Raw genomic sequence first — 56153 nt, 5'->3', positions numbered from 1 at the left:
TTATTTCACAGCGCCAAAGGTCAGTCCGCGCACCAGCTGTTTCTGGCTGAACCATCCGAGCACAACGATTGGAGCAATCGCCATGGTGGAGGCAGCCGAGAGCTTGGCGTAAAACAGGCCTTCGGGGCTGGAATAGGAGGCGATGAAGGTGGTCAGCGGTGCCGCCACTGACGTGGTGAGGTTGAGGGTCCAAAACGCCTCGTTCCATGACAGAATGATGTTCAAAAGCATTGTCGAGGCAATGCCCGGCACGGCCATCGGCGTCAGCACATAGATGATTTCCTTGATCAGGGATGCGCCATCCATGCGGGCGGCTTCCAGAATTTCGCCTGGAATTTCCTTGAAGTAGGTGTAGAGCATCCAGATGATGATCGGCAGGTTGATCATGGTCAGCACCGCCACCAGACCGATGCGGCTATCGAGCAATCCGCCATCGCGAAACAGCAGATAGATCGGGATCAGCGCACCCACCGGCGGCATCATTTTGGTGGAGAGCATCCACATCAGCACATCCTTGGTGCGCTTGGTGGGCGAAAACGCCATGGCCCAAGCGGACGGAATGGCAATGGCCAGCCCCAGAAGCGTGGAGCCAAAGGAGATGATCACCGAGTTCATGAAGTGGGCAAAATAGTCTGAGCGTCCCTGCACCTCGACATAATTTTCTGTGGTCCAGTGGAAGAACAAAAACACCGGAGGCGAGGCGATGGCATCGCCTTCGCTTTTGAAACTGGTGAGGAAGGTCCACAGGATCGGGAAGAACAGCAACAGCCCGATTGCCCAGGCAATGAGGGTAAAGGTCAGCTTACGCTTGGTTGAAATTGCGCGTGCCATTGATCAGCTCTCCAGGTTCTTGCCGATGAGGCGGATCAGGAAAAGGGCAACGATATTGGCCAGCACCACAGCCACAATGCCGCCAGCGGATGCGCCGCCAATGTCGAATTGCAGCAGGGCCTGATTGTAGATCAGATAGGTCAGGTTGGTGCTGTCGGTGCCGGGGCCGCCATTGGTGGTGACCAGAATTTCAGCAAAAACCGAGAGCAGGAAGATGGTCTCAATCAGCACCACCACGGTGATGGCACGGGCCATATGCGGAAGCGTAATATAGATGAATTTCGAGATCGGCCCCGCGCCATCCATTTCGGCGGCTTCTTTCTGCTCCTCACTCAGCGATTGCAGGGCGGTGAGCAGGATCAGGGTGGCAAACGGCAGCCATTGCCATGCGACAATGATGATGATGGAGAGCAGCGGAATGGTGGCCAGCCAATCCAGCGGCTCCAGCCCAACGGCCCGGAAAGCGAAGGCAAAGAGGCCGTTCACCGGGTTCATCAGCATGTTTTTCCACACCAGTGCGGCAACGGTTGGCATGATGAAAAACGGCGAAATCACCAGAATGCGGACAATGCCTTGGCCAAACATCGGCTGATCCAGCAGCAGTGCCAGCGCAATGCCACCAATGATCGAGATAGCGAGCACGCCACCCACCAGTATCAGCGTGTTGGTCAGCGCTGCAAAAAACGCCGGATCGGTGAGGAAATATTCGTAATTCAGCAGGCCGACGAATTCATGCACGCCGGGCATCAGCAGATTATAGTTCAGCGTTGAGAAATAGATGGTCATGACCAGCGGCACAATCATCCATGCAAACAGCAGGATAACCGAAGGGGCCATCATCCATCGGGCCGAGGAATGGGTATGGGTCGTCGCCATGTCTGCCGCGCCTCTTTGGGTGTGTTGGGGTTTTTGTTTTATGGTTGGGCGGGGGCTTGCTGTCCTGCTCACACATCGTAGGGCAGTGCCAGCCGCCCCCTCATCCGTCTGCCGGCACCTTCTCCCCCCACTTTACATAGGGAATGGGGAGAAGAGGGAAAGAGCCGCAGCGCCGGCTTCTCTCCTCGCCCCAGCGGGGAGAGGTCCGCCGAGCGTAGCGGAGGCGGGGTGAGGGGGCCGCTTGCACTGTCATACATTGTGGGCGAGATGGCGGGGGTAAACCCCCGCACTCAACCCTTACTTCTTCGGATAACCCGCCTTCTTCATCTCACGCTCAGTCAACGTCTGCGCCGTTTTCAACGCCTGATCCACCGTGGTCTGACCGGCCAGTGCTGCCGAGAATTGCTGGCCAACGGCGGTGCCGATGCCCTGGAATTCCGGGATAGCCACATATTGCACGCCCTCATAAGGCACAGGCTTGACGGTTGGTTGCTTGGGGTCTGCCGAGTTGATGCTATCCAGCGTCATCTTCGCAAACGGTGCTGCCTTCTGGTAATCAGCATTGGCATAAAGCGAGGTACGCGTGCCCGGAGGAACATTGGCCCAGCCATCCTTCTCTGCCACCAGCTTCAGATAGTCCTTGCTCGTTGCCCAAGCGATGAACTTTTCAGCGGCTTCGACCTTCTTGGAGCCAGCCGGAATGGCGAGGTTCCACGACCACAGCCAGTTGCCGCGCTTGCCAAGACCATTATCGGGAGCCAAAGCAAAGCCGACCTGATCAGCAACCTTGGATTCCTTCGGGTTGGTCACGAAGGATGCTGCCACGGTGGCATCAATCCACATGCCGCATTTGCCGGTCTGGAACAAGGCGAGGTTTTCATTGAAGCCGTTGGAGGAGGCACCGGGAGGGCCGTCCTTCTTCATTAGGTCCACATAGAACTGAAGGGTCTTTTTCCACTCCGGCTGATCAAACTGCGGCTTCCACTGTTCATCAAACCAGCGCGCACCAAAGGAGTTGGACATGGCGGATAGGAAGGCAATGTTTTCGCCCCAGCCAGCCTTGCCACGCAAGCAAATGCCGTAAACTTCCTTGGATTTATCGGTGATTTTGTCAGCTGCTTCCTTGATGAAGTCCCATGTTGGAGCTTCCGGCATTTTCAGCCCTGCTTTTTCAAACAGATCCTTGCGATACATCACCATCGAGCTTTCGGCATAAAACGGTGCCGCATAAAGCTTGCCATCAACAGTCAGGCCAGACCGCACTGGCGGCAGAAGGTCGGCTGCGTCGTAAGCCTTGTCGGCACTCAGCTTGTCCAGCGGTGCCAGCCAGCCCTGCTTGCCCCAGATCGGGGCCTCATAAATGCCAATGGTCATCACATCATACTGGCCGCCCTTGGTGGCCACATCGGTGGTAACCTTCTGGCGCAGAACGTTTTCTTCCAGCGTCACCCACTTCACATCAATGCCGGGGTTCTTGCTTGTAAAATCATCCGTCAGCTTTTGCATGCGGATCATGTCGCCATTGTTGACGGTGGCAATCGTCAGCGTTTCGGCAGAGGCCACGCCAGCCATGGCGAAGACTGAGCAGGCGCCCAGCAATAGTGTTTTCAATGTCATTTCTTCCTCCCAGAAGACCAGGTGGAACCCGGAGGCCCCTTGAGGGTCTGCCGACGGGCCACTGGTAAATCAACCGATAGACCTTGATCTCACTCGCGATCTAATGAGCATTCGCTTTACTCATGGGCAAATACTCACATCCTGCCTCGAAATGTCAATCGCAATTCGTTGCTGCACTGCCGAAGTCATGTTCGAATTCCTGTCCAGCGGCAGGCCTAATGTCGTAAACCCTCGTGATATTGAAGGAATTTTGAATATTTCAAATTTATCAGGAGCTTGATATTCATTCACGTCAACCGCCCAATGTCATTGGTAGGGAATGCTGGACAGACACACATGTGCGAGAAATAGCTGCCATCGTGAAAAGGAGAATTGAAAAGACATATTTATATTCATATATGTTGCTATATATATTTTAATTTTTTGTGGGTTTTTGAAAATATTGATTTACTTACATAAAATATAAATATAATTATCAATATTGAATAATATAATAAATATAATCGATTATATTTATTATTTTTTAATAAATAAATTGACTCTTGCTAATAATATATCAAAATTCCGGGTTATGTTGTTTTCGCTGGGGGGCGATAAGCATGATTTTCGCGAATTGTTTATTCAATCGGCTTGTTTTGCCGATGGTTTTGCTTGTCCTTTTATCTTTACCAGCGCGCGCCATGGACGTTGACGAGGCGCGTCATCTATTGCAGCGCCTTACCTTCGGTGCCAGTCCGGCTGAAGTGACCACTTTAGTGAAACTGACGCGGGAAGAGGCTGTCGACCGTTTTCTTGACAGTCTCGCCCATCCGGAGTTACCGGAGCCGCCGCCGTTTGTTTCCCGCCCAAGGCCGGATTACTGGGCGAGTGGCTGGGAAAACCGCGACATGATCTTGCAACATGTGGCGGAGCGCGATCAGATGCAGGCGGTGTGGATCAGCCATATGATCGCCACCGATACGCCTTTTGCTGAAAGACTGGCGTTGTTTTGGCACGGCCATTTCGTGTCGCGCTTCGATCCGGGCCGGGTCAGTGCGCCGCTCTTCGATCAGATCGCGCTGTTTCGCCGGGAAGGTGGCGGAAATTTTCGGGTCTTGCTGCGGGATGTCCTACGTGATCCGATGATGCTGACCAGCCTGGACAATGTCTGGAACACCAGCAGCCGTCCCAATGAAAATCTGGCGCGCGAGCTGATGGAATTGTTCACGCTTGGCATCGGACACTATGACCAGCGCGATGTGCGTGAAGTGTCGCGGGTCCTGGCGGGGCATGGCGTGGATTTTGAAGGTGGCTGGCGCTATCGCTTCGCTGTCGATCAGGCGGATACCGGGGAAAAGATCGTTCTGGGCCAGCCTATTGCGGCGGGCAGTCAGGATCAGATTGATCGCCTGACTGATATTCTCTTAGCGCAACCGCAAACAGCCGAGTTTATTGCCGGAAAATTCTATGCCGCCTTCGTGTCCATACGTCCGAACCCTGAGGCCACCAACCGGCTGGCGGGTGTCTTGCGCGATCACGATTATGAGCTGCGGCCCTTCTTGCGCGCCCTGTTGCTCAGCCCGGAGTTCTGGAGCCCGGCCAACAGAGGCGATCTGGTCAAATCGCCGATTGATCTCGTTGTCGGGTTCTGCCGCAGCTTCGGCCTGACCCCGCCGGACGCGATGATTTTGGTAACCTATCTCGATAAGCTTGGGCAGACACCGTTCATGGCACCGTCCGTTGCCGGTTGGCGCGAGGGGACGTCCTGGCTGAACATGAAGACCCTGGTGCTTCGGCGGCTTGTGGTCTCCAGGCTTTGGGATGCGCTGCGGGTTGCTGATCGCACCCCCAAACCAGGCGATCTCGCGATCCGTTTCAGCTCGGAATTTATTATGGTGCCGACCGTGTTTACCGTGCGGGTCAATGGGGCTGAGGTTGCCACCGTCAGACAAACCATTGGACTGGATCTGCAAAAGCAGCGGACCCAGGGCGATAATGGCGGTTTGAAACCGATGTGGGAAACGGCAATTATCCCGGCGGAAAACCTGCCCGCGGATATCCGCAGTGTGGAGATAACCCATGTTTCCAGCGATCCTGACAGCCGCCTGTTCGTCAATTGGGTCGAGGTTGCGGGACGCCGCTATCCGCCGCAGCTTAGCCGCTGGAGCCCGTTGGATGCGCCCTGTGCGGGCGCACCGCGCGGCATGTTCTACTGCAATGTCGGTCTGGTGTTCGATATAGCGCCTTTCGATACGCAGCAGGCGACGATAGATGATCTGCGGGCCGACCATAACAGTCACATTGAATATACGACGGCGCGCCTACAATCAAAAGATGTATTCGATGCCAGGGAACCTCTCGAACAGGCATTCGAGGTGATGATGGCGCGTGTTGGCGAGGGTTCCCTCAGCCGTGAGAACCTTGCTGGGCAATGGCTTTTGGGGCGGCCTGTCTTGTCTGCCCGGGCGGAAAAGCCAGCGCTCGTTCCCTCCGTTGCCCAGCCTGTGGTTCAACCAATTGCCATGACAATGCAGCCTGTCGGCAAGACCGGCGATGCTGAACGAAGTTCGGCATTGGTTGATCTTATCCGGTCGATGACGACAGATCCGCAATACAACCTTAAGTAATTTTTTCACCATTATATTTCGGGGGAATGAATGGCTATGTTTAACAGGCATGGGTTATCGCGCCGTGAATTTGCGACATGGATGGGGCGGTGTCTTGCGGTCGGCTCTATGCCGCTGTGGGCAAGGCAGGCTTTGGCGGCGGCCGGACCGGGCACTGCCGGTTCTGCCCGCCGGTTGATTTTACTCGAACTTTTCGGTGGCAATGATGCCCTGAACACACTGGTGCCTTTCAAAGACCCGGTCTACCGGCATTTGCGGCCAACCATCGGCCTGAAAGGCGATGAGATCCTGCCACTCAACTCGGAGTTGGGCTTCAATGCGGCCTGGCGGCAGATGGCGGATCTTTATCACAATGGCGAAATCGCCATCATCCAGGATGTCGGCTATCCCGATAACAATCTCTCGCATTTCCAATCGGCGGAAATTTGGGCAGGCGGGTCCAGGAAAGGCATTTCCAGTGGCGGTTGGGTCAGCCAGGTCTTGCAGGCGAACCGGAAGGATGCAGGACCCTTCGATGCGGATGGTGTGGTGTTTTCAGGCAATCAGGACCTGCTTGAGGGCGAGGGCATGCGCATCCTGACGGTGGATAATAAGGATGCATTGCGCAGCGGGGCGCCCAGTGTGATGGCTGACGCCGACAAGGCGGACGATCACGCTGCGCTCGCCTATCTGACCCGCCTTATGGCCGATCAGCAGGAGGTTATCGGCCGGGTTGCCGCCAAATTGAAGGGCGATAACCGGTTTGAGGCGCGGTTTACCCGCGATTACTACATGGACCCGATTGATGCCCAGACGGCTCTTTTGCTCTGGATGGTTGAACAGGATGTGAAATCGCCGCTGTTCAAGATCAGCATCGGTGGTTTCGATCAGCATTCCAATCTGCGGGGTGAGCACGAGCGTCTGCTGGCGAAGGTTCAGAACACGCTGATGGGCCTGCGTCGCGGGCTGAAGGAGATTGGCGTCTGGAACGATACGCTTGTTATCGCCCATTCGGAATTTGGCCGCAGACCGGCTGAAAATGCCTCTGGCGGGACCGACCATGGCTCTTGCAGCCCTGTTATCATGATGGGAGGCGGGATCAAGCCTGGGCTTTATGGCACTCGCAGCGATCTGGAAAAGCTCGACGCGGAAGGCAATCCGGTTTTCACCACCGATTTCCGCAGTGTCTACGCTTCGGTGATCGGCAATTTCTGGCAGTTTCCAACCAATCCGATTGCCGCACAGGGCTTTGCGCCTCTGGCGTTGTTCTAGAGCCTGTCAGGCCCAGAATAAACCTGCCCGCCTGCAAACACTGACCCGAATAATTTAAGGATATTGCAGTGATATTGTTCTCTCCAGTTGCACGTGACAGTGCAGCCGGACAGGCTGCCGCTTTGCGCGCGCCTGTCTCGTTGCAGGATGACACTCTCAAAACTTTTGGGTTTGATGATCAACCCCTCAATCAGACCTTGTCCGAGGGTACGGATATTCTCGCCTGCCTGACACTCTTCAACGAGCCTGCCGAGGCGGTGGCGGGGACATTGGCCTGTCTTGCGGCCAATCAGGACATGCTGGCTAGCCGAAACGGCCCTATACCACGGTTGGAAGTGGCCATCGTGCTGGATGGCCGCGACCGCGTTCATCCAGAGACCGAGGCACTGTTCAACCGGCTTGGCTTCGATCTCGATTGGGGTTGCGATCCTGAGGCAGCGGGCATCGGCCAGCATGGGGCGGATGAGGCGCAAGTTCGCGTTCAGACCCGCCTTATTCCGATGGATCTGCTGACCGGGGTCAACGGCAATCCTCTTCGCGTGCATCTGGCGGTGAAGGACCGCAACAGGGGCAAGCTGGATAGCCATGCCTTCTTCTTTCGAAGCCTTGCCGAACGCCTGCGGCCAGATTTTGTCTTGCAGATTGATGCCGGGTCGAGACCTGCTGCCGATTGCCTACCGGCATTGCTGGCGCAGATGGGGCGCGAGCCTGACTGTGCAGCCCTTGCCACCAATATCGTCATGGAAGACGCCGCCTTGACCGATTGGCTGCAAAGCTGGCAACAGGCAGATTTTCTCTGGCAGAAATTATCGGATTGGCCGATTGGCAACGGCTTGGGCTATCTTGAAGTCGTGCCGGGGCAGGCCAGCCTGTTCAGAATGTCGGCCTTGAGACGCGGGGCAAACGGCGATCCTCTGGCTGCCTATCTTCGCGGGCTTTCCAGGCCTAAGAGCCTGATGGAGGCCAATCTGTTTCTCGCCGAGGATCGAATCATCGGCGCGGAAATCGTCAAAAGCCACCCTGCCTGCACCATCCGCTATCATCACGATGCCAATCTTGTCACCGATGGCTGCGCGACGGTTGGCGAATTGCTGCGCCAGCGCCGCCGTTGGACAAACAGTACGCTTGTGGCGCGCCTGACGGCCATCGGCAGCCTTGCCGATCTGCTATGGCACGGTCGCCTGCCGCCTGTCCGCTGGTGCTCGATGGCACTGGCGCTGGCCTGGACCCTGCTGCAATTGCTGGAACAATGGTTCATCCCGGCGTCACTGGCCCTGCTTGTCTCCCTGACGTCAGGGTTTTGGCAAGACGAGGCCAAAAATGGTGTTGCGGGCCAGAGTTTGGCATGGGTGATGGCGACGGGTGTGTTGCTGTTCTGGCTTTATTGCCTGGTCAGCATGAAGGCGAGGGAGGGGGGACGGTCTCTGAGCCATAGGCTGCATGGCGGCTTGCATGGCCTTGGCCTGGGCATCCTGCTGGCCTGCACGGTCCTGGGGTTTGCCATCTGCCTTGTTGAGGTTGGTCCTGTCATTCAGGGAGCGATCCTGATGGTTGCCCTTATCCTCGGCATGGCGGTCTTTTGCCATTCGTCCCGCGGGATGTCCGATCTGCTGAGATTATTCGTACTCTATATCCCGTCCGCGCCCGTCGCCAGCTTCTATCTGCTGAGTTACGCGCTTGCCAATTTCCACGATGTCAGTTGGGGCACCAAGGGATTGGTCGGCGATATCAAGGCCGTCATCCCGGCTGGCTGGCGTCGGATGCGGTTGTGGCTTTTGATCCTTTGGGTCGTCAGCAATACCGCATTGGTCTGGCTGGTGATGGGTGTCGTGCCGGGCGGCGCAATCAGCGTCCTGCACTATGCCTGCCTGCCGGTCGTCGGGCAGATCGCCATCGCGTCCTTACTGCTGTTATCGGCAAGCTGCCGTAAGCCCGTTTCACCGTCTCCAGAGGTCACAGTCCGAGCAGAAAGCGTGCCGCATCTTCATCGATAATCAGCGCGTTGACATGGCCACCCCGGGCAGCAGCCCGGATGGCGGCATGCTTGCGTTTGCCGCGCGCCATGCCGATCACGACAGAGGTTTGACGCGACGGGATCGCCATACTGGCGACGCGGCTATTGACCGGGTCGTCCAGCAGCTTGCCCTTGGCATCGAAGATCCAGCCGCAGATTTCACCGGTGGCGCCGATGGCAAGAAGATTGCGCATTTCGGCTTCCTTCAAGAATCCGTCCTGAAGCAAGGGCGCGTTGAGGGTCATCTCACCGATACCGACGAAGGTCACATCGGATTGGCTGCCAAGCGCGATGGTGGGAGCAACCAGCGGCTGGCGGTGCAACAGGTCGCGCTCCTCTGCGCTGGAAACGATGACTGGTAGGGGCATCGGAAAATGCCGGGCCTTCACCGCATCGGCCATGGAAAAGATCACGTTGAAATAGGCCGCCGATCCATCCGGGCTGATATTGCCGGTCAGCGAGACGATCTTGTGCTGCGGACAGTCCATCTGCGGCAATTGGTCGATCATGGCGCGCAACGTGCGGCCCGTGCCCATGGCGATGGTGAGCGGGTCCGGCCGTTTCAGCCAGCGCTCCAGTTCGGCGGCACCCGCCTCGGCAATGCCTGTCGCGGTGGCGTCCGAGCCGGGATCGGTCGGCACGACCTCAACCTGCTTCAGGCCATAGGCCTGTTTCACCGCATCGGCCAGTTCCAGGCAGACAGTAATCGGGTGATCGAGGCGGACCTTGACCAGCTTTTCGGCAACCGCCAGCGACACCAGCCGCTGGGCGCTCTGGCGGGAAATATTCATCGCGGCGGCGATCTCGTCCTGCGTGCGGCCAGCCACATAATAGAGCCAGCCGGCGCGGGCGGCGTCGTCCAGCCTGGCGTTGGAACCTGCTTTGCGTGCCATTAAAAACCTCTTCCCTTGGCTGATGAGGTAGAGGCAAAGGGGAGGAGCTGTCAATTGTTTCAGTCCGATACCGGCAGGATCGGCCTTGAACCGCATCTGCAATGAGGGCTATGAAAGTCTGACGACAGCGAATGGAGATTGGCCGATGCCCGCACCCGTCAATGGTTTCAAGCAAGCCCTGCGGCAGGACGCTGTGCTTTACGGCCTGTGGGTGGCGCTGGCCTCTGCGCATGGAGCCGAGCTTTGTGCCGGTGCCGGTTATGACTGGGTGCTGATCGATGGCGAGCATGGGCCAAACGACATTCCGCTGCTGGCAGCCCAGCTTGCCGCCTCCGCCCGTCAATCCGCCCATCAGGTGGTGCGTTTGGCCGTGGGCGAGGCCTGGTTAATCAAGCAGGCACTGGATATCGGCGCGCAGACGCTGCTGATCCCGATGGTCGACACACCAGACCAGGCCTTGGCTGCTGCAAAAGCCTGCCGCTACCCGCCGTTTGGCATTCGCGGCATGGGGGCCGGGCTTGGCCGAGCCTCCGATTTTGGCCGAATCGGCGATTATGTGGCAACCGCCAATGACCAGATCTGCCTGATCGTGCAGATCGAAAGCCGGTTGGCGATGGCCAATCTGGAGGCGATCATAACCACCGAGGGCGTCGATGCTGTGCTGATCGGGCCTGCGGATCTTGCGGCAGATCTCGGCTTTCCGGGCCGGGCTGACGCGCCGGAGGTTTACGCGGCAGTGGAGGATGTTCTGCGCCGGGCCAAGGCGCTGGGCAAGCCCGCTGGAATCATGTCAACCGATCCTGTGATGATCGATCTTGCCCGCCGGTCAGGCGCGCGCTTCATCGCCACGCAAAGCGATGTCGGCCTGCTGGTTGCGGCTGCGGCCAACCATCTGCGCAGCGTCAAAGGTGAGGCAGGACCAGAGGCGACTGGCGGTTATTGACACCCCTGACAGTGAGGAGAGACTGATGGCGCAATCGACGCTTCGCTTGGAAGACAGCTGGAAGGCCGTGGTCGGCGAGGAATTCGAAAAGCCCTATATGCAGACCCTCAAGCAGTTTCTGGTCGAGGAAAAGCAGCAGGGCAAGCCGATTTTCCCCAAAGGGCCGGAGTATTTCCGGGCGCTGGATCTGACTCCTATCGACAAGGTGCGAGTGGTGATCCTGGGGCAGGACCCCTATCACGGCGCAGGACAGGCGCACGGCCTGTGCTTTTCTGTCCAGCCCGGCGTGCGCATTCCGCCGTCGCTGGTCAATATCTACAAGGAATTGCAGGCCGATCTCGGCATTGCCCCGGTGCGTCACGGCTTTCTGGAGCATTGGGCGCGCCAGGGCGTACTGCTGCTCAACAGCGTGTTGACGGTGGAAGAGGGCAGGGCCGGATCGCATCAGGGCAAGGGTTGGGAAAAGTTCACCGACCGGGTCATCCATGCCGTGGCCGAACGCCGCGAGCATGTAGTCTTCATCCTTTGGGGGGCTTACGCGCAGAAAAAGGCGGCTTTCGTCGATCCGGCTCGGCATCTGGTGCTGAAATCCGTGCATCCATCGCCACTATCCGCCCATAACGGCTTTTTCGGTTCAAAGCCGTTTTCGAAGGCCAATGCCTATCTGGAAGCGCATGGAGAGGTCCCCATCGACTGGCAGCTTCCAGCCGATCCAGGACAGGGATAGGCGTAAATCGGCTTGCAGCTCTGCTGTCTTTGCCGATAGTCTTACCCAAACACACACCGGAGGCACTATGAGCAATCATCTGAAATTCTTCATCGATGGCGAATGGGTTGATCCGGTTCACCCCGCAACGCTTGAGGTGATCGATCCATCAACGGAAGAGGCCTATACGTCGATTTCGGTTGGCTCCAAGGCCGATGTCGACAAGGCGGTGGCGGCTGCCAAGCGGGCTTTCGCCAGCTTTTCGCTGTGGTCGGTGGATGAGCGGTTGGCGCTGCTGAAGCGGATGCTTGCCGAATACAACAACCGTTTTGAGGATATTGCCAAGGCCGTCAGCCAGGAAATGGGCGCGCCGCTCAGTTTTGCGCTGGAAAGCCAGGCCTGGGCCGGTCGTGCCCATATGGAAGCGACGATTGCCGGGCTGGAGACATTCAAGTTTTCCGAACAGCGCGGCGGCACTATGGTGGTCAAGGAGCCGATTGGTGTTTGCGCGCTGATCACGCCCTGGAACTGGCCACTGAACCAGATCGTCTGCAAGGTCGCGCCCGCCATCGCCGCTGGTTGCACGGTGGTGCTGAAGCCGTCGGAGATCGCCCCGATCAGCGGCATTATATTCTCCGAAGTGATGGAAGCCGCCGGAACGCCGAAGGGCGTCTACAATATGGTCAGCGGCAATGGCCCGGATGTCGGCCAGGTGATGGCCGGTCATCCCGATGTTGACATGGTGTCCTTTACCGGCTCCACCCGGGCCGGGATTATTGTTGCGAAGACTGCGGCGGAAACGGTGAAGCGCGTCGCCCAGGAACTCGGCGGCAAATCCGCCAATATCATCCTGCCGGATGCCGATTTCGAAACGGCAGTGCGCAAGGGCGTGCAGGGTTGTTTCGGCAATTCCGGCCAGTCCTGCGATGCGCCGACAAGAATGCTGGTACCCGCCGACCGTCATGACGAGGCGCTGTCTTACGCCAAATCCGAGGCGGAAACTTTCGTGACCGGCGATCCGCGCAGTGAAGACACCAAGCTTGGCCCTGTTGTCAGCCAGATCCAGTATGACAAGATCCAGGGGCTGATCGAGGCGGGCATCAAGGACGGTGCAACGCTGGTGACCGGCGGGTCGGGACGCCCGGAAGGGCTGAACCGCGGCTATTACATTCGCCCGACCATCTTCGGCAATGTCACCAACGACATGACCATCGCGCGCGAGGAAATCTTCGGTCCCGTCCTGTCGATTCTGCCTTACAAAGACGAAGCAGAGGCGGTCGAGATCGCCAATGACACGGTCTATGGGCTGGCGGCCTATGTGCAATCGACCGATATTGAACACGCCCGCGACGTGGCGAAGAAGATGCGGGCCGGGTCGGTCTATCTCAACTATCCGGATTGGGACACGTTCGCGCCATTCGGCGGCTACAAACAATCCGGCAATGGCCGCGAATATGCCGATTGGGCCATCCACGATTTCCTGGAAATCAAAGGCATCGTCGGGTGGGACGCATGAAGCAAAGCTTCAATCCGCCTTCGGTGCGCAGACCCTTCGGCAATTACAATCACGGCCTGCTGGTGCCTCCGGGCGCCAGCCTGCTGGTCACCTCCGGCCAAGTCGGGATCGGTGTCGATGACAGTATTCCCAATGATCTCGAAGGCCAGGCGGTTCTGTGCTTCGAGGCCATTGGCATCATTCTGGCCGAAGCGGGCATGAGTTATGCGGATGTCATCCGCATCGCCGGGTTTGTAACGCGCCGAGAGGATTTTGCACCCTATATGGCGGTGCGTGATCGTTATACGTTGGAACCAAAACCGGTTTCAACGCTTCTTATCGTCACCGGATTTACCCGACCGGAATTTTTGGTTGAAGTAGAAGTGACGGCGGCTAAATCATTTTGAAGTTTTTTCCGGCTTGATTTCGTCGAGCCGGAATATTTCCGTGTTTAGAAATCAAAGACATGAGATCTGAACATTTCTTTACATTTCAAAAAATGAATGTTTTTGGTTTTTTTGTATACTGTCGGCCTCTTATTCAATATGAATGATAGATGAACGACTTATTCATTTGATGTTATTTAAAATATTCGGAACAAATAGTTTCCTTCTCCGTTATCCCACCAGATAATCGGAAAGAAGGAATATTCGGATGAAAACCAAGATTGCTCTTATTGTCGCCGCCGCCTTTGCTGGCTCGATTGCAACTTCGGCCATGGCGCAGAATGCCACAGTGACCGGTGCAGCCGGCGGTGCGGTTACCGGTGCTGTTGTTGGTGGTCCAGTCGGCGCAGCCGTTGGCGGCGTTGTCGGCGCAGTGGCTGGCACGGCTATCGATCCGCCACCGCCGCGTGTTGTCACCTATGTTCGCCAGCAGCCAATGCCAGCTCAACCCTATGTGACCGACCAGCAAATCGTCGTCGGTCAGCATTTGCCGCGCCAGATTGTGATCACTCCGATCCCGGAAGATCCGACCTATGCGTATGCAATTGTCAATAATGAGCGTGTTATCGTCGATCCGCAGTCCTATACGGTCATTGATATCATTCAGTAACGTTTTTTGACTCTCCAGTCATCTTGCCCCACTAGCCCTCGTGCTCGTGGGGCTTTTTTTTGACCGGAGTAGGGTGCTCTCGCTCTTTGCCTTTACGCATTTCCGAACGGAAAACCGGTTTCCACTTTTCCTGGAAATGCTCTGTCGTTTAAATTACCCAGCAGGCCGCTATAGTGTAAAACATACCCTGAAATAGTAGAGATCAGTTGAGCAATTCCCAGCGACAGATGGATGGAAATCTCTATTTTCGGCAATCAACATCCGATCAAGCCTAGGGGGACCATCCGTGAAGAGAATAATCGCCGTTGCTGTGCTGACTTTGCTTCTGCCAAACCTGTCTTTTGCCGATACGCTGCTGTTTCCAAGCGATAATCCGGTCGCGCGCATCACCATTCCCGCCGATTGGGAGCCGAAGGAAACCGAAAGCGGCATTGATGCGACCTCAGAGGACGGCGCTATCTATATTGCCATCGACGTCGCCAACGCCAAGACCACGGATAAGGTGATCGATGACGCCATCGCTTTCCTTCAGGACAACGGCGTCAAGATCGACGGCTCGACCCAGAAGCAGTCGGATGAAGTCATCAACGGCATGGACATGACCAATTTCGACTGGACCGGCGTCGATGAAGACGGCGCCGTTAATGTTGGCCTGTCGCTGCTCTCACCCCGTCCCGGCAAGCTGCTTGTCATCACCTATTGGGGAACGAAGGGCAAACAGGAAAAGCACGGTGCCGAATTGCAGGAGATCATCTCTTCGCTGAAGGCAGCGCGGTAAATTCAGCGCTCAAAACCGATCCATCTCGCGCCGTACCTTGTCCATAAAGGCGGCGCGGCTTTGCTCGGTGCAATTGTTCATGTCGTAATGGGCCATGAATTTGACTGGCGCGCCCAGCTTGATCTGGGCGCGGATCACGCGCGTCACGGATTTCTTTGGCGGGTTGCCCGCAAGAAACGCTCGTAACGGTGTTGCGCCATAGGTCATCACCGCCGCCAGTTTGCGGATATGGCGTAGTGTCGGCGTCAGGTTTCCATCGACCAGTTCGAAGGTGACGCCCGGTAGCCAGACACGGTCGAAATAACCGCTCAGCATGGCGGGAAAGCTGAAATTCCAGACGGGGGTGACGATGACCAGCCCTTCGGCCGCCTTGAGCCGCTCGACATAGGATTTCACCGGTTCGATATTGTCAGGATAATCATGATAGATCCGCCGCTCCTCAGCCGAAAGAACCGGGTTGAAACCCTCGTCATACAAATTGCAGCCATCGACCTCATGGCCGGCTGCCTCCAGGCTTTGGCAGGTCTTGTGGTAGAGCGCCCGGTTGAAGCTTTCAGCCAAGGGATGGGAATGAAGAACGAGCACGCGCATGCAAAAGTCCCTGGTTTGCGCCCGCCGGTGCCCCGGAGGGTTTTGTCAAAAACATCCGCGCCGTTTGTCCCGATACCTTCTTCCGCCGATCGGCTGGATGAAAGGTCATGTTCATTGCATGATCAGGGACAAGCCCCGCCAGGAGTACCTTCGGACTGTGAAGACGGCCTCATGCCGTCAAGCCGTTGCGTTCTAAATCATCTCCGGTTGAAAGTGCAAGGATTTCAATCGTCTCCCATCGATTGCAATCCCGGAAACAAATAGTTTCGCCCGGCGGAAAAATCGAAATCGGGATTTTCCCAGGCAATCATCTTGCCGGGATTGAGCAGGCCCTTGGGGTCGGTTTCCTGTTTGAAGGCCAGTTGCACCGTATCGGTCTGCTTCATGCCGCCTTCTTCCAGCGTGTAGCGATGCGGGTTGAAGATCGGGCAACCGTTGTCCTCGTGGATGCGAATGATTTCCTCCAGCCGCTCCTTGGTGGTATAGCGCACCAACGGTAGGCCGGAACACTGGATCGCACCATCAAAGCGCATGAATTCCAAATGGCCGATCACCTCATCCCCGAAGATTTCGGTCATCTTGGCAACCTTTTCGACGTGATCCGGCCCCGGATACTGCACCTGCAGATAGGTGATGTCAGGATCAACCTTCAGCGCCCGGAGCGTCGTGTGGTTCCAGGCCAGTTCATAGGCATGAGGAATGCCCTTCATGCTCTCCACTGTGTCAGAGCGGAAGCGCAGGTCGGCCTTCATTTTCTCGGCATAGGCAAGAAACGGCCCCATGGAATGCGGCGCGACCATCAGCACCACCACCGACTGACCGTCCTTCAGCCAGGGCTTGTGACGGGAGAAATACGCATAGGGAACAGGGGCCGCGATGGGGGCCACTTCCTTCAACAGAATACCGTTGCGGTGGCTGAGCGCATCGGCAAAGCGCACGGCGTCCATGTAGTCGTCATAACCGACGATGACGTCCACCCAGTCATAGGCAGGGGCCAGCGGCATTTCCACTTCGGTGATGATGCCGTTGGTGCCATAGGCGTGGCTGACCTTTTGCAAATCCCAGGCGGATAGTTCCAGTACGCGTGGTTCCGCCTCCATGGTGACGACCCGCAGTTTCAGGATGTTGCCGAGATCGCGAAGCCCACCCCAGGTAATCGATCCGACCCCGCCCGAGCCGCCAGCGACAAAACCGCCGATTGAGGCTGTCTGGGCGGTTGAGGGGTGGAAACGCAGTTCCTGGCCGGAATGGGCGCGTGTCTGGCGATCCAGTTCGGCAATGACGATGCCCGGCTCGCAGATCACCCGGCCTGGGTGAATCTCTTTCACCTTGTTCATGTTGATCAGGTTCAGCACGATTCCGCCGGAAAGCGGCATCGCCTGACCGTAATTGCCGGTGCCAGCACCGCGCGGCGTCACCGGTACGCCATGGGCATAGGCCACCTTCAGCGTGCGGATTACTTCCTCTTCGCTGACCGGAGAAACCACGAGGTCCGCCGTGACATGGTCCAGCTCGGCCTTCAGGATTGGCGAGTACCAGTAGAAATCCCGGGATTTCTGCTTGACCAACGCCGGATTATCCTCGACGGCGATCCCGGCAAGTTCAGCTTTGATTTTTGCGTAATCGGGCATGGTTCAATCTTCCATCAAATGGTCAAGGTCGCGGTAGTCAGGCACCTGCGCGTCGATAGCCTGACCGGAGCGCAACACGGTGCGGTCAGACTGTGGACGCGATAGCAATTCGCTCCAGGTTCTCGCCGAAAACAGCACCAGATCCGCCTTGGCCCCGACCTTTATACGGCCATGGTCGGGACGTCCGAGAATATCGGCGGGGCTGCGGGTGACGATTCGGGCCGTGCTGTCCAGCGGGTGATCGAGATGGACGATCCTGACCGCTTCGCGCAGCACTTCCACGCAATCGAGATCGCCATAAGCATAGAAGGGATCGCGGGTATTGTCGGAAGAAACCGCCGTCTGTACACCTGCTGCCGCCAGTTCGTGAAACAGGGTGACGCCGCGCTGGCGCGGCGTGCGGCCCGGATGGCGATCCTGCAGGTACATGTTGCACATCGGTAGTGACACGACGGCAAGCCCGGCTTCCGCGACCTTGTCGATGGTGGCCTTGGCGATATCGTCGCTCTGCTGGGTCAGTGAACAGCAATGGCCGACCACGACCGAGCCCTGAAAACCATTGCGCAGCTTGGCCTCGGCAATCGATTTCAAGGTCAGCACGGAAGCATCCTGCGTCTCATCGACATGCAGGTCGATGTCGAGCCCGTGGTCGCTTGCGGCGCGAAACAACAGGTCCAGCCGGTGATCGAGATCCGGCGAGACCTGGGTGACGCCGCCGAGAATGCCCTTGTGCGCAACAAGCACCTCCAGCAAATCTCTAAAAAACGCCTGATCAGTGATGTCGTCGAAGGGGAAAAGGGCTACGGCCTGAAGGTCGATCCGGCCCGCCCACTCCTTGCGTATCTGCGAAAACACCTCAAAGGAAATCCGGTGCTGGGGCGCGCTGCTGTCGAGATGGGTGCGGATCAGGCTGGTGCCATGGGCGTAGGCGCAGCGCAGCGAAAATTCCATCCGTGCCCGCACATCGTCCGCCGACCAATTCGCCTCGCGGTCATCCTTCACGGCGCTCAATGCGCCGATGAAATCGCCTTTTGGATTGGGCTTTCGCGGCCAGATATGGCCCTTGTCGAGATGGGTGTGCATGTCGGTAAAGGTCGGCCAGACCATGGCATCGCGTAGATCGATGATCGGCAGGTCCGCTCCGGTCTTGTAACGAGATGCGGTGCCGACCTTAACAATAGCTTCGACCTTGCCGTCGTTGATAATCAGATCGGCGCTGACCAGCCCCTCGCGGACCGGTCCAGCGGGAACATCATCAACCGCTTCGACAGGCAAGGTGGCGCGTGTCAGGGCAAACCGCCCGGTTTGCGGAATGTCGGCAAACAATCTGGTCATCAGTTTTCTCGCTTGATGCTGCTTTCATGCCAGCGATGCAACGCCAGCCATGAGATGAAGGAGGTGATGGCGAAGATCACCACGCCGAGGCACGATAGCAGAAACAGGGCGGCAAACAGCCGGGGAATATTCAGCCGGAATTGCGATTCCAGCAGCCGGAAAGCCAGACCAGAGCCCGCACCGGCTGAACCCGCCGCAAATTCCGCCACCACGGCGGCAATCAGCGCCAAACCGCCGCCAATCTTCAGACCGGTCATGAAATAGGGCAGCGATGCCGGCAGTTTCAGATAGAGCAGCGTTTGCAGCCGTGAGGCGCCGTAAAGGTCGAACAGGTTGAGCAGATTATGATCGACGCTTTTCAAACCCTGCACCATGTTGGACAGGATCGGGAAAAAGGCGACCAGAAAGGCGCAGATCAGCAGGGCCACCTGGGTTGAGGGTGCGTAGATCAGGATCAGCGGCGAAATGGCGACGACAGGCGTGACCTGAAGGATCACCGCAATCGGATAAAAGGCCGTTTCGATCCACTTTGACTGGATGAGAAACACCGCGATGCCGACACCGCCAATCAGCGCAAGGGCCAGCGACATCAGCGTGATCTTCGTCGTCACCCAAAGCGCCGGTCCCAGAATGCCCCAATCGGTATAAAGTGCCTTTGCCACGGCCAGCGGACCGGGCAGGATATATTGCGGCACCTCGGAGACGGTGACGCCGACATGCCAGACCAGCACCAAAGCCGCGACCACCGCAAGGGGGATCAGCACCCGCAGCACGGTTTCGCCGTGGCGGGCAAATAGGCCTTGTTTTGGCATGGCCAAGCTTTCAGCGTCGGATGGTGTTTCATGATGTGGGGTCATCCGTGATGCTCCAATCCCGCCAGGGAAGACCCGTCCTCAAGGGGAAAGCCGATGGCTTCCAGCAGGACATTCGAAGCCCTTTCGCAGACCTGACGGTATTCTTCCGAGGTGCGGTAATGGGCGTCGCGTTCCAGGCTGGTGGCAATGGTGAAATCCGAATGCACCCGGCCAGGCCTTGCCTTCATCACCACGATGCGATTGGAGAGATAGGCGGCCTCGAACACCGAATGCGTCACGAAGATCACGGTAATGCCGGTCTCGCGCCACAGCCGCAGCACGTCGTCGTTCAGCTTTTGCCGGGTGATTTCATCAAGGGCAGCAAACGGCTCGTCCATCAGCAGCAATTTCGGCTTGGTCACCAGGGCGCGGGCAATCGACACCCGCATTTTCATGCCGCCGGAAAGCTGGCGCGGATAGGCCCCGGCAAAATCCTTCAGTCCCACCGTGTCAAGGGTTTCGAGAACGGTCGAGGTTGCTGCTGCCTTGGAAATCCCTTGCAGACGCAGCGGCAGATAGACATTGCCGAACACCGTCTGCCAGGGCAGCAGGGTCGGCTCCTGGAAAACAAAGCTGATATCGCCTTCCGGCAAGCCCTTGGCATTGATCCGCGAACTCGGCCACTCGACCGTGCCGCTGGAGATGCCACCGAGACCGGCAATGATCCGAAGCGCCGTCGATTTGCCGCAGCCGGAGGGGCCGAGCAGGCTGACGAATTCCCCCGCCTCGACGGTGAGTGACATGTTGGACAGCGCCACCGTGCCGCTGGAAAACACTTTGGACACGCCTGTTAGCATGACGAGGGCGCGCTGGCGGTTTTCAGTGCGCGGCTTTTGCAGTGGTTCAGTCGGGGTCATTCCGGGGCCTGTTGTTGAAGGGCCTAGAGTTTGTCTTAGGGAAAACCGGTTTCCACTTTTCCCCAAGGCAAACGCAAACAAGAAAATAGGATGAGGAGGAAGGAGCATCCTCATCATCCCGCTACTGCTGGTTCTCGCCTGAACTTGTGCGCTCAAGTTTGTGAACAAGAAGAGCGCAAGTGGGCAGAGCGCAGGCCGGCAAAGTCCATACAGGCAAGCACATATTGGTAAGCATTGGCGAGGTGAGGGGTTACACGCCTCATCCGGATGCTGTGGCGGCGCTTATCCGGTGCGCCGCCCTGTCTTGCTTCTTCAACTTTACTTCTTCAGGTTCAGGCCGACGCCCTTGCAGACGAATTTCGTCGTATAGGCCTTGTGATAGTCGAGCTTGGCATCGACGACACCGATCTGGACCAGGGTATCGAAGAAGGCCTTGTAGCGCTCGTCGGTCATGCAGCCGATGCCCTTGTCCAGGGTCGGGCCGGATTCGACGATGCCGTATTCCTTCATCTTGTCGATGGAGAAGGCGATCTGAGCGTCCGTGATTTCCGGATTGTCTTTTTTGATCAGCGCATTGGCGGCCTTGTTGTCGCCGTAGAGATACTTGTACCATCCCTCGATCGAGGCATCGACGAAGCGCTGCACCACATCCGGCTTCTTGTCGACCATGGACTGGGTGGTGGTGATCATCGTCGCATAGGAACTGTAGCCGTTATCGGCCAGCAGGAAGAGTTTCGGCTTGAAGCCGCCCTGCTGTTCGATCTCGTAGGGCTCGGAGGTGATATAACCCTGCTGGGCGGATTTCTTGTTGGCGAGGAAGGGCGCCGGGTTGAAGGTGTAGGGCTTGTATTGCTCGTCCTTGAAGCCCTTGAAATTCTTCTTCATCCATTCGAAATAGGTGGCATAGCCGTCCTTGCCCATGAAGATCGTGTCGAGCTTGGCAAGATCATCGAATTTTTCGATCCCCTGGTCGGGATGGGCGATCAGCACCTGCGGGTCCTTCTGGAACAGGGCGGCCACGTCGATCAGCGGAATGCCCTGCTTGACGGCGTCCATTTCCTGAAGCGGGAAGCCCATGTAGAAATCGACCTTGCCGGCGATCAGCAGCGCCTGATTGGCCGCATTCGGGCCACCCTGGACAATCTTCACCTTCAAACCGTATTTTTCATAGGTGCCATCGGCCACGGCCTGGTAAAAGCCGCCATGCTCGGCCTGGGCCAGCCAGTTTGTGCCGTAGCTGACCTCGTCCAGCGCCATGGCCGGGCTGCCAAGGCCAAGGGCCAGGGCGGTTGCAGCCAAAGTGTTGACAATCGTCTTGTGCAGTATGGTTTTCGTCATGTGTATTTTCCCCTGATCCCTCGGATCGCGTGCTGCCGCCCGATGTCGCATGCCGCTGAAATGGCTCCGCTCAAAATGGCTCCACTGAAATGGCCCGCCGCGTTTTATGCATTTGAGCGGTTGCTTTGCGGCTTGAAAAGCATCAAATTTCGTCCGCTTCGATGCCTTAATGGCATCGCTTGCTCGTTCTGTATGTGAATCGTTCAATCTGCTTAAAAAATGGACTGGTGTGTTACGCCATGCTTCACTCCCGTAAGCTGCTTTATATCGACGAGATTGCCCGTTGCGGTTCAATTCGTAAAGCCGCCGCTAGACTTAACGTTGCATCTTCCGCTGTCAACCGGCAGATTCTGGCACTGGAAGATGAGCTTGGCGTTCCGCTCTTTGAGCGTCTGCCGCGTGGGCTTCGGCTGACGGCGGCGGGGGAGCTGTGCGTCGAGCATATCCGCGACGTTCTGAAGGGCTATGAACGTCTGGAAACGCGGATCCGCAGCCTGAAAATGCCGCAGGTGGGCAAGGTGTCTCTGGTCGCCACGGTGGGGCTGGCGGCCGGGCCTCTACCGGAAATCATTGCCCGGTTTCTGGACGCGCATCCGCGCATCAAGGTACATTTGCGCAATGACAGCGGCTCCACCACCCTCAATCCGGTGCTGACAGGCGAAGTGGATATCGGGCTTGGCTTTAACATCCCGGCAACGCCCGGTATTCGGACCATCGCCAATTTCGATATCCCTGTCGGCGCGGTTTTACCGCCCGGTCATCGGCTGGCGCGTGAAAAAGGTCCGATCGATCTGGTCGATGTGGTGCAGGAAAAACTGGTGCTGGCTGAGCCTGGCACCAGCCTGCGCAATGTCATCAATCTGGCGCTTGCCAATCTGCCGCTGCCGGTCGAGCCGCTGCTGGAAACCAACGCCTCTGAATTGTTGAAGCAATTGGTCAAATGCGGCACGGCGCTGACCCTGCTCAACCCCCTGGATGTGATTGTCGAATGCCGCAAGGGCGAACTGGTGTTTCGACCGCTGGCCGAACCGCATTGCCGCCATCAGCCGATGAAACTGTTTGCCCGGGCGCGGGCGCCGCTCGACGCGGCGACCAGCCTGTTCGTCGACTATCTGGTTCAGGAAATCCAGGCCCTGGTGGTGGAATTGCAGGGCAGGGGATATCTTGCCGCGGACCGTTCTTATTCCGGGGAGTAAAGCGCAGACAGCGGATAGTCCCTGATGTCACGCAAGAGCTGGATGAAGCCGGACACCTGATGACGGCAGATCGCTTCACCTTTTTCCGCGGTGCCTTTCGAGGCATCGCCGACAACACCGGCTGGATTGAGGTCATGGGCGATCCAGGCCAGCGAATGGGGCGGCAAGGGCTGGAGAAAATCCGAGCGTTCCTTCATCCATTCCGCCTTGGAGACGAAGTTTTCGGCCTTGTCCATCCGCACCAGTTCGGGGCGGAAATGCAGCATCAGCGAGGTTTCCACTTCGCCGCCATGAATGCCATAGCGGTTTTCATGATCGGAAATCATGCCCTCGGGATTTCCGAACCGGCTCCATTGGGTGGACACCACTGCCATCTTGTGGCGGACGCGCAATTCGCGCCCGACAATGCTCATGATATCGACATTGCCACCATGGGAATTGACGATGACCAGCTTGCGCAGGCCCGCTTCCGCCACCTTGGCACCGATGGCGGTCCAGGCCGCAATCAGCAGATCCGCGCTGAGTGAGAGCGTGCCGGGGCCATAAACATGTTCATTGGCCTTGCCGATTTCCTGAGTGGGAAGAACCAGGAAGTCCAGGTCATCCGGGCGCTGGCGCTTCAGCTCTGTCAACATGCCATTGGCAATCGCCACATCGGTTGCAATTGGCAGATGTGGCCCATGCTGCTCGGTAGAGGCAATCGGCAAAACAGCGATGGTGCTGTCAGGTGACAGGCTGGCGAAATCATAGGTGTTCAACTCATTCCAGTAAAATGGCTTGGTCATGATGCTTCCCCATTGATTGGCTAAAATCGATCAAAGTTGATAGTGGATCAGATGGAGCTTTCGATCTTTTTGTAATCGCTCGTCTTTTTACGAAAGCTGGGATCCATTTTTCTCTCATAGTCCTAGGGATAAGCTCTGTTCATGTCGCGGAAAAGCATCGATTTGCGCGCGCCGCGATGCCGAAAAGCGCGCGATTCGAAACGCTGTTAACCTTAATGGTTGGTAATTATCACGATTGGCCCTGCACGTGGTTGAGAAGCGCTTGTGACAGGCGTAAAACGGTTGCGGGAAGCTGGAACCATTATGATAAAGTTGTTGCGTAAATTTCTCGACGTCGGATCGGAAACCGGTGTGGCTGGCATGCGTAGTCGTGTGGATATCGATCCCAAGGCGTTTTCCGCGATCTATGCGGTGGGGGATGTGCATGGTTGCTATGCTGAGTTGCTGGAAGCGGAATGCCGTATCCTGCACGATGCCGGCAGTATCGATGGTCCCAAGCTGATTGTCATGCTGGGTGACTATGTCGATCGTGGGCCGTCCTCGCGCCGGGTGATCGACCACCTGATGGCACCGCTGGCACCCGGTTTCGAGCGGGTATCGCTGTGCGGCAATCATGACGATGTGTTCTGCCATTTTCTCGACGATCCCTCGGCTGGACGGCGCTGGCTGGATTTCGGCGCGGCGGCCACGCTTTATTCCTATGGCATCGATATCGATCATGCCTTGCACCAGGCCGGCAGTTTCAAGGGGCTCTCTTCGGAACTGGCACGGGCCATTCCTGAAAGCCATTATGCCTGGCTGAAATCTCTACCGGTCATGCTCAAGGTCGGGCAATTTCTGTTCGTGCATGCAGGCCTGAAGCCGGGCGTCGCGCTGGAAGCCCAGGCCGATGACGATCTGATGTGGATCCGCGAACCCTTTCTCGGTCGTGGTCCGGAGCTGCCCTATACGGTTGTACATGGACATACCCCGACCGATGCGGTCACCTTCGGCAAGAACCGGATCGGCATCGATACCGGCGCCTATGCCTCAGGACGCCTCGCCGTTTTGCGGATTGCCGATGGACATACGAGCCTGATCTAGAGTTTGCCCTTAGCGGGCAGTGGTTTGCGGTTTGCCCCATTCGGCCAGCGCAATGCCGCCGATCACCAGGCTGAGCGCCAGCATGTGAAACCCCTCCAGCTTTTCACCGACTACGGCGACCGACAGGATGGTGCCGAACACCGGCACAAGGTTGATGAACAGGCCGGCCCGGTTGGCGCCGATCATGTTGACCCCTGATATATAGAGTGTTTGCGACACCAGGGATGGCAGGAGACCGCAAAACAGGATCAGTGCCCAGCCGGTGGTATCGGGTGTGATCAGGCTGCCATTGCTGGCTTCCCAGGCGACCAGCGGCAGGGAGGCCAGCGCTGCCCCGAAGGCGAGGGCTGCCATCAGCGTCTTCCAGTGCAGTTCCGGCTTCCAGCGCAGCGCCACGGTAAAGATCGCATAGCAGAGCACGGCCAGCAGCATCAGTGTATCGCCGAAATTCAGCCGCAGCGACAAAAGCGCCATCAGGTCACCATGGCCTGCCGTCAGTGCAACGCCGATAAAGCTGATCAGGAAGCCAGCAATCTGGATGGCGGAGGCGGCAATCCGAAACAGCAGGAAATTCAACAGGAAGATCAGCACGGGAATGCCGCCCTGCTCAATAGCGCCATTGACGGCGGAGGTATATTTCAGCGCCGAATAGAGAAAGCCGTTAAAACCTGTATAGCCAATGGCGCCGAGCGCCAGCAGCAAGGGAATATGGCGGCGAACCACCGGCCAATCCGCCTTGATCTGGCGAGAGGAAACGGCCAGCAGCAGCGTCAAGGCCAGTGACCAGCGACCAAGATTCAGCATCATCGGGCTGATATGGCCAACGGCCAGCTTGCCCGCCACGGCATTGCCGCCCCAGAACAAGGTTGTCAGCACCAGATAGGCATAGGCTCTGATTTGCATCTGATCGTTCAACCTCTGCGCGTCGCCAATTTCGATGCTGTGTGACTACTGCATAATTCCTGAAACCGGAATCGATTTCAGGAATTATGCAATCGTAAAATTGTGTTGCACCGTCATATGTCTCTGCCATGCAAAAAGCCGGATTAACGCGCATAAACGTGTCGCTTTCCGCAAAACAACACAGTATAGATGCGCGGGTTTGGGGACGCGCAGGCGCGAAAACGCGCTGCCTTGACTGGAAACCTGTTCAGAACGATCTGCTTCAGGGGAGAATGGCGGCGCGCAGCAGACAGAACGTGTGACGGCTTACGGCTTTATCAACCGCCAGCGCTGTCGCAAGGCGAAGGTACGCTTGAGGCGTAAAGACAGGATTTTGAAATGACGAATGTCGTGGTGGTTGGCTCCCAATGGGGTGACGAAGGCAAAGGCAAGATCGTGGACTGGCTGTCGGAGCGCGCTGACGTGGTCGTGCGCTTCCAGGGCGGTCACAATGCCGGTCATACGCTGGTCATCGACGGCATTTCCTATAAATTATCGTTGCTGCCTTCGGGCGTTGTGCGTCCCGGCAAGATGGCGGTGATCGGCAATGGCGTCGTGGTCGATCCGCATGCGCTGCTGGCCGAAATCGCCAAGCTGGCCGCCCAGGGCGTCACCGTAACACCTGATAATCTGCGCATTGCCGACAATGCGACGCTGATCCTGTCGCTGCACCGCGAACTGGATGGCATGCGCGAAGATGCCGCCACCAATAGCGGCACCAAGATTGGCACCACGCGCCGCGGCATCGGTCCGGCTTATGAAGACAAGGTCGGCCGTCGTGCCATCCGGGTGATGGATCTGGCCGATCCGGAAGGTCTGGCCGAGAAAGTTGCCCGTATCCTGCCGCACCACAACGCGCTTCGCCGTGGTTTTGGCGCGCCTGAGGTTGAACATTCGACGATTATGGAAGAGCTGCTGTCGGTGGCCGACAAGGTTCTGCCCTTCCGCGAAACTGTCTGGCTGATGCTGGACAAGGAGCGTCGTCGTGGCGCCCGTATCCTGTTTGAAGGCGCGCAAGGTTCGCTGCTCGATATCGATCACGGCACCTATCCCTTCGTCACCTCGTCCAACACGGTCGCCGGTCAGGCAGCGGCAGGTTCCGGCATGGGGCCAGGCTCGCTCGGCTATATCCTTGGCATTACCAAGGCCTATACGACCCGCGTTGGTGAAGGCCCGTTCCCGACCGAGCTAACCGACGAGGTCGGCCAGTTTCTTGGGGAAAAAGGTCATGAATTCGGCACGGTCACCGGCCGTAAACGCCGTTGCGGCTGGTTCGATGCGGCGCTGGTGCGCCAGTCGGTGGCCACCAATGGCATTACCGGCATCGCCCTGACCAAGCTCGATGTTCTCGATGGATTGGACGAGCTGAAGATCTGCGTCGGCTACAAGCTGGATGGTGTGGAAATCGACCATTTGCCGGCAGCCCAGGCCGCTCAGGCACGGGTCGAGCCGATTTACGTAACGCTGGAAGGCTGGAAGGAATCCACCGTCGGCGCACGCAAATGGGCCGATCTTCCCGCCCAGGCGATCAAATATGTCCGCCAGGTGGAAGAGCTGATCGGTGCGCCGGTCGCCCTTCTGTCCACCAGCCCGGAACGCGACGACACCATACTTGTGACCGATCCATTTGAGGATTAAGGTTAGAGTTGAATTAATTTGTCTTGTCGGCCTGGGCCGGTGATCACGAGAAAGTACGGATGGCAGATTTCGTAGCAGTTATTCGGCGCGCCGTTGATGGCCTGTCGAACAATACCCCGGAAATGCGCGTAAAGGTGTATGAGAAGGCTCGTGGCGCAGTGATGCGGCAGCTGGACAATATGACACCCAAGCCGTCGGAAGACATGCTGCGCCGCCAGCTGGACAAGCTTGACGCCGCGATTGCCGAGGTCGAGGCAGATTATGCAGAGGCTCTTCCTGCGGTGGAAGAGGATGTCTATGAGCCGGAGCCGGTTTATGAACCAGCACCGGCTTATGAACCTGAGCCGGAACCAGAACCCGTTCACCATGAACCGGAGCCTGTTGAGGAACCGGCGCATGAGCCCGAATACGTGCACCGGCCAGAACCTGTTCATGAGCCTGAGCCGGCTTATGTTCCTGCGCCTGCCCCAGCACCTGTCTATGTGCCTGAACCAGATCCTGAGCCGGTTTATGAACCGGAACCGGAGCCTTATAAGCCAGAACCGGCGCGCATTCCGCCCGCTATTTGGGAGAATGAAGAGCCTGTCCTGCCAGCCGTGTCTTCTGCGCCCGCGGCCCCAGCGCCAGCCGTAAAGCCTTCTGCGCCACAGAAACATTCGATGGATGAATGGCTGGAAAGCCATTTGGAGCCGACGCCAGCTCCGCTTGCACCTGTCCATTCCTTTGAAGCACAGCCGCAGTCGCGCCAGGAAGAGGCAGAAAAGCCCGCAGTCTACCCCTCCATTCCACCGGCACGCCAGCCGGTGTTCGATGAAGCCGAGGCGCTGGGCGCTTTCGACGCTTTCGTGCGCGACAACAAGCAGCCTGCGGCGCAGGGTGGCTCTTTCTCGCAAGTTGGTCATGAGGATCCGAAGGATCTTCTGGACTGGAGCGACAAGCATCAGAATACCAGCTTCGGCACGCCTGCCGGCCAGGAATCCGGAAACGATGACAAGGCCGTTCGCAACGGAGCTTCTGCCAGCAAGGCAGGCGAAGATCCTGCCTGGTTCGATGATTTCGTCGCTGCACAGCCTGTGCCACCGGCGGCAGCTAAAAAGCAACAGCGCGTAGCCGCGCCTGACCGAAGCAATTCCTCGGAAGACATGGCAGCCGTGCTGGCAAAGGCCAACAGGAAGGCTGGGCTGCGCACCAAGAAATCCCGCCGGACCGCGCCTTACATCATCACTGGTGTGCTGATCCTGCTGATCGGCGGCGGTGGTTACTACGCCTATGCTCATCGTGACAATCTGCCGGGCGCCATCGCCGGGTTGAAGCAAACAGTGACAGGATTGTTTGCCTCGAAGGACTCTTCACCAGCATCCGCACCGTCCTCGCAGACGGGCAGCGCGGATGCCGGAAAGCCGGCGACCGTTCCGGCGTCAACCGGCGATGCCGGGGCTGCGGGGCAGAAATTCACCCAGAAGCTGATGCCTGACGGTACGGAAGTGGATGAGGGGGCCTCAAACGCTGCCGCCAATAGCGGTGAGGGCCGTTCGGTGGCCCAGCAGAATGGCGGGGCCAATCCGGCAGCGCCAGTGTCCGGCGGTGCGGCCAGTGCGCCAGCCACCACCACGCCTGTGCAGGGTGCGCCCTTTACCGTGCCGGAAAATGGCCAGAAGGCCTATCTCTATGAAGAGCGCCTCGGCCAGACGACGCCGACCACCGTGCAGGGCTATATTGTCTGGGAAGCCCGACGTGAGACGGGCGACAGCGGCAAGCCGGAACCGGAAATCCAGGGCAAGCTGACGATCCCTGAGCGGGGGCTGACAGCGCTGATTACCTTCAAGCGCAATACCGATAGCTCGCTTCCCGCCAGTCACCTGATGGAAATCGTCTTTTCGGTGCCGCAGAATTTCGAAGGCGGCGGCATAGACAGTGTCCAGCGCGTTGCCATGAAGACCAGCGAGCAGGATCGTGGCGATCCGATCGTGGCGGTGCCTGCCAAGATCACCGACGACACGTTCATGATCGCCTTCAACGATTTTGCCGAAGTGGTGGCCCGCAATGTCGATCTGTTGCGCAGCCGTGACTGGATCGACATTCCCGTCACTTATCGCAACGGCCGCCGTGCGCTGATTACCCTCGACAAGGGAGTGGCCGGCAAACCAATCTTCGACAGCGTCATCAAGGAATGGGCAGCGCTGGGCAACAATCGCAGCGGCGGGTGATCACTGTCGCAGACTGCTACGCTCGGCCTTGCGCCGAGCAGCGTCTGATCTGAAATGTTACAAGGGCATATCCGTGTTTCGTGCAAACACGGATATGCCCTGTCTATTTCTATTCATGAATTTTAAGCGGTCCCAACACCCTACCGCCTATGCTCCGGCAGTTCCGGTGCTACCTGCTTATGATTGAAGACGAACAGCAGCAGTGCCAGGGCAGCGATACCACCATGAACGAAATAGGCGAGCGAATAGCCGCCTTCCTGCGTGAGCCAGCCAGCGACGACATTGCTGGAGGAGGCACCGATGCCCTGGACGGTCATGACGGCCCCTAGGCCAACGTTGAAACGACCGGAGCCGGACAGAATACGTTCGGCGGCAATCGGCGTGGCGATGCCGATCAAGCCAGCGCCGATGCCATCCAGGATCTGCACGGGATAAATGGCGGCGAAGCTGGAAAAGCTACCGGCGATCATGCCCCGGATCGGCAGAGCCATCAAAGCGATAAAAAACACCGACCGCAGTCCAAACCTTGCAATCATCCACGGTGCGGCGCAGGCGACGACGATCATCGCCAGTTGCGAGACGCCTGTCGTGATGGCGGTGGTCTTGAACGGACTGTCGAGCTGAATGGAGAAATTCTGGGCGATCAATCGGCTGATCGGCGCATTGCCGAAATGGAAAATCATCAGGATCAGGGCGAGTACGATCAGCCCGCGACTATGCACCAGCATGGAATAGCCCGAAGGTTGGGCTACGGTGTGGTCCTCATCCTCAGCCGATCTGTCCTTATGACTCAGCCCGCGGGCAACGTCCTGGTCGATTTCCTGGGGCCGGATTGCCAGGACCGCCGCGATGGTGGCAAGCGCCGAGGCGATCATCAGCCAGACAACGCCGTTCTGGCCGAAATAGCTGGTGAGGACGAAAATGCAGACCAGTGAAAACACATTGCCGGTATGGTTCCAGACTTCATTGCGGGAGACCTGGTCGGAAAAAGCTCTTTCCCCGACCAGTCCCAGTGTCATCCCCATCAGGGCGGGGCCGATCACCGCGCCCACCAGGGCCGTCGCCGATTGTCCGCCGAACACTGCCAGATTGTCGGGGCTCGCCAGCGTCCACAGTGCGGCGGCTGTGACAAGTGTGACCGGCAGGATGATCAGGCTCCGTTTATAGGGGCTTGCATCGACAACCGCGCCAAATAGGGGCGTGACCACCATGCCGAGCACGCCACCCATCGTGGCGATGATACCCAGCGTCATCGGCGACCATCCATGGGTTGCCAGGAAGCCATCAAGGAACGGGCCCAGCCCGTCACGGGCATCGGCGAGAAAGAAGTTGAGGAAGGCAAGGGCAATGAGCGAGCGGCGGCTCGCGGAGACAATCTTGGACTGTGCGATCACGGGCGCGCTTTCGGAAAGGTTGAAAAAACAGCAGTTTAGCATGAATAGGCAGGAGCAGGCGCCTCGTTAATTTGCCAAATGCAAAATTGTTCCATGCCGCTTGCTCTTTGCGTATCCTGGACTAAATGGGAGATCTAATCCGCCGCCGGTTCTCGGCGTCTGCCTGCCAGTCCTTTCCTTGGCCTTCCTTCCGGCCGCGTCTTTTTCGGATGTTTCATGACCGCAACTTACCTGACCTGGGCTGTTTCCGCCCTCTCCGTTCTGGGCGTTATCAGCCGGCCCTTTGGCTGGCCGGAGGCGATCTGGGCTGTGCTGGGTGCCATCGTGCTTCTGGGCCTGGGGGCGATCGGCTTGGGCGCGATCGGCATCAACGATGCCTGGGCCGGTGTTGCCAAGGGCTATGATGTCTATCTGTTCCTGATCGGCATGATGCTTCTGTCGGAACTGGCGCGGCGCGAAGGTCTGTTCGATTGGCTGGCGGCGCTGGCGACGCAAAGGGCCAAGGGGTCGCCGCTCAGGCTGTTCGTGCTGCTCTATGGTGTCGGCGTTCTGGTCACGGCTTTTTTGTCTAACGATGCAACAGCTGTGGTACTGACCCCTGCGGTCTACGCGGCAACCAAGGCGGCCAAGCTCAAGAACCCGATGCCCTATCTGCTGATTTGCGCTTTCATCGCCAATGCGGCGAGTTTTGTACTGCCGATTTCCAATCCGGCCAATCTGGTGATTTTCGGCGGTGGGGAAATGCCGCCGCTCTCCACCTGGCTTGCCACATTTGCGCTGCCCTCGCTGGTGGCCATCGTCGTCACCTTCGCCATGCTCTATTGGAGCCAGAGGCGCGCCATCCACGCCGAGGTGATGGATCAGCAGGTTGAGACGCCGCATCTCTCCCACAGCGCCAAGCTGGCTGGCTGGGGGCTAATCCTGACGGCTGTCGTGCTGATGGCGGCCTCGGCGCTCGGGTTGGACCTGGGCCTGCCCACCTTCATTGCCGGTGTGCTCACCACCGTGCTGGTGCTGGCCCTGAGCGGGCAGGGACCGGCGGAGACGCTGAAGGGCATGTCCTGGAGCGTGTTGCCGCTGGTGGCGGGCCTGTTCGTGCTGGTCGAGGCGCTGGACAAGACCGGGCTGACGGTGATGCTTGCCCGTTATTTGTCCGATGCTGCCGCAGCGGATGCCAAGGCAGCGGCCATGGGGGCAGGCCTGCTGGTCGGCTTCCTCTCCAACCTCGTCAACAATCTTCCAGCCGGTCTGGTGGCCGGTGCCACGGTGCAGGGCGCTCATGTCGGCGGTGCCGTCTCCGGCGCGGTGCTGATCGGGGTCGATCTTGGCCCTAACCTCTCGGTGACTGGTTCGCTTGCCACCATTCTCTGGCTATCGGCGCTCAGGCGCGAAGGCCTGCATATGGGCGCGCTGGAATTTTTGAAAATCGGTGCTGTCGTGATGATCCCGGCGCTGGTTCTCTCGCTGCTGGCGCTGGTGGCGGTGGCAGGGTAGCTTTCAGCCGAGAAGCCGCTTCTCGCCCATTTTGAACCAGGCCCTGGCGATCTTTCCGTGCTCAATCTCGTAAAGGCAGAGAATGTCGATTTCGCCCTTGCCCTCCGGGAAGTTGCGGGTGACGCATTCAATATCAGTGACCATATTGCCAATGACGTGGCGGGCAATCAGCTTGCCATGCAGGTCGGGCTCACGGAAGCGCTCAATGTGGCGGCTGCGGATCTCTGCGGTGCCGTCCGCCAATAGAGTATCGGGAAAGGCATAGATCCGGCAGTCCGGTGCCCAATGCTGCATGAAACCGTCGATATCCTTGGCATTATAGGCATCGAGCTGTTTTGCAACCGGTTCCAGAATGGCCTGTTGCTCTGTCACGGCATAATTCTCCCGAGATCTGGAATGGACGAAGCCTCGCAGGGTTATTGCGAGGCCTGTAAAACATTGCGATTGTCTTGGCTGAACGTCAGGACTCGACGACCCGCAACGCCTTGGCCTGTTCCAGCGCGTCCTTCTGGACAGCATCCTGAACCTTTTCAAAGGCGCGCACTTCGATCTGGCGTACACGTTCGCGGCTGATGTCGAACTCGGACGACAGTTCTTCCAGCGTCACCGGCTCTTCGGCCAGGCGGCGGGCGGCGAAGATCCGGCGTTCGCGGTCGTTCAGAACGCCCATGGCGCGCGACAGCATGTTGCGCCGGGTTTCCAGCTCATCCTGCTCGATCAGCGTGTCTTCCTGGCTGTCATGATCGTCCACGAGCCAATCCTGCCACTGGCCGGATTCACCTTCGCTGGCGCGGATCGGCGCGTTCAGCGAGGCATCGCCCGACAGGCGGCGGTTCATGGAAATCACTTCCTCCTCGCTGACCTTCAGCTTGGTGGCGATTTCTGTGACCTGATCCGGCTTCAGGTCGCCTTCCTCAATGGCCTGGATCTTGCCCTTCAGGCGGCGCAGGTTGAAGAACAGCCGCTTCTGGTTGGCGGTCGTGCCCATCTTCACCAGCGACCAGGAGCGCAGGATATATTCCTGTATCGAGGCCTTGATCCACCACATCGCATAGGTGGCAAGCCGGAAGCCGCGTTCGGGATCGAATTTTTTGACAGCCTGCATCAGGCCGACATTGCCCTCAGACACGACTTCGCCAATCGGCAGGCCGTAGCCGCGATAGCCCATGGCAATCTTCGCCACGAGGCGCAAATGGCTGGTGACAAGCCGGTGCGCGGCATCGCGGTCGCCATGCTCGGCATAGCGCTTGGCCAGCATATATTCCACCTGGGGTTCCAGCATCGGGAACTTGCGGATCTCATCCAGGTATCGGTTCAGTCCGCCTTCACCGGCGGTAATCGAAGGCAAGCTATTGCGGGCCATAAAGCACCCCCTTTATCCATGAGCTTCCCAATGCCAAACGGGCAAGCTCCAACATGCGGATTTCCTCATCCCGCACGAAATCCTATGTCAGATAAGTGTGGCATGGCCGCGATTCAAGCGCACCACGCCGGTCACGATTGATTTACGAGCGGAATCGGAACAAATCCTCATCGGCATCCTTGCGACCGGCAATCCGGGCCGAGACAATCTCCGACGCAATGGTCGAAAACGTGATGCCATTGCCGCCAAACCCCATCACCACATGCACATGGCTGGTGCCGGGGACGCGGTCGATGATCGGCAGCCCATCCCGCGTCGTGCCGAACGGGGCAGACCAGCCATAGGCGATGTGGTCCATCTCAATCCCGGCCAGATCCTTCAGCTTTTGCCGGATCGTCTCGAATTTGCGCCGCGCTTTGACCGGGTCCTGGTGGGCGAGCGGATCGTCCTCATCTTCGCCACCAGCAATGATCCGGCCATCGGGTGTGGAGCGGAAATAGAGATAGGGTTCGGAGGCCTCCCAGACCAGATGGTCATCCAGCCAGTCCGGCCTTTGGGCGTTCGGCTCGGAGGCAATGGCCCAGGTGGAAATCACCTGATGCAGGGGGCTTTCCATCATCTTCAGATATTCATAGCCCGTGCAGGCGATAAGGTCCGCTGCACAGAGCAATGTGCCATCGGCTGTTGCCACCATCACCCCGTCGCGGGTTTCGCGGATGGCTGTGATGGCTAGCGGCGAGACAATTTCCACGCCGCCTTGCTGGGCGGCCTTCAGCAGGCCAGCCGTCATCTGGGCCGGATTGGCGCTGGCGGAGCAGGGGGAGAGGATCGCTCCCGTGCGCTCAATACCGAATCTCTCCTTCACCTGCGCTCTGGTCAGATACTCGGCGTCCAATTGCGCTTCGCGGCGCAGCTCCGCTTCAACGGCGAGGGCGCGGTGGCCCATTTCATCGCCCGCCAGGAAAAGGCTGGTGCGCTGCTGGAACTGGCAGGAAAGACCAAGCTTGCCGACGCGCGCTCCCAGGCTATCAACGGAGGCTGCCGAGCGCCTCCAGGCACGCATGGCCTTCTTGGCCCCGATCGCTTTGGATAATTGCGATAGTGGAATATCGATTTCATGCTGGATCATCGCCGTGCTGGCCAGTGTGCTGCCCCGGACGGGTTCACGCCGGTCCACCACCAGAATATGGCGGCCATCCGCTGCCAGCGCCTGCGCCATCAGGGCGCCGCTGATCCCGGCACCGATGATGATAACATCGTAATCGGTGCGCGCCGGGGTATCGCGGCTCTCAACCACAATATTCGGTGTCGCAGCCCAGAAGGACTTGCCATCGTGCAGATCGCGCGATTTTCCGACTGCTTGCTTGGTATCCATAATCGCCCTTGCCCCGTTTGCCTGTCCGGCGCGCAACGGCTGCGCAGCCATGTCGGACCTGCGCTAACGTTTAACGGGGCAAAGGGTTCATGCGATATCGCGCAGCGCCTCGATAATTGTTTCCATGTCGTCAGGGATAGGCGCTTCGAAATGCATGACGTCGCCAGTGGTGGGGTGTTCGAAGGCCAAAAGGTAGGCATGCAGCGCCTGGCGGTGGAAGTTAGTGACGATGGCCTTGGCCGTGTCCGGCAGCAGGTTGGCTTTGGTTTTGAAGGCCGCGCCATATTCGGGATCACCGATCAGCGGATGGCCGATATGGGCCATATGCACCCGGATCTGGTGGGTGCGGCCGGTTTCCAGCCGGCATTCCACAAGTGAGGCGAGGCAGGTGGCATCCGGCTTTTCGCCATAACGCTCCATCACCTGATAATGGGTGATGGCTTCGCGGGCGTCATCGGTATCCTCACGCTTGACGGTGCGCTTGGTGCGGTCGCCAGCCCGGCCAAGGGCGGCGTCAATCGTGCCGCGCAGCCCACGCGGACGGCCCCAGACGAGCGCTTGATAGGCCCGCTCCAGCGGGCCGCTGCGGCCATGGTCGGCAAACTGATCGGCCAGGTGCCGGTGGGCGATGTCATTCTTGGCAACGACCATGACGCCGGAAGTTTCCTTATCCAGCCGGTGGACAATGCCGGGACGTTTCACCCCGCCAATGCCGGAGAGACTGTCGCCGCAATGGTGGATCAGCGCATTGACCAGCGTTCCGGTCCAGTTGCCAGCACCCGGATGCACGACCAGACCGGCGGGCTTTGACAGCACGATCAGGTCCTTGTCCTCATAAAGCACGGTGAGCGGAATATCCTCGCCCTTGGGTTCGGGGTCTTCCGGCTCCGGCATGGCGATCACCAGCTGGTCGCCGGGCTTGATCTTGCGCTTCGGTTCGGTAACGGCGGTGCCATTGATGAAGACTGCACCCTGTTCGATCAGAGCCTTGACGCGGTTGCGAGACAGATCACCGCCCAGGCTTGCCGCCAGCCAGGCATCCAGACGGCCTTCGGCGTCCTCACCGGCAATCAGCTCTTTCCTTGGCTCGCCTGCTTGTTTAAAGGGGTCTGTCATAGCGCATCCTGTCTTTCGGCCCTTGTGGCCGAGGCCCAATGGGCGGCAGAGCAGCTCCATCAGGGAAAGGTTTAAGTTTCATGAGCCAAGTCGAGACCGACGAACAGAAAGACAAGCCGCTCGATCCGGTGCTCGAAAAAGTTCGCCGCAAGATGGTGCGTTTGCAACTCGTCTCGGCGGCCATCATGTTTGTCAGCCTTATGGCGGTGTTGGCCGCCGTTGTCTACAAGGTCAAACACGCGCCTACGCCGGAAAAGACGCAGGCCGGTGGCCTTACCATCCCTTCCGACCAGCCCTTGGCACTGGCTGCGCGCCTGCCTGCTGGCTTCAAGGTGACGTCCACGGCACTGTCAGGCACGCAGATTCTGTTTTACGGCACCACAGCCGAAGGCCAGTCCAAAGCCTATGTGTTTGACCTGTCGGTGGGCCGGATGATCGCGGATGTCGCGATCACGCAATAGGCCTTCAAACGCATGGTCCAGTTCGTCACCATCACCGATCCGCAGGATCCGCGCATTGCTGCTTTTAGCAATATCCGCGAGCGCGACCTGACCGGGCGCGAGGGCCGGTTCATTGCAGAAGGCACGGTGGTGCTGCGTATGTTGCTGGCGGCGCATCTGGCTGGGCGGGGTATTTGCGCCGAGGCCCTGCTGCTGTTGGAAAACCGGGTGGCGGGTCTCCAGCCGCTTCTTGACCAATGGCCGGACGATCTGCCGGTCTATGTGGCAAGCGCTGCCGTGCTGGATGCAATCGCTGGCTTTCACCTGCATCGCGGCGTGCTGGCGCTGGGCAGCCGGCTGACCGCGCCCGATGCCACGCAGCTGATTGCCAGCTTGCCGCAAAGTGCTCTGGTTCTGGTTGGCTGCGGCATTTCCAATCATGACAATGTCGGCGCGATGTTTCGCAATGCCACCGGCTTCTGTGCCGATGCGGTTCTGCTGGATGAGACCAGTTGCGATCCGCTCTATCGCAAGGCGCTGCGAGTGTCGGTCGGTTCGGTGCTGACCATGCCTTATGCGCGCGAACACAGCGCCATTGCGCTGTTGTCGGCGCTGGATGCGGCAGGCTTTCTGGTGGCGGCGCTGACGCCGTCAGGCACCACGGAGATCGGCGATATCGCCACCGGGCTTGGTGGCCGGCAAAGGCTGGCGCTGGTGGTGGGGACCGAAGGCGAGGGCCTGCCCGCAGACGTGCTTGCCCGGTTCATGACCGTGCGGATCGCCCAGTCACCGCAACTCGACAGCCTCAACCTCGGCACCGCCAGCGGCATCGCGCTGCACAGCGCGGCGCGGGCGCTGGGTAAATTGGGGTAGCGGCGTGGCGGTGGCCCCTCATCTCGCTGCGCCATCCTGTTCTGCGAGGCGATAGGCTCAATCGTTCAGAAGATCCGGCGCTACCGCCCTGATCCGGTCCAGCAGCGGTTGCGGCGCATCGGCGCTGGGGGCAGGTTTTGCCAGCAGGGCCGGGATCGGCGATGCTTCGCCTTCCTTGCGGGCGGTGAACACGATCATCCCGGCGGCGATTTCGGCGATTTGCGCGCGCAGGGCCGCGTCTTCCTCGACACCATTGTCAGCAAGCAGCCGGGAATTGAGCGCTTCGCTGCGCTGACGCAAATCGTCGGCGAGCGTTTCGAGTGCTTCGGGCGTGGGGTGCTGCATATTCAGCGGGCTTTTACTCATTTGGCGACCTGTTGCACAGGGGGTTCGGTCTTTTGCAGGCGTTCCAGCCGCTCTTCCAGCCGCAGCACCTTGTCTTCCTCCTGGAGAAGCCGTTGCTCGGCCTTCTGGGCGCGGCTGGCGGCGGCCTTGGCCTCGTCGCGCAATGTCTCGCGTTCGGTGCGCAAATCCTGGAGGCGCAATTGCAGGTCTTCTGTCTGGTGCTTGTGGCTGGCGGTTTCCCGATTGCGGGCAGCCAGGTCCGCCTCCAGGCGTGTCAGCTTGACGGTTAGCGCCTCAATGTCGAGATCGCGGCTGGCGACCATCGCTTCGTGGCGCTGTAGCGTGGCTTTCAGCTGTTCCATCTGAGCCTGGTTCTGGCGAAGTTCGACGCGCAGTGCCCCTGCCTCGTTGCTCATGGCGTGGATCTGCTCCTTCAGGGCATCTTCGGCTCCAAGCGCGCGGATCGCTTCCGCCTGGGCCTGGTCGGCGGCGGCTTTGACGGCGACGAAATACTCCCGCTCGCGCCGTAGGTCATAGGACAGTTTCGCATTTTCGGCGGCATAAACGGCGCGGACCATGTCCTTCTGGGCACGGACTTCTTCCGGGCCGAGAGGGGCGGTGGCCCGCAGACGTCGTTCGGTATAGGCAACGATGCGGCCATGGATGGCAGGGCTGATCAACGCCGCCAGAAGTGCTGCGGCGGCAAATCCCAATGCAAAGAGCAGGGCGTATTCGATCACGGCGGTGCCATATCCGTTAGAGCAGTTCCCAAAGTGTCAGATGACGGTCCAGATGCGCATTCTGTAAACCAAAACCCTATGCCATTCCATCTTAGCCTGTTCATGTTCGACAACAGCAGTTGCGGGCAATGGACCGACTTGACATCAACCAAGCCGGTGGAGGTCAGAAGGGGTTCCAGGTGGAGGATTGGGTCAGCTTAAGATAGCCGACATTGACGCCAAGCCTTGCACCGACGCCGGTGCGGATTGGGACCAGAACCATATTGTTGTTTTTCAGCGCCGTCATGCCGACGCCGGCCACCACATAGGCGGAGCCGCTGACGCCGCCATAGCGGCTGTAGAGGCTGCCGACGGCGGGTAGGTTATAGACCAGCATCATCGTGCGGCTGCCATTGCCACCGTAATCGATGCCGAGCGACGGCCCCTGCCAGAAGACGGGGTGCTGACCGGCATTTTTGGTATAGAGCGTGCCTTCGCCATAGGTAAGGCCAGCAATAAACGCGCCGGAGCCTTCCTGGCCGAGAATGTAGCCATTGGGTAGGCCATATTGCCCGAACGCCTTCTCGATCACCTTGGCCAGCGCGCCGCTGGTCGAGCCGAAGAAGGAGTGGCCGGCATCGACCACTTCCTGCATGGTATATTGATCGCCCTGCGCCATTGCAGTCGCGGGCTGCGAAACAACACTTGCCGCAACCACGCCAGCCGTTACAATCCAGGTCCTGAAAAGGTCCCGAATGATGGAAAAGCGCATCGCTTCCTCCTCGGATATGAATAGAATCGGCTCTGATGAGACCGGACTTCCATCTTGATGACTTCGTATTAACAATGGGTTTACCAAATATGGTGTCATTATGGCGTCGACATCATGCGGCTTGATGGGGCAGCTATGCCTCTCAGCCGATAACAGACTTTGCCGTCGAGGAGAATTCGATGCTCAAGAACGTGAACCTAACGCTGGCCGGACCCGATCTGGCAGCCCTGCTGTGCAGCCGCGTCTGCCATGATGTCATTTCGCCGGTTGGCGCCATCAATAACGGGCTGGAACTGCTGGATGAAGGCGGGGCGGATGCCGATGCCATGGACCTGATTCGCACCAGCGCGCTGAATGCTTCGGTTCGGTTGAAATTCGCCCGACTGGCATTTGGTGCCTCGGGCTCGGTCGGTGCGTCGATCGATACGGGCGAGGCCGAGAAAGCCGTCAAGGATTTCGCTGCCGCCGAAAAGAAAACCGAAATTACCTGGAACGGCCCGCGCGCCATTATCGCCAAGAACCGGGTCAAACTGCTGATGAACCTGATGCTGGTGGCCTACGGCGCCATTCCGCGCGGCGGCTCGCTGGATGTGACGCTGGAAAATCCGGAATATGACGCGAAATTTACCATCGTCGCCAAGGGCCGCATGCTGCGTGTGCCGCCGAAATTCGCCGAAATCTGCAATGGCCAGATGGAAGAAGCTGTCGATGCCCACTCTATCCAGCCCTATTACACGGTGTTGCTGGCCGACGAATCATCGATGGAGCTGAAATACAGCATCGGCGAAGGCGAAATTACCTTCACCGCCGAATCAGTTGCGGCCGGCTGATCACGCATAAAGATGCTCGACGGCGCCCGGTGTCTCAGGCTTCGGGCGCCGCTTTCCGTTCCCACCAGAGACGGGTAATGTTTCCTTAGTATTCTGGATTTACCATAAAGATAGCGCAGATATCTCAAATCCATTGAGGGTTTGAAATATGGGCAGAGTCAGACCGCGGGCTGCGGCGACAATGGGTAAAGACGCGGTGCACGGGGCGCGCCGCTTGCTCTTTTGGAAAATTGCTTAATCTTTTTGATGTTTAAGCAAGGTCCATGGGCATCGAAAGGGGATCGGCATGAAGAACCTGATCATTGCTGACTCGTCAGATATCGTTCGTAAGGTTGGCCGTAAAATTCTGTCCGAACTGGGTTTTGGAGTGACGGAAGCATCCACGGCGCGCGAGGCGATGCTGGCTTGCGAAGCACAATTACCGCATGTGATCATCGTTGATTCGGGTCTGGAAGGCGCGCTTGGACTGATCACCAATATCCGGGCCATGCCGGAGGGCAAAACGGTGCGGATCTTCTATTGCGTCATCGAAGCCGACCTGAAACACATGATGCAAGGCAAACGGGCCGGAGCCAGCGACTTCCTGCTGAAGCCCTTCGACCGGAAAACACTGACCGAAGTGTTCAGTGACCGCGAAGCCGCCTGATCCCGAATCACTCCAGACAGGGCGGATTTATTCGAAAACCGGTTGTTAACGTTCGGTCCGATTCTTTAAATGCATGGTCTGTCCCCGTAGTCGCGCGTCACAGCAATCCATTTTCTTCAACGCAAAAAAGTCCCGGCAATGCAGGGACTTTTTTGAGATCATACGATCTCGCGCGGGAGTGGCACTGGTGGGGATTTACGGCGAGGCGTTACGAATAACGCCCCGTTGTAACGACAAACCGGTGTCAGGCCGTTTCCATATATTCGGCACTGTCGGGTTCGCGCAGCACATAGCCACGGCCCCAGACGGTTTCGATATAGTTTGCACCACCGGCGGCATTGGCCAGCTTCTTGCGAAGCTTGCAGATGAACACGTCGATGATTTTCAGTTCCGGCTCGTCCATGCCACCATAGAGATGGTTCAGGAACATTTCCTTGGTCAGCGTGGTACCTTTGCGGAGCGAAAGCAGCTCCAGCATCTGGTATTCCTTGCCGGTCAGGTGAACGCGCTGGCCACCAACTTCGACGGTTTTGGCGTCGAGATTGACGATCAGTTCGCCGGTGATGATGATCGACTGGGCATGGCCCTTGGAACGACGAACGATCGCATGGATGCGGGCAACAAGCTCGTCCTTGTGGAACGGCTTTGTCATGTAATCGTCAGCGCCGAAGCCGAGACCGCGAACCTTGTCCTCAATGCCGGCCATGCCGGACAGGATGAGGATAGGTGTCTTGACCTTGGACAGGCGAAGCGTTCTCAAAACCTCGTAACCCGACATGTCGGGAAGATTGAGGTCCAGCAGGATGATGTCGTAGTCGTATAGTTTCCCGAGGTCGACGCCTTCCTCACCGAGATCGGTGGTGTAGACGTTAAAACTTTCGGACTTGAGCATCAGTTCGATGCTCTGCGCTGTGGCGCTGTCGTCTTCGATGAGTAGAACCCGCATAATTATCCCCTTTACCGCCGCCGAAAGGTCTGAATGGCCCACTACGCGATACGGATCCAGTCGTTGCCTGATTTGAAGGCTGCCACCAAATGGTTAACAAATTCTGATTCACTCTGGCAAGGTGTAACGAATTTATTAAGCATAATGCCTAGCCTCCTGATTCATATGTCATTTTCTCATCGCCACAGATGAATCGAAAAGGGAAGAAAACCCCTTAAGCGATTCAATTGACTCATCATTGTCATTGTCCTGCATTTTGGACCCGGGCATTTACCGACCTTTAAAAGATCTCCCTTATCATTAACGATGCCCGTAAACGAAAGGTTACCAAAGGTAGTTTTTTGTTAACGCCGTGAGATTTTTTCGCGGTGATTCGTTTAAATGTCAGCGGGCGATGTCAAAACAGAGTGACGGCGGGATGTCTCGCATCACGGGAGTATTGCGTATGAAGTCGCGTGACAGCCTAGTTCGCCTGAAGGCATTTCAGGTTACCGAGAAGCGTCGGCAGCTGCAACAATTGCAGTTAATGATGTCTGAATTTGAACGTATGGCCAAGGAACTGGAGAATCAGATTTCTCTGGAAGAAAAAAAGGCGGGCATCACGGATGCTTCGCATTTCGCCTATCCGACTTTTGCAAAGGCCGCCCGCCAGCGTGCCGATAACCTGCAGGATTCGATTCGCGAGCTGAAGGTTCAGCAAGATGCCGCGGAACTGTCACTGGAACTGGCCGAGGCTGAACATGCCAAGGCAGCTGCGTTGGAAGAGCGCGACAGCCAGCAGCGGGCTCGCGCTTAACGGCGAAGATCCTGATCGTAGATGACAAAGGCAGGCAGGGAATGGGACCTGCTCGATGATGGTTTCATTGCCTGGCCGTTCACATGGAATGGAACGGCCTTTTCATCCGCGACCATATGATATTTATTTTTTCAGCTATTTGCCCGATTAAGGATGCCCACGGCGGCATCATGTAAAAAAACCTTCGCTCGCCCGCTGCGATAATCAGCGTTTTGCATCGGAGTTCCCCCACACGGTCCACGGTTCGGTCCAATATCCGGACCGATCCCCTATGAAGCCGACATCTGTGATAGGTGAGGGGACAGCAGCTTCCGGTGAAAACCATTCACATCCCAACGTCCTGTGGTGACTGGGAAGGCGTCTGGGTTAACTGAAGGCTGAAAAAAGCTTAAGGGATTTGCCTGGGGCACATTCGGCGGAGTGGAAATCGAAAAATCAAATCTCTCACGACAATCGGCTGGATATACAGTCGGTCGGTTGCCTGGCTTTGTCACTGAGGCGTAACACGTCCGATCGCAGAGGCACTTTGCCCACGATATACGCCGTAGCTCCGCTGGTGCATTAATCAAAGCGATCTTGAAAATGGCTGATCGTAGGGCTTTGCAAATATCTCAAATACCCTGAGGCATCTGAGATATTTGCAATTCCTTCAAGGCATGATCTGGCAAGGTGAGGGTGTGGTCGACCTCTTCGAGCCTTCGTCTTCAGGCCCGGCCCCAATCCCAGGCCCCGTCTGATTTTAATGACGGTATTGCTGGATACGGGTCGTTCTGAGGCCCTGCAAGCCATGGTCGTTGATGGAGGCCTGCCATGACAGGAATTCCTCCACGGTCAGCGTATAGCGCTCACACGCTTCTTCAAGGCTCAACAGGCCACCGCGCACGGCAGCCACAACCTCTGCCTTGCGGCGGATGACCCAGCGACGGGTATTTGCTGGCGGCAGGTCGGCAATTGTCAACGGACTGCCGTCAGGGCCGATAACATATTTAACTCGCGGGCGTATCGTTTCGGTCATTGGACTCTCTAATACAAACTCAAGACCACAGACCAGAAATCTAACGCCGCACCTTTAAAAATTACCTAAGCACCGGGTAACAATTTGATAAGAATTTTAGGGACTTGGCCAAGGCTGCTGATGTCACGTAGAAACGGCGTTTTCGGATGAAGACGACACTCTGACAAGCCGAGCGTAAGTGCGAATGCATAAATTCTATGTATATATGGGGTTTATCGCAAACTTTATTGCCGTTAAACTATCAGCAGAGATCTATTTTTACTCAAAAAAATTTGTGTAAATTTTGATTTCGATGAAATCCTACGGTTTGGATTTAATAATTCGTGATCACTCAGTTGTGCTGACTTGACAGAATTTGAATTTTGGCAGCGCGCTGTGCGAATCAAAGGCATCAGGAGACCGTTTGGACGGACTTGGCCGCTGGGCGGGGGTCGTGAACTTGCGTTTTTTCGAGACAAATTTGTCGAATATGGAAAGAATTTGCAGTCCCGCTCACAGTTGGCGGTGTTTTTATCGGATAATTTCGGCCCTCTCAGGTGAGATCCTTCTCTTTAAAAGCCTTTGCCGCAAGTCAGTTCTGAGTGGATGGTGCCGAGAATGATCTTGATATCGAGCCAGAACGAAAAATTATCCACATAAAACAAGTCGGCGGCGATCCGGGCGCGGGCTTTGGCGGCGGAACCGGTTGGTCCACGCAGGCCACGCATCTGGGCAAGGCCGGTCAGACCGGGCTTGACCTGATGACGGTGATGATAGTCGCTAACCAGATCCTCGTAGGGCATGCCGGCGGCCAACATGCCGATCGCGTGGCAGCGTGGCCCGACCAGCGACATGTCGCCCTTCAACACATTCAGTAATTGTGGAAGTTCGTCGATATTGGTGCGCCGCAGGACCGCACCGACGACAGTAATACGGGGATCGTTTTCGGTGGTTTGCCGCACGCCGCTATCGTCACATTCCGCAGCATACATGGTGCGGAATTTGTAGATGCGGATTTTCTGCTGGTCGCGGCCCCAGCGGATCTGCCGAAACAGGACCGGGCCGGGGGAGGTGAGTTTGATCAGTGCGGCGATCGACAGTAGAAATGGCAGCAAGACCGTCAATGCACTGATCGAGATCAGGATGTCGAGGCTTCGTTTTGCAATCAGATGAACCCGATGTCTTGAAAGACGTGTCCGTCGTCGGTTGATGCGACGTGCCTGAAGGCCTTGCTGTGCATGCGGTACACCCATTCCAGCCTCGTCCCTCCTAGAGCAGCCGATCCGATTTTGCCGGTGTCGACTGTTCCAGATTCTTGGTTGCGTGCAGTTGCGGGCAGAGTGTGTTTCCTCCGCTTTCGCACCGCCATTTGTTCCCGACTAAAGTTCTTGTGGCTTATGTAGTCCCAAATAGGGCGCTCGTCATGAACAAACTTAATGAATGGTTAACCTTCTGAAGCAAATGTTTCTTCTTGGGTCTATTTTCTCAATTCGGAACATTGTTGCCATTTTGCTACGCCATCTTGACGACGATAGTGGATGTCATATTAGAAATATCGAAAATTTTACGCCCGCACCGGTGGTGGCAAATGTGGCCGTGCCATTATGCAACAGGCTGATTTCCGCACCGGCCTCCAGCGTGATCAGGGCTGTCGCATGGGTCTCTGTAGCGGCGGCGGTGGTGCCAACGGTCATCTTTGCAAGGCTCGTCTGGGCGCTATCCACCACGGTAGCGGTATAGGTGTTGGTAGCTGTTGTGGAGAGGGTGACAGTGATCAGGTACAGCCCGGCGACTGGCACTTTCAGGCTCTGGCCATTGCCGCTTGCCGTCGCGGTGGCAAGCAGCACATTGCCCTGACTGATGGCCAGCCCGTTAAAGCCGGTGACCATGCCGCCGGAAACCGCAAGGGACGGGCTGGTCAGTTCGGCCCTGGCGGCGGGTCTTGCGGGCTGGGTGACGGTTCCGTCGCCGCTAATCAGCAGGGCGGTGGTCCAACTGCCACTGTCATTGCAGACTTTGATGCTGAACTGGTCCGACCCGGCCAGCCCCATTTCGGCGCGGCCTTGCCAATTGGATTGGTAAAGCAGCGTTGCTGTATTGCTTTCGCCCGCCTTGTTGAGTTTGAACCTGTTGTCGCCACCGGCATGATTGAAAAGCACGGCATCGCTCGACACTGCCAGCCGGTTGGTATCATCAGCCGTGGCATTGATACCAAGCCGGGAAAAGGTGGCCGTGTCGGGCAGGGCGAGATCCTGCCAGGCCGTGCCGTCATAGGTCTGCAATCGGCCTGTCGCACGGACATAAGCGCGCCAACCGGCGGCGGGTGCCAGGAAAGCCCAGCTATCATCCTGCCAGGCGGCGATATGCGCTTCCTTGCCAGCCCAGGCATCCGTCGCGGTGGCGGCAACCCAGTAACAGGTACCAGCGGCAGGGGAGGTAGGTGGCGTGGTAAAAGTGCCCTCAATCACAAGCTGCGTTACTGCATCGAGAACCAGCAGTGCTTCGTTATGGGTGACATGTTTCTGGGCCTGGGAGGGCAGGATATAAGGCAAATCGAGGCGTGGACTACTGTCTGCCATGGTCATCTCCATCGATATGGAGCAATATCCGGTTGGCACGTAAGACCGGGCCGGAGATCGCATCCTGTCAAAATCCGGAGCCTAGCTGAGCCGATGGAATCGGTAGGCCAGGCTCCAGGGCTCGCGCCATTATCGGCGCGACCGTTTGACCGTGGATAAGACCGGCAGGAGAGATATGATTTTTCAGGCAATTCCCGGTTTCGCGTTCACCGGGGAATGCTGAAGGCTCAGGCCTGTCTGTCACCCCAGGCGATGAAGGAGGGATTGGCGAAGTCGCTATCATCGGGCTGATCGCGTTTGCCGTAGAGCAGCGGCGCACCGTCTGGTCCGACTGTCATGCCACCCGCGGCCCGCAGCACGGCGTCGCCTGCGGCTGTATCCCATTCCATCGTTCGGCCGAAGCGTGGATAGACATCGGCCGCACCTTCCGCCACCAGGCAGAATTTTAGCGAGGAACCGACGGAACGGGTATCGGTTATGGCGTGGTTTACCAGGAATTCTTCGGTTTCCGGGCCGCTATGCGAGCGGCTGGCCACTGCAATCAACGTGCCCGAAGGAGTGCGGACCGTGATGGACTGTCGCGAAACCGGTTGGAAATTGGCATCGATCTCGATCTTGAGCGCACCACTACGGTCGCCAATATAGGCTTGGCCGCGCGCCGGAGCATAGACGATGCCCATGACAGGTACACCGGCCTCGATCAGCGCGATATTGACCGTGAAGTCGGAGCTTTTGCGAATGAATTCCTTGGTGCCGTCAAGCGGATCGACCAGAATGAAGGGCTGGTCCCTAGTCTGGGGAATATTGCCAGCGGCAACGGCTTCCTCGGCCACAACGGGAATGGCGGGAAACTGGGCAGCCAGGGCGGCAAGAATGATCGCTTCGGCCCGCTCATCGGCCTCGGTCACCGGAGAGGCATCGCTTTTGGTTCGCACCGTTGGGCCATTGTGGAACACGTCCATAATATCGCGCCCAGCGGCTATTGCCGCCTTTTCAAACAAATCAATCACGTCATGTTCCTCAAAAAACGCAGGCTACACGATACGTGTTCAATTTTTCCACTCTATTTGTCCATGTTTTCTATCAGGCAGGTGCGATTTCGGTGAGATAACCAATCACCTGGTTGGCCATTTCCGTTGGAGTGGCCTGCGTGGTCTTCAAATGAATATCCGGATGTTGTGGCGCCTCGTAACTGGAGCTGACCCCGGTAAACTGCTTGATCTCTCCCATCAGCGCCCGGCGATAAAGGCCTTTCGGATCGCGCCGCATGCATTCCTGCAAGGGCGTATCGATGAAAACTTCGATGAATTCACCGTCTGCCATCAAGGCGCGGGCCATGTCGCGGTCGGCCTGAAAGGGGGAGATGAATGAGACGATCACGATCAGGCCTGCATCCGCCATCAGCTTGGCGACTTCTGCTACACGGCGGATATTTTCCACCCTGTCGGCATCGGAAAAGCCCAGATCGCGGTTCAATCCGTGGCGGACATTGTCGCCGTCGAGAATATAGGTGTGGTATCCTTGACCGTGCAGTTGGCTTTCCAGGGCGTTGGCCACAGTGGATTTTCCCGAACCCGAAAGCCCCGTCAGCCAGATCACCCGGGGATGCTGGCGTTTGATGATAGCGCGCGCCTCCCGGCGAACCTGCAATTGCTGGACGACGATGTTTTGCTGTGACGTCACGATTGTCCTCGTGTCATGCGCTGCTATCATCTTTCGGCGTTTCCCCTCGAAACGATGGCCATATTTTTCTGCCGTCTGCCTGCTTAAGTTTAGTTTATAACGATTGAATCGATGAATGAAAGTGCCTTTTATTGCCATTTCTTAGGAAGGCATCTTCAATGTGGACCGCATTCCCGGATTTGATCAATGTAAAATATCTCAAACTTATCAGTGGCTTGAGGCATTCGAAAGTTAAATACGAACAGTCGTTTTCAATGGACGCCTCGTATTTCTTTCCACAGAACCCTGTGATCGATACCGTAAAAAGCGGGCAGCATCGCTATGAATGCGCGCGGCATTTTAGCTTGTAATAGGATTGAATAAAGCAGAGCTGTCAAGGGCAAGCGGCAATGCTTGCCCTCTCGTTTTACTGCATGATTCCTTAAATCGGAATCGGCTTAAGCCGAGAATTATGCAGCAGATGTAAGGAGTTACCGCGCCGGTATTCGAGCAGGACTCCCGATCCTCGTCAGGCTTTTTCGGGAACTGTTGTCTCTTGCCGGTCCTCGAAAAATACCTGGGTGACAAGTACGGCCAGGATACCGCAACCGGCCATGACGCAGACCAGAGGCAGGGCGGTGCCGTTTTCCAACAGCCCGAGGACAAAGCTGGACAGGGCGCCTGCGCCAAAGGAAAGGCCGCCCGCCAGGGCGGCGGCGGTCCCGGCAATGGAGCCGTGGGCTTCCATTGCCAGCACGTTGCAACCCGGCATGATGCCGCCGATGGACATGACGAGAATAAACATCAGGATGCAGGTGACCGTCAGGCTATCGGTGCCGGTCAGCTGGGTGGCGACCAGTATCAGGGCGATAACCGTATAGAGCAGCACGGAGCCGCGTACTGCGGCCTTGACACCGAACCGTGTGGCAAACCGGTTGCAGATCTGCGTGCCGATACCAAGGCCGATTGCGTTGGTGCTGAAGATAATCGAGTAACTGATGGCCGAAAGCCCGTAGACCGTCATCAGCATGAAAGACGACCCGGCGATATAGGCGAAGAATCCGCCCTGGACGAGCGCCATGGTGCCCGCATAGGGGATGAAATTGCGGCTGATCAGCAAGCCGCCATAGGTGATGAGGGCGCGGCTGGGCTTACTGGAAGCGCGGTCGGCCGGCAACCGGGTTTCGGGAAGCCAGAGCGCGACGACCACGAAGCACAGCGCCGCATAGCAGCCGAGCAATACGAAAATCATCTGCCAATTGGCTATTTTCAGAATGAGACTGCCGGCAAAGGGTGCGAGGATCGGGGCAACGCCGATGACCAGCATCACCATGGACATCAGCTTTGTGGCTGCCGGGCCGGTATGCGTGTCGCGGATGATGGCTGTTCCGATGACCATGCCAATCGAGCCGCCTACGCCCTGCATGAAGCGCCATACCAGCAATTGCTCGCCGGTCGATGCGGTCAGGCAGCCGAAGGAGGACAGGCAGAAGATCGCCAATGCCACATAAATTATCGGCTTACGGCCGGTCCTGTCGGAAATCGGTCCGTAGAACATTTGCCCGATGGTGAAGCCGGAAAAGAACGTCATGACGGACAGCTGGATCGTCGCGGCTGTGGTCGATAAGCTCGTGGCCATCAGCGGCATGGCGCCCAGATACATATCTGTTGCGAGCGGCCCGATGGCACAGATCATGCCGATCGAGATGGCTAGGAAGAGGGTTTTTCGGTTCATTTTCAAATTCCTGAATCTGACCATGCCCGCCATACATCTTTGCCGCGCTGCACATGAAGCACCATGCATTTCCCTTGACGCATTTGCGCTGCTGCATGATTTTTACCCTGAACCGTCGCGGTTCAGAAAATCATGCAGCAGCTCGCCTTTGGTCCGTTGTTTGCGCAGTCGTCTAGATGTTTGAATCCCGCAGAATTGATCTTTTACCATTTCGGAAGGATTAATTATGCGGTAAGCATGGAAACGTTGTCGTTTCCTCCCGACGATCAGGAAACGCTTTCGTTTCCGTTTGTCAAGTCGAAAGTGTGAGAAGACCGATGTCCGAACAGCAGCGAATGGTCATGCGCCTGCCGGTCATGCCGGATGAGGAGCGGCGTGAGCGTATTCTCAAGGCTGCCGAAGTGGTGTTTGACACTATGGGCTTTGGCGATGCGACCATGGAGGAGGTGGCGCGTCTGGCTGGCATGGCGAAAAAGACCGTCTACCGGTTCTTTCCCGATAAGCGCTGCTTGTTCACGGCGCTGATCCAGTCTCATGATCAGTTGCAGATCGAAATCGGCGGCCAGCGTGGGCAAACGGCGGACCCGCGTGAGAGAGTGCGACTGGCGCTCGAGGCTTTGGCGCGGTTCGTCTTGTCGCCACGCCAGATTCTGGTGACCCGGCTGATCATTGCCGAAGCGGGCAAGCATCCCGGCCTGACCCGGCAGTTTTACGAGGATTGTGTCGAGAATTTTCGAGCCTTTCTGGCGCAGGAGCTAGATTTCCACGTCGCGGGCAGCGCATGCGAGGCGGTTGATCGCCGCGATATTGCCGACATCTTTGTCGGGGCGGTTCTGGGGCCGTTGCAGACGAAGGTTCTGATGTTCGGCAAGCAGGCAGAGGATCTTGACAGCGAGATCCGCATGCGTGTGGACCTAGCGCTGCGGCTGCTGATGCCTTCGTAAAAAACGACGAAACCATCCGCGTTTTTTTCATTCGGCAAGTTGGTCCAGAGTCATCTGCGCGCTTTTTGAGCGCAATTCCAGGTTTAATGCTGAATTTGTGCAAAAACTGCCGATATCTTGAGCAATTGACAGAAAAATACGCGCTGCAAAGCTTTTAGGCTTCACATTTTTGTCGAAACCGATATCAAATCCCTCCAACACGAAGAACCCGAATGGGACAACATATGGATGCTGCGTTTGATCGGCATCCGGGGGATAATGTATGGATTATTTCATCCAGCAGCTTATCAACGGGCTGACGCTTGGCTCGATTTATGGCCTGGTGGCGATTGGTTATACGATGGTCTACGGGATCGTCGGCATGATCAACTTTGCCCATGGCGATATCTTCATGCTCGGCGGTTTTGCCGCCTTGATCGTTTTTTTGCTTCTCACGACATTTTTTGCAGGCATTCCAGTGGCTTTGGCGCTGCTGATCATGTTGGTTGTATCAATGTTGATGACCGGTTTGTGGAACTGGACCATCGAGCGGGTCGCCTATCGGCCCTTGCGCGGGTCCTTCCGGCTGGCGCCGCTGATTACGGCGATCGGCATGTCGATCGCGCTGTCCAACTTCATTCAGGTCGCGCAAGGCCCCCGCAACAAGCCAATTCCGGCGCTGGTCAATGACGTCTATCATTTCGGCGCCATCACGGTGTCGTTGAAGCAGATGATCATCGTTGCGGTAACGGCGGTGCTGCTGGCGGCCTTCTGGTATATTGTCAACAAGACGCCGCTTGGCCGTGCTCAGCGCGCCACCGAGCAGGACCGCAAGATGGCGGCCCTTTTGGGTGTCGATGTCGACCGGACCATTTCCGTCACCTTCGTGATGGGAGCGGCGCTGGCGGCGGTGGCTGGTACCATGTATCTGATGTATTACGGGGTTGCCTCTTTTACCGATGGCTTCATTCCCGGCGTCAAGGCCTTTACCGCGGCGGTTCTGGGCGGCATCGGCTCTTTGCCGGGCGCTGTTCTCGGTGGCTTGCTGATTGGTCTGATCGAATCCCTGTGGTCGGCCTATTTCACCATCGCCTACAAGGATGTCGCCACGTTCGGCATCCTGGCTTTCGTGCTGATTTTCAAACCGACCGGCATCCTGGGCCGTCCCGAAGTCGAGAAGGTCTGAGATCATGGCAAATGTCGACGTTTCCACCGTCAAGGCGCAGCCCGGCCTGATGGCGCGGGCATTGAAAGAAGCCGTGTTCGCGGGCTTGCTGGCACTCGGCCTGTTCGTGCTGTTCATCGGCATCAAGACCGACCAGGACATCAACAATGCCCTGGTCTGGTATACGCGTTGGGGTCTTCTATCTATTTTCGTGGCGATCGCCGCCGTTGGCCGGTTTGCCGTGGTCGCTGTCTTGCGTCCCTGGTCGGCGGCGCGCAAGGCGCGGGCGGCTACTAAGCCCACCGCTGCCACGGATGCCCGGCCGTCTTTGTTCAAGACACATTTCCTGAAGATCGCGCTTGTGGCGCTGATCCTCTATCCGCCGGTCATTCTCTTTCTGGTCGGCACGCAGGGCTCGCTGAAATATGTCGATAATTTCGGCATCCAGATCCTGATCTATGTCATGCTTGCCTGGGGATTGAACATCGTCGTCGGCCTGGCCGGGCTGCTCGATCTCGGCTATGTCGCCTTCTACGCGGTCGGTGCCTATTCATACGCGCTGCTGTCTCAGCATTTCGGCCTGTCCTTCTGGCTGTTGCTACCGATATCAGGCATTCTGGCTGCCTTCTGGGGTATCATGCTCGGCTTTCCGGTGCTGCGCCTGCGGGGCGATTACCTCGCCATCGTCACGCTGGCCTTCGGGGAAATCATCCGGTTGGTGCTGATCAACTGGACGGATGTCACCCAGGGCACGTTCGGCGTATCGGGCATTCCCAAGGCGACACTGTTTGGCATTCCCTTCGATGCCTCGGCCCATGGTTTTGCCAAGACCTTCGGCCTGCCGATGTCCTCGGCCTATTACAAGATCTTCCTGTTCTATCTGGCGCTGGGGCTGTGCATGCTCACCGCCTATGTGACGATCCGGCTGCGGCGTATGCCGATTGGCCGGGCCTGGGAAGCGTTGCGCGAAGACGAGATCGCCTGCCGGTCGCTTGGCATCGACACGGTGAAGACCAAGCTGACGGCCTTTGCCATCGGCGCGATGTTTGGCGGTTTTGCCGGGTCGTTCTTTGCTGCCCGCCAGGGTTTCGTGTCGCCGGAAAGCTTCGTCTTCCTGGAATCGGCGGTTATTCTCGCCATCGTGGTTCTGGGTGGCATGGGGTCTCTGACCGGTATCGCGGTTGCAGCCATCGTCATGGTTGGTGGCACGGAACTGCTGCGTGAGATGGAATTCCTGAAGCACTTGTTCGGACCTGATTTTACTCCTGAACTGTATCGCATGCTGCTATTCGGTCTTGCCATGATTGTGGTCATGCTGTTCAAGCCGCGCGGCTTTGTCGGCAGCAGAGAGCCGACGGCCTTCCTGAAGGAACGCAAGGCTGTCTCCGGCAGCTTTACCAAGGAGGGTCACGGCTGATGACATCCGGGACGCAAATCATGAACAATGACCCAATTCTGACGGTCGAGCACCTGTCGATGAAATTCGGCGGCTTGATGGCCATCAACGACTTCTCTTTTGAAGCCCGGCGCGGTGAGATTACCGCGCTGATCGGCCCGAACGGAGCGGGCAAGACCACGGTGTTCAACTGCATTACCGGCTTCTACAAGCCGACAATGGGCATGGTCACCTTGCGCCAGAAGGCCGGCAAGGAATTCCTTTTGGAACGCCTGACGGATTTCGAGATCACCAAAAAGGCCAAGGTGGCCCGAACCTTCCAGAATATCCGGCTGTTTTCCGGCCTGACCGTGCTGGAAAACCTGCTGGTTGCCCAGCACAATGCGCTGATGAAGGCCTCCGGCTATACGGTGCTCGGTCTGCTTGGCTTGCCCGCCTACAAGAAGGCAGCGGCGCTGTCGATCGACAAGGCGAGGTTCTGGCTGGAGCGCGCCGACCTGATTGAGCGGGCCGACGACCCGGCTGGCGATCTGCCCTATGGCGCGCAACGGCGTCTCGAAATCGCCCGGGCAATGTGTACGGAACCGGAATTGCTTTGCCTGGATGAGCCTGCAGCTGGCCTCAATCCACGGGAATCGCTGGCGCTCAACACGTTGCTCAATGGTATCAGGGACGAAACCGGCACATCGATCATGCTGATCGAGCACGATATGTCGGTGGTCATGGAAATTTCCGACCATGTCGTGGTGCTGGAATATGGCCAGAAGATTTCCGATGGCACGCCTGACCACGTGAAAAACGATCCGAGGGTCATCGCGGCCTATCTCGGTGTCGAGGATGAAGAACTGGACGACGCGATTTCCGATGTGGAAGCCGTGGCCGGAGGCAAATTGTGATGACTGCTGAAGCTCTTTTGAAGGTTGAGGCCGTCGAGACCTATTACGGCAATATCCGTGCGCTTGGCGGTGTCAGCGTCGAGGTTAAAAAAGGCGAGATCGTCAGCCTGATCGGCGCCAATGGTGCTGGCAAGTCGACGTTGATGATGACGATTTGCGGCAGCCCGCAGGCGCGGGCTGGTCGGGTGATTTTCGATGGCATGGACATTACCAAAATGCCGACCCATCTGATCGCCCGCCAGCGCATCGCCCAATCACCGGAAGGGCGGCGGATTTTTCCGCGCATGACGGTGATGGAAAACCTGCAAATGGGTGCCGGTCTCGACAATCTCAAATATTTCCAGGAGGACGTCGAGAAGATTTTCACGCTGTTTCCACGCCTGAAAGAGCGCCACGCCCAACGCGGCGGCACGCTTTCCGGCGGCGAGCAGCAGATGCTGTCCATTGGCCGGGCGCTGATGGCGCGGCCCAAGCTGCTGTTGCTGGATGAACCATCGCTGGGGTTGGCGCCCCTGATCGTCAAGGGGATTTTCGAGGCGATCAAGAAGCTCAACCAGGAAGAAGGGCTGACCGTGTTCCTCGTTGAGCAGAATGCGTTTGCCGCGCTGAAACTGTCCGACCGCGCCTATGTCATGGTCAACGGACTGGTGACGATGAGCGGTTCCGGCCGGGAATTGTTGGCCGACCCTCAGGTGCGTGCTGCCTATCTTGAAGGCGGACGGCATTAATCGCCGTGCCGTGCTGATAAACTGCGGATAAAAAGACCCCGGAGGGGAAAAGACATGCAGGGTTTGTTTTTCGATACGGATGACCAGGTGCGGATGGTGCTGCGTTTTCTCGTGGTGCTGCTCGGTTTCTGGACCGCATGGCGCACCGGCAAGGCCGTTGCCGAAAACTGGGAAGGCTATGGCCGGGTGGTGATCTACACGCTGCTGCTGGCGCTGGTCATGCGTTTTCTCCATCATGCCCTGTTCGCAGGGCCGATGCTGGATCTCGGTCTTTACGCGATGGATTTTGTCGTTTTGCTGGTGTTTTCGATGGTCGGTTTCCGCCAACGACGCACCCGCCAGATGGCCGGTAACTATTACTGGCTCTATGAAAAAACTTCCCCGCTTTCCTGGAAGAAGAAAGATTGACAGCACCGTCTTTCTCGCCTCTGATGGCCGGGGAAATTGCAATAATAAAGAGTGGAAGAGTTTTCCGGCGCAATCTAGGTGGGTGTTGCGCGGGGGATCGAAATAAGCCCGCCCTAAAAACTGGGAGTATCAGAATGAAGAAGTCGCTTCTTTCAGCCGTGGCGCTGACAGCCATGGTTGCCTTCAGCGGCACCGCCTGGGCTGACATCATCGTCGGTGTCGGCGGTCCCCTGACAGGCCCGAACGCTGCTTTCGGCGCACAGCTCCAGAAGGGTGCCGAACAGGCCGCTGCCGATATCAACGCAGCTGGCGGCATCAATGGCGAAAAGATCAAGATCGTGCTCGGCGACGACGTGTCGGATGCCAAGCAGGGCGTTTCCGTCGCCAACAAATTCGTCGCCGACGGCGTGAAATACGTGATCGGCCACTTCAACTCGGGCGTATCGATCCCGGCTTCTGACGTGTATGCCGAAAATGGCATTCTGCAGATCACGCCAGCCTCGACAAATCCGAAATTCACCGAGCGCGGCATGTGGAACACGTTCCGCACCTGCGGTCGCGATGACCAGCAGGGCGCGGTTGCCGGCAAATACATTGCTGAAAAGTTCAAGGGCGTGAAGGTTGCCGTCATTCATGACAAGACCCCTTACGGTCAGGGCCTTGCCGACGAAACCAAGAAGGCCATGAACGGTCTGGGCGTCAAGGAAGTCATCTACGAAGGCATCACTCCCGGTGAAAAGGACTATTCGGCCCTGATCGCCAAGATGAAGGAAGCCGGCGTTGGCGTGGTTTACTTCGGCGGTCTGCACACGGAAGCTGGCCTGATCCTGCGTCAGATGGCTGACCAGGGCGTCAAGGCGACCCTGATGTCGGGCGACGGTATCACCTCCAACGAACTGGCCTCGATTGCTGGCGATGCCGTCAATGGTACGCTGATGACCTTCCCGCCGGATCCGCGTAACAACCCGAACGCCAAGGACGCGGTCAAGAAATTCCGTGACGCTGGCTTTGAGCCGGAAGCCTATACGCTGTATT

Annotated in this window: 53 protein-coding genes and 1 pseudogene (1 of these 54 only partly in view); 26 read left to right on the top strand and 28 right to left on the bottom strand. The window is 57.8% G+C overall.

The genetic code is table 11. The features are described 5' to 3' along the window. From AVCG78_RS11890 to AVCG78_RS11880, 3 genes are all read right to left on the bottom strand, one after another. On the bottom strand, positions 1-831 hold the full coding sequence (locus tag AVCG78_RS11890) for a carbohydrate ABC transporter permease (RefSeq protein WP_071205080.1): 831 nt from the start codon (positions 829-831) through the stop codon (positions 1-3). Positions 832-834: 3 nt separating this feature from the next. Next, positions 835-1707 (bottom strand): carbohydrate ABC transporter permease, encoded by an 873-nt coding sequence (locus AVCG78_RS11885; RefSeq protein WP_071205079.1) that lies wholly within the window; start codon positions 1705-1707, stop codon positions 835-837. 297 nt (positions 1708-2004) lie between these two features. After that, complete coding sequence (locus AVCG78_RS11880; protein WP_071205078.1) at positions 2005-3324, bottom strand: ABC transporter substrate-binding protein; 1320 nt, start codon at positions 3322-3324, stop codon at positions 2005-2007. A gap of 680 nt (positions 3325-4004) precedes the next feature. Here AVCG78_RS11880 and AVCG78_RS11875 point away from each other — a divergent pair. The 3 genes from AVCG78_RS11875 to AVCG78_RS11865 all read left to right on the top strand — a co-directional run bounded on the left by AVCG78_RS11875 (position 4005) and on the right by AVCG78_RS11865 (position 9175). Next, on the top strand, positions 4005-5930 hold the full coding sequence (locus tag AVCG78_RS11875; RefSeq protein WP_234665060.1) for a DUF1800 domain-containing protein: 1926 nt from the start codon (positions 4005-4007) through the stop codon (positions 5928-5930). Positions 5931-5960: 30 nt separating this feature from the next. After that, positions 5961-7181 (top strand): DUF1501 domain-containing protein, encoded by a 1221-nt coding sequence (locus AVCG78_RS11870; RefSeq protein ID WP_071207431.1) that lies wholly within the window; start codon positions 5961-5963, stop codon positions 7179-7181. A gap of 68 nt (positions 7182-7249) precedes the next feature. Then, entirely contained in the window at positions 7250-9175 is a 1926-nt protein-coding gene (locus AVCG78_RS11865) for a glycosyltransferase family 2 protein (protein ID WP_156582839.1), read from the top strand. Here AVCG78_RS11865 and AVCG78_RS11860 read toward each other — a convergent pair. After that, positions 9135-10088: a sugar-binding transcriptional regulator gene (locus AVCG78_RS11860; RefSeq protein WP_071207427.1), complete on the bottom strand. Its 954-nt coding sequence runs from the start codon at positions 10086-10088 to the stop codon at positions 9135-9137. The genes AVCG78_RS11865 and AVCG78_RS11860 overlap by 41 nt on opposite strands. 145 nt (positions 10089-10233) lie before the next feature. Here AVCG78_RS11860 and AVCG78_RS11855 point away from each other — a divergent pair, with 145 nt between their 5' ends. From AVCG78_RS11855 to AVCG78_RS11830, 6 genes are all read left to right on the top strand, one after another. After that, the gene (locus tag AVCG78_RS11855) at positions 10234-11031 is read left to right on the top strand and encodes an HpcH/HpaI aldolase family protein (protein ID WP_071207445.1); all 798 of its coding nucleotides are present in this window, start codon (positions 10234-10236) and stop codon (positions 11029-11031) included. A gap of 25 nt (positions 11032-11056) precedes the next feature. Beyond that, entirely contained in the window at positions 11057-11758 is a 702-nt protein-coding gene (gene ung / locus AVCG78_RS11850) for a uracil-DNA glycosylase (RefSeq protein ID WP_015916976.1), read from the top strand. Positions 11759-11825: 67 nt separating this feature from the next. After that, positions 11826-13253, top strand: coding sequence for an aldehyde dehydrogenase family protein (locus AVCG78_RS11845; protein WP_071207425.1), 1428 nt, complete (start codon positions 11826-11828; stop codon positions 13251-13253). Further along, the gene (locus AVCG78_RS11840) at positions 13250-13639 is read left to right on the top strand and encodes a RidA family protein (RefSeq protein ID WP_015916974.1); all 390 of its coding nucleotides are present in this window, start codon (positions 13250-13252) and stop codon (positions 13637-13639) included. Before AVCG78_RS11845 ends, AVCG78_RS11840 begins: the two co-directional genes overlap by 4 nt. A 247-nt stretch (positions 13640-13886) precedes the next feature. Continuing rightward, complete coding sequence (locus AVCG78_RS11835; RefSeq protein WP_071207423.1) at positions 13887-14288, top strand: DUF1236 domain-containing protein; 402 nt, start codon at positions 13887-13889, stop codon at positions 14286-14288. 286 nt (positions 14289-14574) lie between these two features. After that, a complete protein-coding gene (locus AVCG78_RS11830) occupies positions 14575-15066 on the top strand; it encodes a histidine kinase (RefSeq protein ID WP_071207421.1) in 492 nt (163 codons plus the stop codon). Between the two features lie 9 nt (positions 15067-15075). Here the strand turns inward: AVCG78_RS11830 and AVCG78_RS11825 are convergent, their stop codons facing one another. The 6 genes from AVCG78_RS11825 to AVCG78_RS11800 all read right to left on the bottom strand — a co-directional run bounded on the left by AVCG78_RS11825 (position 15076) and on the right by AVCG78_RS11800 (position 21672). Further along, the gene (locus AVCG78_RS11825; protein WP_071207419.1) at positions 15076-15657 is read right to left on the bottom strand and encodes an NAD(P)H-dependent oxidoreductase; all 582 of its coding nucleotides are present in this window, start codon (positions 15655-15657) and stop codon (positions 15076-15078) included. 224 nt (positions 15658-15881) lie between these two features. Next, a complete protein-coding gene (locus AVCG78_RS11820; protein WP_071207417.1) occupies positions 15882-17288 on the bottom strand; it encodes an FAD-binding oxidoreductase in 1407 nt (468 codons plus the stop codon). Between the two features lie 3 nt (positions 17289-17291). Further along, entirely contained in the window at positions 17292-18623 is a 1332-nt protein-coding gene (locus AVCG78_RS11815) for a cytosine deaminase (protein ID WP_071207415.1), read from the bottom strand. Further along, complete coding sequence (locus tag AVCG78_RS11810) at positions 18623-19435, bottom strand: ABC transporter permease (protein WP_071207443.1); 813 nt, start codon at positions 19433-19435, stop codon at positions 18623-18625. Before AVCG78_RS11810 ends, AVCG78_RS11815 begins: the two co-directional genes overlap by 1 nt. Before the next feature lie 41 nt (positions 19436-19476). Then, the gene (locus AVCG78_RS11805) at positions 19477-20334 is read right to left on the bottom strand and encodes an ABC transporter ATP-binding protein (RefSeq protein ID WP_071207413.1); all 858 of its coding nucleotides are present in this window, start codon (positions 20332-20334) and stop codon (positions 19477-19479) included. Positions 20335-20652: 318 nt separating this feature from the next. Continuing rightward, entirely contained in the window at positions 20653-21672 is a 1020-nt protein-coding gene (locus tag AVCG78_RS11800) for an ABC transporter substrate-binding protein (protein WP_071207411.1), read from the bottom strand. 239 nt (positions 21673-21911) lie between these two features. On the opposite strand from AVCG78_RS11800, the gene AVCG78_RS11795 reads away from it, so the two are divergent. Beyond that, entirely contained in the window at positions 21912-22868 is a 957-nt protein-coding gene (locus tag AVCG78_RS11795) for a LysR family transcriptional regulator (RefSeq protein ID WP_071207409.1), read from the top strand. Here the strand turns inward: AVCG78_RS11795 and AVCG78_RS11790 are convergent. After that, positions 22853-23653 carry a creatininase family protein gene (locus AVCG78_RS11790; protein WP_071207407.1) on the bottom strand — a complete coding sequence of 267 codons (801 nt, stop codon included), beginning with the start codon at positions 23651-23653 and terminating at the stop codon, positions 22853-22855. The genes AVCG78_RS11795 and AVCG78_RS11790 overlap by 16 nt on opposite strands. 303 nt (positions 23654-23956) lie before the next feature. Between AVCG78_RS11790 and AVCG78_RS11785 the strand changes: the two genes are divergently transcribed. Next, positions 23957-24736: a metallophosphoesterase family protein gene (locus tag AVCG78_RS11785; protein WP_015916963.1), complete on the top strand. Its 780-nt coding sequence runs from the start codon at positions 23957-23959 to the stop codon at positions 24734-24736. A gap of 9 nt (positions 24737-24745) precedes the next feature. Here the strand turns inward: AVCG78_RS11785 and AVCG78_RS11780 are convergent, their stop codons facing one another. Further along, positions 24746-25639, bottom strand: a complete 894-nt coding sequence (locus tag AVCG78_RS11780; RefSeq protein ID WP_015916962.1) for a DMT family transporter — start codon at positions 25637-25639, stop codon at positions 24746-24748. Positions 25640-26017: 378 nt separating this feature from the next. Between AVCG78_RS11780 and AVCG78_RS11775 the strand changes: the two genes are divergently transcribed. Both AVCG78_RS11775 and AVCG78_RS11770 read left to right on the top strand, forming a co-directional pair. Further along, the gene (locus AVCG78_RS11775) at positions 26018-27316 is read left to right on the top strand and encodes an adenylosuccinate synthase (RefSeq protein WP_071207405.1); all 1299 of its coding nucleotides are present in this window, start codon (positions 26018-26020) and stop codon (positions 27314-27316) included. 59 nt (positions 27317-27375) lie between these two features. Continuing rightward, complete coding sequence (locus tag AVCG78_RS11770; protein ID WP_071207403.1) at positions 27376-29523, top strand: hypothetical protein; 2148 nt, start codon at positions 27376-27378, stop codon at positions 29521-29523. A gap of 140 nt (positions 29524-29663) precedes the next feature. On the opposite strand, the gene AVCG78_RS11765 is transcribed toward AVCG78_RS11770, so the two are convergent. Then, positions 29664-30959: an MFS transporter gene (locus tag AVCG78_RS11765; RefSeq protein ID WP_071207401.1), complete on the bottom strand. Its 1296-nt coding sequence runs from the start codon at positions 30957-30959 to the stop codon at positions 29664-29666. Between the two features lie 174 nt (positions 30960-31133). Here AVCG78_RS11765 and AVCG78_RS11760 point away from each other — a divergent pair, with 174 nt between their 5' ends. Next, positions 31134-32411 (top strand): arsenic transporter, encoded by a 1278-nt coding sequence (locus AVCG78_RS11760; protein WP_071207399.1) that lies wholly within the window; start codon positions 31134-31136, stop codon positions 32409-32411. A gap of 3 nt (positions 32412-32414) precedes the next feature. On the opposite strand, the gene AVCG78_RS11755 is transcribed toward AVCG78_RS11760, so the two are convergent. The 4 genes from AVCG78_RS11755 to AVCG78_RS11740 form a co-directional block, all read right to left on the bottom strand. Further along, entirely contained in the window at positions 32415-32783 is a 369-nt protein-coding gene (locus AVCG78_RS11755; protein ID WP_071207397.1) for a nuclear transport factor 2 family protein, read from the bottom strand. 88 nt (positions 32784-32871) lie between these two features. Further along, positions 32872-33774: an RNA polymerase sigma factor RpoH gene (gene rpoH / locus AVCG78_RS11750; protein WP_015916956.1), complete on the bottom strand. Its 903-nt coding sequence runs from the start codon at positions 33772-33774 to the stop codon at positions 32872-32874. 142 nt (positions 33775-33916) lie between these two features. Next, entirely contained in the window at positions 33917-35200 is a 1284-nt protein-coding gene (locus tag AVCG78_RS11745; protein ID WP_139191599.1) for an NAD(P)/FAD-dependent oxidoreductase, read from the bottom strand. 36 nt (positions 35201-35236) lie between these two features. Further along, positions 35237-36265: an RluA family pseudouridine synthase gene (locus AVCG78_RS11740; RefSeq protein WP_071207439.1), complete on the bottom strand. Its 1029-nt coding sequence runs from the start codon at positions 36263-36265 to the stop codon at positions 35237-35239. Positions 36266-36345: 80 nt separating this feature from the next. Here AVCG78_RS11740 and AVCG78_RS11735 point away from each other — a divergent pair, with 80 nt between their 5' ends. Both AVCG78_RS11735 and AVCG78_RS11730 read left to right on the top strand, forming a co-directional pair. After that, complete coding sequence (locus tag AVCG78_RS11735) at positions 36346-36726, top strand: hypothetical protein (RefSeq protein WP_015916953.1); 381 nt, start codon at positions 36346-36348, stop codon at positions 36724-36726. 12 nt (positions 36727-36738) lie between these two features. Then, on the top strand, positions 36739-37578 hold the full coding sequence (locus AVCG78_RS11730; protein WP_071207394.1) for a TrmH family RNA methyltransferase: 840 nt from the start codon (positions 36739-36741) through the stop codon (positions 37576-37578). A 57-nt stretch (positions 37579-37635) separates the two neighbouring features. Here AVCG78_RS11730 and AVCG78_RS11725 read toward each other — a convergent pair whose 3' ends face one another. From AVCG78_RS11725 to AVCG78_RS11715, 3 genes are all read right to left on the bottom strand, one after another. Continuing rightward, complete coding sequence (locus AVCG78_RS11725; RefSeq protein WP_071207392.1) at positions 37636-37944, bottom strand: hypothetical protein; 309 nt, start codon at positions 37942-37944, stop codon at positions 37636-37638. Continuing rightward, the gene (locus AVCG78_RS11720; RefSeq protein ID WP_071207390.1) at positions 37941-38663 is read right to left on the bottom strand and encodes a hypothetical protein; all 723 of its coding nucleotides are present in this window, start codon (positions 38661-38663) and stop codon (positions 37941-37943) included. Before AVCG78_RS11720 ends, AVCG78_RS11725 begins: the two co-directional genes overlap by 4 nt. 163 nt (positions 38664-38826) lie before the next feature. Then, a complete protein-coding gene (locus AVCG78_RS11715; protein ID WP_060718157.1) occupies positions 38827-39414 on the bottom strand; it encodes a DUF1134 domain-containing protein in 588 nt (195 codons plus the stop codon). A gap of 179 nt (positions 39415-39593) precedes the next feature. Between AVCG78_RS11715 and chpT the strand changes: the two genes are divergently transcribed. Both chpT and AVCG78_RS11705 read left to right on the top strand, forming a co-directional pair. Continuing rightward, entirely contained in the window at positions 39594-40244 is a 651-nt protein-coding gene (gene chpT / locus AVCG78_RS11710) for a histidine phosphotransferase ChpT (RefSeq protein ID WP_015916948.1), read from the top strand. A 286-nt stretch (positions 40245-40530) separates the two neighbouring features. Next, a complete protein-coding gene (locus AVCG78_RS11705; RefSeq protein ID WP_015916947.1) occupies positions 40531-40890 on the top strand; it encodes a response regulator in 360 nt (119 codons plus the stop codon). A gap of 244 nt (positions 40891-41134) precedes the next feature. Here AVCG78_RS11705 and ctrA read toward each other — a convergent pair whose 3' ends face one another. Continuing rightward, on the bottom strand, positions 41135-41836 hold the full coding sequence (gene ctrA, locus AVCG78_RS11700; protein ID WP_015916946.1) for a response regulator transcription factor CtrA: 702 nt from the start codon (positions 41834-41836) through the stop codon (positions 41135-41137). Positions 41837-42281: 445 nt separating this feature from the next. Here ctrA and AVCG78_RS11695 point away from each other — a divergent pair, with 445 nt between their 5' ends. Then, positions 42282-42632 carry a hypothetical protein gene (locus AVCG78_RS11695; RefSeq protein WP_015916945.1) on the top strand — a complete coding sequence of 117 codons (351 nt, stop codon included), beginning with the start codon at positions 42282-42284 and terminating at the stop codon, positions 42630-42632. 739 nt (positions 42633-43371) lie between these two features. Here AVCG78_RS11695 and sciP read toward each other — a convergent pair. From sciP to AVCG78_RS11665, 6 genes and pseudogenes are all read right to left on the bottom strand, one after another. Continuing rightward, entirely contained in the window at positions 43372-43647 is a 276-nt protein-coding gene (gene sciP / locus AVCG78_RS11690; protein WP_015916944.1) for a CtrA inhibitor SciP, read from the bottom strand. Positions 43648-44198: 551 nt separating this feature from the next. Further along, a complete protein-coding gene (locus AVCG78_RS11685) occupies positions 44199-44879 on the bottom strand; it encodes a sugar transferase (protein WP_071207388.1) in 681 nt (226 codons plus the stop codon). A gap of 288 nt (positions 44880-45167) precedes the next feature. Beyond that, positions 45168-46205, bottom strand: coding sequence for a DUF2793 domain-containing protein (locus AVCG78_RS11680; RefSeq protein WP_071584780.1), 1038 nt, complete (start codon positions 46203-46205; stop codon positions 45168-45170). A 227-nt stretch (positions 46206-46432) separates the two neighbouring features. Continuing rightward, positions 46433-47167, bottom strand: coding sequence for a 3'(2'),5'-bisphosphate nucleotidase CysQ (gene cysQ, locus AVCG78_RS11675; protein ID WP_071207435.1), 735 nt, complete (start codon positions 47165-47167; stop codon positions 46433-46435). 121 nt (positions 47168-47288) lie between these two features. Then, positions 47289-47876: pseudogene (gene cysC / locus AVCG78_RS11670) on the bottom strand (adenylyl-sulfate kinase); the annotation flags it as partial. Positions 47877-48396: 520 nt separating this feature from the next. Next, on the bottom strand, positions 48397-49602 hold the full coding sequence (locus tag AVCG78_RS11665; RefSeq protein WP_015916939.1) for a multidrug effflux MFS transporter: 1206 nt from the start codon (positions 49600-49602) through the stop codon (positions 48397-48399). Positions 49603-49919: 317 nt separating this feature from the next. Here AVCG78_RS11665 and AVCG78_RS11660 point away from each other — a divergent pair, with 317 nt between their 5' ends. Further along, a complete protein-coding gene (locus tag AVCG78_RS11660) occupies positions 49920-50546 on the top strand; it encodes a TetR/AcrR family transcriptional regulator (RefSeq protein ID WP_015916938.1) in 627 nt (208 codons plus the stop codon). Positions 50547-50573: 27 nt separating this feature from the next. On the opposite strand, the gene AVCG78_RS11655 is transcribed toward AVCG78_RS11660, so the two are convergent. Then, complete coding sequence (locus AVCG78_RS11655; protein WP_156535360.1) at positions 50574-50744, bottom strand: hypothetical protein; 171 nt, start codon at positions 50742-50744, stop codon at positions 50574-50576. Between the two features lie 64 nt (positions 50745-50808). Here AVCG78_RS11655 and AVCG78_RS11650 point away from each other — a divergent pair, with 64 nt between their 5' ends. From AVCG78_RS11650 to AVCG78_RS11625, 6 genes are all read left to right on the top strand, one after another. Then, a complete protein-coding gene (locus AVCG78_RS11650) occupies positions 50809-51711 on the top strand; it encodes a branched-chain amino acid ABC transporter permease (RefSeq protein ID WP_015916937.1) in 903 nt (300 codons plus the stop codon). Between the two features lie 4 nt (positions 51712-51715). Then, positions 51716-53107 (top strand): high-affinity branched-chain amino acid ABC transporter permease LivM, encoded by a 1392-nt coding sequence (livM, locus tag AVCG78_RS11645; RefSeq protein WP_071584752.1) that lies wholly within the window; start codon positions 51716-51718, stop codon positions 53105-53107. Then, positions 53107-53982, top strand: a complete 876-nt coding sequence (locus AVCG78_RS11640) for an ABC transporter ATP-binding protein (protein ID WP_071207383.1) — start codon at positions 53107-53109, stop codon at positions 53980-53982. The genes livM and AVCG78_RS11640 overlap by 1 nt, the downstream gene beginning before the upstream one ends. Continuing rightward, entirely contained in the window at positions 53982-54710 is a 729-nt protein-coding gene (locus AVCG78_RS11635) for an ABC transporter ATP-binding protein (protein ID WP_041697011.1), read from the top strand. Before AVCG78_RS11640 ends, AVCG78_RS11635 begins: the two co-directional genes overlap by 1 nt. A gap of 54 nt (positions 54711-54764) precedes the next feature. After that, positions 54765-55118: a DUF6867 family protein gene (locus AVCG78_RS11630; protein WP_015916933.1), complete on the top strand. Its 354-nt coding sequence runs from the start codon at positions 54765-54767 to the stop codon at positions 55116-55118. A gap of 134 nt (positions 55119-55252) precedes the next feature. Continuing rightward, positions 55253-56153 carry the 5' portion of a branched-chain amino acid ABC transporter substrate-binding protein gene (locus AVCG78_RS11625; protein WP_070166572.1) on the top strand. The gene runs 215 nt beyond the window's last position, so 901 of the gene's 1116 nt are visible here — the first part of the coding sequence; its start codon is at positions 55253-55255; its stop codon lies beyond the right edge, outside the window.

The organism is Gillisella vitis, from assembly GCF_021559775.1.
Classification (GTDB): domain Bacteria; phylum Pseudomonadota; class Alphaproteobacteria; order Rhizobiales; family Rhizobiaceae; genus Allorhizobium; species Allorhizobium ampelinum.
This window is presented reverse-complemented; position numbering and strand designations above follow the sequence as displayed.

What these genes read in the sequence shown, in the direction of transcription:
- AVCG78_RS11860 (WP_071207427.1), bottom strand. Translation starts at nt 10,088, where the DNA reads ATGGCACGCAAAGCAGGTTCCAACGCCAGGCTGGACGACGCCGCCCGC.
- cysQ (WP_071207435.1), bottom strand. Translation starts at nt 47,167, where the DNA reads ATGGACGTGTTCCACAATGGCCCAACGGTGCGAACCAAAAGCGATGCC.
- AVCG78_RS11725 (WP_071207392.1), bottom strand. Translation starts at nt 37,944, where the DNA reads ATGAGTAAAAGCCCGCTGAATATGCAGCACCCCACGCCCGAAGCACTC.
- AVCG78_RS11775 (WP_071207405.1), top strand. Translation starts at nt 26,018, where the DNA reads ATGACGAATGTCGTGGTGGTTGGCTCCCAATGGGGTGACGAAGGCAAA.
- AVCG78_RS11650 (WP_015916937.1), top strand. Translation starts at nt 50,809, where the DNA reads ATGGATTATTTCATCCAGCAGCTTATCAACGGGCTGACGCTTGGCTCG.
- AVCG78_RS11840 (WP_015916974.1), top strand. Translation starts at nt 13,250, where the DNA reads ATGAAGCAAAGCTTCAATCCGCCTTCGGTGCGCAGACCCTTCGGCAAT.
- sciP (WP_015916944.1), bottom strand. Translation starts at nt 43,647, where the DNA reads ATGACCGAAACGATACGCCCGCGAGTTAAATATGTTATCGGCCCTGAC.
- AVCG78_RS11810 (WP_071207443.1), bottom strand. Translation starts at nt 19,435, where the DNA reads ATGCCAAAACAAGGCCTATTTGCCCGCCACGGCGAAACCGTGCTGCGG.
- ctrA (WP_015916946.1), bottom strand. Translation starts at nt 41,836, where the DNA reads ATGCGGGTTCTACTCATCGAAGACGACAGCGCCACAGCGCAGAGCATC.
- AVCG78_RS11885 (WP_071205079.1), bottom strand. Translation starts at nt 1,707, where the DNA reads ATGGCGACGACCCATACCCATTCCTCGGCCCGATGGATGATGGCCCCT.
- AVCG78_RS11875 (WP_234665060.1), top strand. Translation starts at nt 4,005, where the DNA reads ATGGACGTTGACGAGGCGCGTCATCTATTGCAGCGCCTTACCTTCGGT.
- AVCG78_RS11825 (WP_071207419.1), bottom strand. Translation starts at nt 15,657, where the DNA reads ATGCGCGTGCTCGTTCTTCATTCCCATCCCTTGGCTGAAAGCTTCAAC.
- AVCG78_RS11795 (WP_071207409.1), top strand. Translation starts at nt 21,912, where the DNA reads ATGCTTCACTCCCGTAAGCTGCTTTATATCGACGAGATTGCCCGTTGC.
- AVCG78_RS11640 (WP_071207383.1), top strand. Translation starts at nt 53,107, where the DNA reads ATGACATCCGGGACGCAAATCATGAACAATGACCCAATTCTGACGGTC.
- AVCG78_RS11770 (WP_071207403.1), top strand. Translation starts at nt 27,376, where the DNA reads ATGGCAGATTTCGTAGCAGTTATTCGGCGCGCCGTTGATGGCCTGTCG.
- AVCG78_RS11735 (WP_015916953.1), top strand. Translation starts at nt 36,346, where the DNA reads ATGAGCCAAGTCGAGACCGACGAACAGAAAGACAAGCCGCTCGATCCG.
- AVCG78_RS11630 (WP_015916933.1), top strand. Translation starts at nt 54,765, where the DNA reads ATGCAGGGTTTGTTTTTCGATACGGATGACCAGGTGCGGATGGTGCTG.
- AVCG78_RS11745 (WP_139191599.1), bottom strand. Translation starts at nt 35,200, where the DNA reads ATGGCTGCGCAGCCGTTGCGCGCCGGACAGGCAAACGGGGCAAGGGCG.
- AVCG78_RS11765 (WP_071207401.1), bottom strand. Translation starts at nt 30,959, where the DNA reads ATGCTAAACTGCTGTTTTTTCAACCTTTCCGAAAGCGCGCCCGTGATC.
- AVCG78_RS11815 (WP_071207415.1), bottom strand. Translation starts at nt 18,623, where the DNA reads ATGACCAGATTGTTTGCCGACATTCCGCAAACCGGGCGGTTTGCCCTG.
- AVCG78_RS11780 (WP_015916962.1), bottom strand. Translation starts at nt 25,639, where the DNA reads ATGCAAATCAGAGCCTATGCCTATCTGGTGCTGACAACCTTGTTCTGG.
- AVCG78_RS11715 (WP_060718157.1), bottom strand. Translation starts at nt 39,414, where the DNA reads ATGCGCTTTTCCATCATTCGGGACCTTTTCAGGACCTGGATTGTAACG.
- AVCG78_RS11760 (WP_071207399.1), top strand. Translation starts at nt 31,134, where the DNA reads ATGACCGCAACTTACCTGACCTGGGCTGTTTCCGCCCTCTCCGTTCTG.
- AVCG78_RS11855 (WP_071207445.1), top strand. Translation starts at nt 10,234, where the DNA reads ATGCCCGCACCCGTCAATGGTTTCAAGCAAGCCCTGCGGCAGGACGCT.
- chpT (WP_015916948.1), top strand. Translation starts at nt 39,594, where the DNA reads ATGCTCAAGAACGTGAACCTAACGCTGGCCGGACCCGATCTGGCAGCC.
- ung (WP_015916976.1), top strand. Translation starts at nt 11,057, where the DNA reads ATGGCGCAATCGACGCTTCGCTTGGAAGACAGCTGGAAGGCCGTGGTC.
- AVCG78_RS11740 (WP_071207439.1), bottom strand. Translation starts at nt 36,265, where the DNA reads ATGACAGACCCCTTTAAACAAGCAGGCGAGCCAAGGAAAGAGCTGATT.
- AVCG78_RS11820 (WP_071207417.1), bottom strand. Translation starts at nt 17,288, where the DNA reads ATGCCCGATTACGCAAAAATCAAAGCTGAACTTGCCGGGATCGCCGTC.
- AVCG78_RS11635 (WP_041697011.1), top strand. Translation starts at nt 53,982, where the DNA reads ATGACTGCTGAAGCTCTTTTGAAGGTTGAGGCCGTCGAGACCTATTAC.
- AVCG78_RS11685 (WP_071207388.1), bottom strand. Translation starts at nt 44,879, where the DNA reads ATGGGTGTACCGCATGCACAGCAAGGCCTTCAGGCACGTCGCATCAAC.
- AVCG78_RS11880 (WP_071205078.1), bottom strand. Translation starts at nt 3,324, where the DNA reads ATGACATTGAAAACACTATTGCTGGGCGCCTGCTCAGTCTTCGCCATG.
- rpoH (WP_015916956.1), bottom strand. Translation starts at nt 33,774, where the DNA reads ATGGCCCGCAATAGCTTGCCTTCGATTACCGCCGGTGAAGGCGGACTG.
- AVCG78_RS11660 (WP_015916938.1), top strand. Translation starts at nt 49,920, where the DNA reads ATGTCCGAACAGCAGCGAATGGTCATGCGCCTGCCGGTCATGCCGGAT.
- AVCG78_RS11695 (WP_015916945.1), top strand. Translation starts at nt 42,282, where the DNA reads ATGAAGTCGCGTGACAGCCTAGTTCGCCTGAAGGCATTTCAGGTTACC.
- AVCG78_RS11835 (WP_071207423.1), top strand. Translation starts at nt 13,887, where the DNA reads ATGAAAACCAAGATTGCTCTTATTGTCGCCGCCGCCTTTGCTGGCTCG.
- AVCG78_RS11805 (WP_071207413.1), bottom strand. Translation starts at nt 20,334, where the DNA reads ATGACCCCGACTGAACCACTGCAAAAGCCGCGCACTGAAAACCGCCAG.
- AVCG78_RS11800 (WP_071207411.1), bottom strand. Translation starts at nt 21,672, where the DNA reads ATGACGAAAACCATACTGCACAAGACGATTGTCAACACTTTGGCTGCA.
- AVCG78_RS11890 (WP_071205080.1), bottom strand. Translation starts at nt 831, where the DNA reads ATGGCACGCGCAATTTCAACCAAGCGTAAGCTGACCTTTACCCTCATT.
- AVCG78_RS11870 (WP_071207431.1), top strand. Translation starts at nt 5,961, where the DNA reads ATGGCTATGTTTAACAGGCATGGGTTATCGCGCCGTGAATTTGCGACA.
- livM (WP_071584752.1), top strand. Translation starts at nt 51,716, where the DNA reads ATGGCAAATGTCGACGTTTCCACCGTCAAGGCGCAGCCCGGCCTGATG.
- AVCG78_RS11730 (WP_071207394.1), top strand. Translation starts at nt 36,739, where the DNA reads ATGGTCCAGTTCGTCACCATCACCGATCCGCAGGATCCGCGCATTGCT.
- AVCG78_RS11790 (WP_071207407.1), bottom strand. Translation starts at nt 23,653, where the DNA reads ATGACCAAGCCATTTTACTGGAATGAGTTGAACACCTATGATTTCGCC.
- AVCG78_RS11680 (WP_071584780.1), bottom strand. Translation starts at nt 46,205, where the DNA reads ATGGCAGACAGTAGTCCACGCCTCGATTTGCCTTATATCCTGCCCTCC.
- AVCG78_RS11785 (WP_015916963.1), top strand. Translation starts at nt 23,957, where the DNA reads ATGATAAAGTTGTTGCGTAAATTTCTCGACGTCGGATCGGAAACCGGT.
- AVCG78_RS11705 (WP_015916947.1), top strand. Translation starts at nt 40,531, where the DNA reads ATGAAGAACCTGATCATTGCTGACTCGTCAGATATCGTTCGTAAGGTT.
- AVCG78_RS11665 (WP_015916939.1), bottom strand. Translation starts at nt 49,602, where the DNA reads ATGAACCGAAAAACCCTCTTCCTAGCCATCTCGATCGGCATGATCTGT.
- AVCG78_RS11845 (WP_071207425.1), top strand. Translation starts at nt 11,826, where the DNA reads ATGAGCAATCATCTGAAATTCTTCATCGATGGCGAATGGGTTGATCCG.